We start from the raw sequence: 40903 nt of genomic DNA on the forward strand, positions 1-40903 counted from the left end.
CGGCTTGGGGGTCTACGACGGCGTGCGGGGGCCGGGGACCGGTTCGTTCCTCGTGAGCGGGCTCGTGGCACTGATCGGCTTCAGCTTCCTCCAGGCCTCGGCCTCGGGCAAGATCGTCAACTGGGCCACCAACCTGGGCGCGCTCCTGTTCTTCGTCCCCGCCGGGCACGTCATCTGGCCCCTCGGGCTGGCCGTGGCGGTCGGCAACATCACGGGGGGCTGGCTGGGCGCGCGCACCGCCATCCGGTTGGGCAGCGGATTCGTCCGCATCGTCTTCATCGTGGTCGCGGGTCTGCTCGTGCTCACGATGGGATGGGACATGCTCTCCGCGGTGTTCTGAACCGGCCCGGGGCCCGGGCAGGCCCTCAGCCCAGCGGCTTGAGCTGATGGGCGCCCACTCCCCGCACGCTTACCTGCGAGAGCGCACGCGCGACCCACAGCGAGCGCAGGGCGTCGCCGTAGGCCTTCTGGCTGCCGGAGCGCGCCGTGCGGAGGTACCAGAAGAGGTTCTCGACCTCGCGGGCGACGGCCGCCCCCACGCCGAGGGCCACGTCCACGCCCGCCTGCCGGCACACCTCGGCGGCGAAGGAGTGCAGCCAGGCCGCCTGCGCCTGCGGGTGCCCCTCCGGGATCTCCGAGAGCCGGTTCCACAGCAGCGGGGCGACCATGTACTCCGCGGGGCCGTTGAGGGGCTGCGGGTCGATCGCCTTCCACGTCGCGGGGCCGCCGGACTCCGGGAAGCCCGCGAGGATGTTGTAGTAGTGCAGATCCGCGTGCAGGAGCCACGAGTCCTCGTGCGAGGCCAGCCGCTCGATCCACATCCGGGCACCGTTGACCACGGCCCAGTCCGCGGGGGTGAAGTCCGGGAAGTCGCGCAGCAGCTCGGTGTCCGCCGGGAAGCGGTCCAGCCAGCTCGCGGCGATGTCCTGGACGCGGACGAGGCCGTCGATCCCGGGCACCCGCAGGGCCCGTGCGAGCTGGCCCCACACCGGGGGCACCTCCTCCAGCGGCAGTGAGGACAGATTCATGTCCGTGCGGAGGCGCTCCTGCAGGGTGGCCCGGAAGCTGGAGTCCTCGGCCATCACCTTGACCGCACCGTGGCCGTTCCACCGCCGCAGGGCCTCGAGGATCTGGGCATGGACGCCGGGATTGTCGGTGTTGGGCGCCGCGAAGCGGATGATCGCGGGCTGCCTGTCCGCGGTGCGCACGGGCAGGACGAGCGATTCGCACCCCGCCCAGGGGCTGCCGGGCTGGGGGTCCGGCGTCAGCGACCACCGCTCCTGGAGCTCGATGAGCATGAAGTCGAGGGCGCGGGTCCACGCGTGCGCATGATGGGTGCCGATGATCTCGCTGGCGGTCTCGTAGAGGACGCTGGGAACCTTCATCCGCGCGCCTCCCCGGCCGTGGCCGATGCGGCCGTGCCGTCCCAGCGCAGATCCTGCCCGCCGCCCGCGGCCGCCCGCGCGAGGGTGCTGTCCGTGAGCCAGTCGAGCAGCACGGGCGGCGGGGTCTGGGCGCGGGCGGCATGGAGTGCGGCGGCCAGGCCGTCCTCGGCCTCCAGCAGCACGGTGAGCGCCGAGGCGTGGTCCCGCGGCGGCGTGCGCAGCTCCCATGCGGGGCTGTTCGCCGGCGGTGCGGCAGGTGCCATGAGGGCGGACGCCTGGGCGGCGACGGCGGCGAGAGCGGTGATGCGCTCCCGCGCCCCCGCAGCCGCCGGGGAGTCCTCGCGCAGGTGCACGGCTGCGCGTTCGTAGGCGTACTCCGCCTGGTATGCCGCGGTGACGAGTGAGGCCAGCCCCGCGGCCGCGAGGTCCGTCTCTGCCTGCTCGGAGCCTGAGGCCTCGGCCCCCACGCCGTCCGCCGGGCGCGGGAGGGAGGCGAGCGCGGCCTCGGCGGAGTCGCGGATGCGGTCCGCGGCCGCACGGGCGGCGTCCGCGTCCGCGCGGTACAGGCGCAGCAGGGCGCCGGCGGACACGTCCGCGAGCACGGCGAAGGTGTCCGCGTGCTCTGCGGAGGGCTCCTCCTCCGGGTCCGCCCCCTCCGCGGCGAGGGAGACGAAGGGCAGCTCCGGTGCGTCGCTAGCGATGCGGGTGATGAGCGCCTCGAGCGCCGCGGCGGGCTTCAGCGGAGCGGGGTCGGGATTGGGGGCCGGCACCGGACTGCGCAGGCCCTCCGGGGGGTTCCAGGGAGGCCCCACCGCGGCGGCGAAGACGCGCAGGGCGGCCGCGGGCGACGACGCGTCCCCGGCCGGATCCGTGCCGTCCCCGGCACCTGCCGCGGCGAGGATCCGTGCGACGGCGTCGCGGAGGACGTCCGCGGGACCGAGTGCGGGCATCTCCGGATCCCGGTCCAGGCGCAGGCCGCACCCGGAGGTCGCGGCGACGAGCAGTCCGGTGCCTGCGAGAGCCGCGGCGAGGACCGTCCTCCGCGGAGGACCCGCGGGCGCGGCACCTCCGCGGGGCTCCGTCCGTGACAGCGGTGCGGAGCGAGGGGCAGGTGCGTGCATGCAGACAATCGTAGCCGGACCTCGATAGGATGCGGCGCGAACCGCCGACAGGCCCACCACCAGCGCGGGGACCCTCCCAGCGCGGGCCCGGCAGAGCAGCGAGGACACCCATGGCACACGAGGCAGACGTCATCCGCGAGAAGATCACCGGACCGCTGGAGGGCATCGGCCTCCTCGTCGAGGACGTCCGCGCGCACGCGGCGGGCCGGCACCGGAAGGTGACGGTGACGGTGGACCTGGACGCGGAATCCAGCGAACCGGTGGGCTTCGACCTCGTGGAGCAGGCCACCCGGCTGGTGAGCGAACTCCTCGACGAGGTGGTGATCTGGAAGGACAGCCCCTACGACCTGGAGGTCACCTCGCCCGGTGCGGAGCGGGAGCTGCGGGAGGTCCGCCACTACCGGCGCTCGCTCGGCCGGCGGGTGCAGGTGGCCCACGGTGCGGGCACGGCCGAGGGCACTTTGGAGTCCGTGGACGCGGAAGCGGGGGAGATCGCCGTCGCGGAGACGGCGGGTACGGTGAGGATCGCCCTCGCGGACGTGACGCACGCGAAGGTGGTGGTCGCCCTGCGCTGAGGCGCGTGCCCGGGAATCCGTCGCACATCACGTGCCCGCAGGCCCCGCGGCGGCAGAACCCGCCGGTCAGCTCGCATATAGTGGGGAATCCCTATGGGCGTGCGCGCCTGGAGACCATGACGACGCCGCGGCCCGATGCGGGCCACGCTACGAGGACGGGATGAGATGGACATCGACCTAAGCGCTCTCCGCATGATCGAGGCGGACAAGGAGATCCCCTTCGAGACTCTGGTCGAGCTCATCGAGCAGGCCCTGCTGCTGGCCTACCAGCGCACCCCCGGTGCGTGGCAGGACGCCCGTGCGGAGATCGACACCAAGTCCGGCACCGCCACGATCTGGGCCGTCGAGTTCGACAACGATGACAACCCCATCGGCGAGTTCGACGACACGCCGGAGGACTTCGGCAGGATCGCGGCGATGACGGCGCGCAACGTCATCCATCAGCGTCTGCGCGACGTGTCCGACGAGGGCGTCCTCGGCTCCTTCCGGGAGCGCGAGGGCGAGATCGTCTCGGGCATCATCCAGCAGGGGCGGGACCCGGAGATGGTCCACGTGCTCCTGGGCGACATCGAGGCGCTGCTGCCTCCGCACGAGCAGGTGCCCGGGGAGTCCTACGAGCACGGCACTCGCCTGCGCGTGCTCGTCACGGACGTCCGCAAGGGCCCCAAGGGCCCCTCGATCACCGTCTCCCGCACCCACCCCGCGCTCGTCCGCCGCCTCTTCGCGCACGAATCGCCGGAGATCGCCGACGGCACGGTGGAGATCGTGGCGCTTGCGCGCGAGGCCGGGCACCGCACCAAGATGGCCGTCCGCGCCATGCGCCCCGGCGTGAATGCCAAGGGCGCCTGCATCGGCGAGCTCGGCTCGCGCGTGCGCTCCGTCATGGCCGAGCTGGGGCCGGAGAAGATCGACATCGTCGACTACTCCGACGACCCGCGCGCCTTCATCACGCAGGCGCTGTCGCCGGCGAAGGTGCTCCGCGTCGAGGTCCTCGACGAGGGTGCCCGCTCCGCGCGGGCGACCGTCCCCGCGGACCAGCTCTCCCTCGCGATCGGCAAGGAGGGGCAGAACGCCCGCCTCGCCGCCCGCCTCACCAACTGGAAGATCGACATCACCGCGGACTGATCCGCGCAGACCCGCTCCGGGTCCGCTCCCTGGTCGCGTACGCCACACCGCCTGGATGTCCCTCCGACCGGGGAGCCCGGAAGTCTCCCGGGTCACGTACGCCACACTGCCCCTGGGCCCCGGCTCGGGGGCGGTGCTGTAGACTGGACCGGTGTCGTCGGCCGTGCAGAAACCCCCGGAGCCCATCCGGATGTGCATCGCCTGCCGTGAACGCGCACCCCAGTCGCAGCTGCTGCGGCTCGCCGTGCTCGTCGCGGACGAACCCCGAATCGTCGTCGACGCCCAGCGCAGGCTCCCCGGAAGGGGGGCCTGGATCCATGATTCGGCCGCGTGCTGGAAGAGGGCGCGTGCGAAGAAGGCCTTCTCCGTCGCTCTGCGCAGGCCCGGCCTGGCCGGACCGCAGACGACGGTGGGGGAACCGGACCAGAGGAAGCAGGTATCCCGAATGGACGCCGAATAGTGAGTGTCACACGATGACCCACTCGAGGAACGGTCGTGAGCAGTGAGATGAGAACTGCGCGACCCTGATGTGGTCCTTCCTGTCCGGAAGGACCCGGACAGGAGAAAAGTGGCTAAGCCCCGTGTCCATGAGCTCGCCAAGGAGCTCGGCACAACGAGCAAGGAAGTGCTCAGCAGACTTCAGGAGATGGGCGAATACGTCCGCTCCGCCTCCTCCACCGTCGAAGCGCCGATCGTGCGCCGACTGAAGGAGTCCTACGGATCCGGCGCCAAGGGCGCCGCCTCGAACGGAGCCGGCGCACCCAAGCCCGGCACCGCGAAGCCCGGTGCGCCCAAGCCCGGTGCCAAGCCGGCGCCCAAGCCCGGCACCGCGGGAGGCTCGGCGCCCAAGCCGGGTGCGAAGCCCGCGGCGAAGCCTGCGCCCAAGCAGTCTCCCGCGGCACCCAAGCCCGGTGCCAGGCCGGCGCCCAAGCCCGCCGCGGCTCAGGAGCCGGCACCGCGTGCGGAGGCGCCCGCGCCCAAGCCCGGTGGCGCGCGCCCCGGCAACAACCCCTTCGCGGCTGCGCAGGGGATGCCCAAGTCCGGCGCGAAGCCGGGTCCCAAGCCCGGTCCCCGTGCCCCGCGCGGCGGCGCCCGTCCCGGCAACAACCCCTTCGCGGCTGCGCAGGGGATGCCCAAACCAGGCGGCAAGCCCGGTCCCAAGCCCGGCGGCGCGGGACCGCGTCCCGGTGGCCCCAAGCCGGGTGCCGGTGCGGCGGGTCCCCGTCCGGGCGCTCCCAAGCCCGGTGCGGCAGGCCCTCGTCCGGGTGCGGCGGGTCCGCGTCCCGGAGCTCCGCGTCCCAATCCCGGCATGCTCAAGAACTCGGCGCTCGCGAAGCCGGGTCCCGGCGGTCGCGGCCGTCCGGGCGGCGGGCAGGGCGGTCCCGGTGCTCCCGGCGGCGCACCCGCCGGTCGCGGTCGTCCCGGCGGCGGCGGTCGCGGCTCCGGCAGGGGTCGTGGCAACACGCAGGGCGCATTCGGCCGCGGCGGCGGCCGTCCGGCCCGTGGGCGCAAGTCCAAGCGGGCGAAGCGCGCCGAGTACGAGCAGATGCAGACGCCCTCGGTGGGCGGCGTCTCCGTTCCCCGCGGCGACGGCTCCACCGTCCTGCGGCTGCGTCGCGGCTCGTCGCTGGCGGACTTCGCGGAGAAGATCAACACGGACCCGACCAACCTCGTGACGATCCTCTTCCACCTCGGTGAGATGGCGACGATCACGCAGTCCCTCGACGAGGACACCTTCCGGGTGCTCGGCGAGGAGCTCGGCTACCGGATCGAGATCGTCTCCCCGGAGGACGAGGACCGCGAGCTGCTCGAGACGTTCGACATCGATCTGGACGAGGAGGAGGACGAGGAGAACATGTCTCCGCGTCCGCCCGTCGTCACCGTCATGGGCCACGTGGACCACGGCAAGACGAAGCTGCTCGATGCGATCCGCTCGTCCAACGTGGCGGCCCGCGAGTCCGGCGGCATCACCCAGCACATCGGCGCCTACCAGACCAAGGTGGAGCACGAGGGCGAGGAGCGTGCGATCACCTTCCTCGACACCCCGGGCCACGAGGCGTTCACGGCCATGCGTGCCCGCGGTGCCAAGTCGACGGATGTCGCGATCCTCGTGGTCGCCGCCGACGACGGCGTCATGCCGCAGACCATCGAGGCGCTCAACCACGCCCAGGCTGCGGACGTGCCGATCGTCGTCGCCGTCAACAAGGTCGACAAGGAGGGTGCGAACCCGCAGAAGGTCATGCAGCAGCTGACCGAGTACAACCTCGTGGCGGAGGAGTACGGCGGCGAGACGATGTTCGTCCCGATCTCCGCACTCAAGCGCGAGGGCATCGACCAGCTGCTCGAGGCCGTCCTCCTCACCGCCGACGCCGCTCTGGTGCTGCAGGCCAACCCCGACAAGGACGCCCGCGGCATCGCGATCGAGGCGAAGCTGGACAAGGGCCGCGGCGCCGTCGCGACCGTCCTGGTCGAGTCCGGCACGCTGCGACAGGGCGACGCGATCGTCTGCGGGACTGCTCACGGCCGTGTCCGCGCGATGTTCGACGAGAACGGGGAGCAGCTCTCCGAGGCGGGCCCGTCCCGTCCGGTGCAGGTGCTCGGACTGTCCTCGGTGCCCCGTGCCGGCGACAGCTTCCTCGTGACCAGCGATGACCGGACCGCGCGGCAGATCGCCGAGAAGCGCGATGCGGTCGAACGCGCCGCACAGCAGGCCCGCGGCCGCAAGCGCATCAGCCTCGAGGACTTCACGAAGGCGCTCGAGGAGGGCAAGGTCGACATGCTCAACCTCATCCTCAAGGGCGACGTGTCCGGCGCCGTCGAGGCGCTGGAGGACTCGCTGCTCAAGATCGACGTGGGCGACGAGGTCGATCTCCGGATCATCCACCGTGGTGTGGGTGCCATCACGGAGAACGACATCAACCTCGCCACCGTGGACAACGCGATCGTCATCGGCTTCAACGTGCGTCCCGAGGCGAAGGCCCGCGACCTCGCCGCGGACGAAGGCGTGGACGTCCGGTACTACTCGGTCATCTACGACGCGATCGAGGACATCGAGAGCTCGCTCAAGGGCATGCTCAAGCCCGAGTTCGAAGAGGTCCACGTGGGCAGCGCGGAGATCCGCCAGGTCTTCCGCTCGTCCAAGTGGGGCAACATCGCCGGCTCGCTGGTCAAGGACGGCCTCATCAAGAGGAACGCCTCGGCACGGGTCACCCGCGACGGCGTGGTGATCGGCGACAAGCTCACGGTCGAGTCGCTGCGCCGCGAGAAGGACGACGTCACCGAGGTCCGCGAGGGCTTCGAGTGCGGCATCGGCCTGGGCAGCTACAACGACATCCGCGAAGGTGACCTCATCGAGACCTTCGAGATGCGTGAGAAGCCGCGCGACTGACATATCGGTCGCTCACGGGCGGGTCTGCGCTCCGCAGGCCCGCCCAGTTTCTCTCTCCGCCGGACGGGGAGAATGATCGCGGGTCTGCGCTCCGCAGGCCCGCCCGGTTTCTCTCTCCGCAGGACGGGGAGAGTCCACCACCACCATCGAGGAGAACGCCATGGCTGACGCCACCCGCGCCCGCAAGATCGCCGACCGCATCAAGGTCATCGTGGCGCAGACGCTGGAGAAGCGCGTGAAGGACCCCCGCCTCGGGTTCGTCACCGTGACCGAGGTCCGCGTGACCGGAGACCTGCAGAACGCCACGGTGTTCTACACGGTGTTCGGCGACGACGCGGACCTCGAGGGCACCCGCGCCGCGCTCGAGTCCTCGAAGGGCCTCATCCGCTCCGAGGTGGGCAAGGGGCTGCGCATCCGGCTGACCCCGAGCCTCGAGTTCGTGGCCGATTCCGTGCCGGCGGCCGCTGCGGAGCTCGATGCGCTGCTGCGACGTGCCAAAGAACACGATGCGCAGGTGGCGGAACTCGCACGCGATGCCGTTCCTGCAGGTGAGGCGGATCCCTACCGCAGCGCGGACACGGTCGACGAGGACCCTGAGGGGCAGGACGAGGTCCCACGGCCCTGAGCGCCGCCGTTGCGGGGTTGTGATCGTCCGGGACCTCTGTACACTGGGTCGAGGTAACGGAACGATCACAACTGTGTGAAGGAACGGTCGATTTGGGCAAGCACTCGGATTCCAAGCAGTCATGGGCGGGCACCGCGCGTGATTTCGCCGCCGCGGTCGTGACGTTCAACCGCAAGCCGCAGGGACGGTACTCCTCGGCGCGGTCGGACGAACAGCTCACCGCCACCGGAGTCCTCAGCACCGTGCGTCGCCGGCCCATGGTCGCGGCCATCGCGCTGCCCGCGGCCGCGACCGCCGGCATCGTGGCCTCGACCCTGGCGATGTCGCCGGAGTCCGGCGGCACCGTCTCCGCGGAATCCGCCCAGACCTCGACCCCCACCCCGGAGGCCTCCGCGAGTTCCGCCTCGGCCGAGGAGATCGAGGCCCAGCAGCAGAAGGACTACGAGAAGTACGTGTCCTCGCTCAAGGACGACGAGCGCTACGAGGACAGCGGCTCCTCCAGCATGGAGAAGGTCCCGGAGCCCACCCCGTCCCCGACCGCCGGGGCGGCTGCGGCCTCCAGCGGCTCCGCAGAGGGCGGCGATGGGGGAGACGGCGAGGAGAAGGCCGGGTCCGGAGGGGGCGGCGTCTCCGATGCACCCTGCTCCGTGTCGTCCTCGATCGAGTCCGGCCTCACGGCCAACGGCGTCGCGGCCTATCGTGCCGTGTGCGCGAACTTCCCGGAGGTCAAGACCTACGGCGGCAAGCGTGCCGATCCGGGTTCGGACCACAACAGCGGCCGGGCCGTGGACATCATGATCACCGGTGCCACCGGCGACCGCATCCGCGACTTCCTCATCGCCCACAAGGACGAACTGAACGTGGACTACGTGATCTTCGAGCAGAAGATCTACGCGTCCTACACCGGCTGGCAGGGCCGCGGCATGGAGGACCGCGGTTCCGTGACCGCCAACCACTTCGATCACGTACACGTCTCCGTCAAGTGACGCACGGCTCCCCGGGGGGCCCTTCGGGGTTCCTCGTCCTCGACAAGCCCGCCGGCTGGTCCAGCCATCGCGTCGTGTCCCGCGTGCGCAAGTGGCTCAGCACCCGCAAGGTCGGACATGCGGGCACCCTCGATCCCATGGCGACGGGGGTCCTCGTCGTCGGTGTCGGTCCGGCGACCCGCCTGCTGACCTTCGCGGTGGGGGAGACGAAGACCTACACCGCCACCGTCCGGCTGGGAGCCTCCACGCCCACCGACGACGCGGACTCCGCACCGGACCGGTTCGCCGCTCCGGGTGCGCTCGCGCAGATCGCGGAGGACTCGCTGGAGCGTGCGCTGGAACCGCTGCGGGGCGACATCTCCCAGATCCCCAGCGCCGTCTCCGCCATCAAGGTGGACGGCCGGCGGGCCTATGCCCGGGTCCGCGCCGGTGAGGAGGTGGAGCTCAGGCCGCGGCCGGTGACGGTGTCCCGCTTCGAGACGACGAGCCCGCTGCGCCCCGCCGAGGCGGGCGATGCGGCCGGCGGCCGCCACCCGGTCCTGGACGTTGACGTGGTCGTCGACTGCAGCTCCGGCACCTACATCCGTGCGCTTGCCCGCGATCTCGGCTCCGCGCTGGGCGTGGGCGGTCACCTCACCGCGCTGCGCCGCACCCGCGTGGGCTCCTTCTCCCTGGCCGAGGCACAGGAGGTCCCGGACTTCCCGGACCCGGATGCGGAGGTTCCGCCCGCGGAACCCGCAGCCGCGCTGCTGGATCCGGCCTCGGCGGCGGCCCGTCTGCTCCCGGTGCTCTCCGTGACCCCGGAGGACGCCGCACGGCTGCGGCAGGGGAAGTTCCTCGAGGCCGCACCCGCGGGTGCGGGCGGACTGCTCGCCGCCGTGAGCGGGGGCTCGCTCGTGGCGGTGCTCGAGCCGCGCGGCGAGGCGCTCAAGCCCAGACTGGTCTTCCCGGCCTGAGGCCCGCGCCCCGCCGGTCCCCCGTGTCCGGAGCACACAGCACCTGCGCTAACGTGTACCGGGTGCGTACGCACGGCAATCGATCGGCACACTGAGAGGGCGCAGGTGGACATCTTCGCCAATCCGGAGGACATTCCCGCGGACTACGGTCCGACCGTCGTGGGGATCGGGAACTTCGACGGGGTGCACAGGGGGCACAGGGTGGTGCTCTCCACCCTCGTGCGCGTCGGGGCGGATCGCGGCCTGAGGTCGCTGGTCGTCACCTTCGACCCGCACCCGCGCACGGTGCACCAGCCGGACGTCGCCGTCGAACAGATCTGCAGCCTGTCCCAGCGCCTCGAGCTCATCGCCGAGCTGGGCGTCGACGGTGCCGTCGTCCAGGCCTACTCGCTGGAATGGGCCGACCAGTCCGCGGAGGAGTTCGTGCTGGACTACCTGGTCCGCGGGCTCCGGGCCGCGGCGATCGTGGTGGGAACGGACGTCCGGTTCGGTCGCGACAACTCCGGCGACCTGTCCACGCTGCGGCGGCTCGGAGCGGAGCACGGCTTCGACGTCGTAGTCATCGACGAGGTGGGGGAGGGCTCCCGCTACTCCTCGACCTCCATCCGCGCGCTCATCGACGCGGGCGAGGTGCGTGCGGCCGCGGCGGAGCTGGGATACAACCACACGCTGGTGGGCACGGTGGTCCACGGGGAGAAGCGCGGGCGGGAGATGGGCTTCCCCACGGCCAATCTGGACGTGGCGGCGGACGGCCATGTGCCCGCCGACGGCGTCTACGCGGGCTGGATGCACTTCCCGGCGCGGGACCTGCGCCTGCCCACGGCGATCTCCGTGGGCACCAACCCCACCTTCCACGGCAGCGTCCGGACCGTGGAGGGCTACGCGATCGACGTCGAGTTCGCGGACCTGGACGTGTACGGGGAGACGATGGAGGTGGAGTTCGTCGAGCGGATCCGCGGCCAGGTCGCCTTCCGCGGGATGGGTCCTCTCATCGAGCAGATGCACGCGGACGTGGACCGCGCCCGGGCTGTGTTAGGCTTGCAGACGCCGTTTTCATGACCGGCCGCGGTTCCACAGTGCTCGCTCACCAGGTGCGGGCGCCGCGCAACGACACCGGAGGGCGAACCCCATGGCACTTGACGCATCGGTCAAGCAGGAGATCATCAAGGAATACGCGACGCACGAGGGCGACACCGGCTCTCCGGAGGTCCAGATCGCGGTCCTCACCCGTCGCATCTCCGATCTCACGGAGCACTTCAAGGAGCACAAGCACGACCACCACTCGCGTCGCGGCCTGCTCCTCCTCGTCGGCCAGCGCCGGCGTCTGCTCAAGTACCTCCAGAACGTGGACATCGAGCGCTACCGTGCGCTCATCGCCCGCCTGGGCCTGCGCCGCTGACACGGCTGCAGCACGAAGGCGCCTGCGCGGACTCACCGTCCGCACAGGCGCCTTCGCCGTTCCCGGCCGGTCCTGCGCCCGCCGGGTTCTCCGCTGCCGCCCCTCACGCATCCGCGCGCGTCTTCGCCCGCCGCGGCTCCGATTGGTAGAGTGGGTGCGTCCAATCCCTGCGACCGGAGTCATCGGTCCTCGGTAGTGGCCTCCGCAATCCGCGCCCCGCACTTCCGCCCCGAGCGGAGGCGGACGGCGCCGGACGTGTGTGGGCCTCGATCGAAGGCCGCCTCACGACTGTCTACCGGCCGCAGGACATCCCCTGCGCCCGCCCTGCGCACGCTTGTGCACCGTGCGGGCAGAACGGAGACAACGTGGGTATCAACCCTGAAACCGCCACGGCGACGATCGACAACGGTCGCTTCGGCACGCACACCATCCGCTTCGAGACGGGCCGGCTCGCCCAGCAGGCCGCCGGTTCCGCCGCCGTCTACTTCGACGACGAGACGATGCTGCTCTCGGCGACCGCCGTGAGCCGCAGCCCCAAGGAGCACTTCGACTTCTTCCCGCTCACGGTGGACGTCGAGGAGCGCATGTACGCGGACGGCCGCATCCCCGGCTCGTTCTTCCGCCGCGAGGGCCGGCCGTCCACGGACGCCATCCTCACCTGCCGCCTCATCGACCGTCCGCTGCGTCCGTCCTTCGTCAAGGGTCTGCGCAACGAGGTCCAGATCGTCATCACGGCCATGGCCGTGGAGCCGGGCGTCCTCTACGACACGATCGCGATCAACGCCGCGTCGATGTCCACGCAGCTCTCCGGCCTTCCCTTCTCCGGCCCCATCGGCGGTGTGCGCATCGCACTCATCGACGGGCAGTGGGTCGCGTTCCCGACGCATGCGCAGCTGGAGGACGCCGTGTTCAACATGGCCGTCGCCGGCCGCGTGGTCGACGGGGACGTCGCCATCATGATGGTCGAGGCCGAGGCCACCGAGCGCGTCGTGGACCTCGTCCGCGGCGGCGCGCAGGCGCCCACGGAGGAGGTCGTGGCCTCCGGTCTCGAGGCCGCCAAGCCCTTCATCACGGAGCTCGTCCGCGCCCAGCAGGAGCTGGCGGACAAGGCGGCCAAGCCGGTCGCGGAGTTCCCCGTGTTCAAGGACTACGAGGACGACGTCTACGCGGCCGTGGAGGAGCTCGCCTTCGACAAGCAGACCGCGAACTTCCAGATCGCGGACAAGCAGGAGCGCGAGCGCGCGGGCGACGCCCTGCTCGCAGAGCTCTACGCGCAGCTGGGCGAGCGCTTCGCCGGCCGCGAGTCGGAGATCGCGGGCGCTCTCAACGCGCTGACCAAGCAGGTCGTCCGCAAGCGGATCCTCACGGAGCAGGTGCGCATCGACGGCCGCGGCCTCAAGGACATCCGGCCCCTGGCGGCGGAGACGCAGGTGCTCCCGCGGGTGCACGGCTCGGCGCTGTTCGAGCGCGGCGAGACCCAGATCCTGGGCGTCACCACGCTGAACATGCTGAAGATGGAGCAGCAGCTCGACTCTCTCTCGCCGGTGAAGTCCAAGCGCTACATCCACCACTACAACTTCCCGCCGTACTCCACGGGTGAGACGGGCCGCGTGGGCAGCCCCAAGCGCCGCGAGATCGGCCACGGCGCTCTCGCGGAGCGGGCGATCGTCCCGGTCCTGCCCACGCGTGAGGAGTTCCCCTACGCGATCCGCCAGGTCTCGGAGGCGCTGGGCTCCAACGGCTCGACCTCGATGGGCTCCGTCTGCGCCTCTTCGATGGCCCTGCTGTCCGCCGGCGTGCCGCTGCGCGCGCCCGTCGCCGGCATCGCGATGGGTCTCGTCTCGGACGTCATCGACACCCCGGACGGTCCCCAGACCGCCTACGCGGCGCTCACGGACATCCTGGGTGCGGAGGACGCATTCGGCGACATGGACTTCAAGGTCGCCGGCACCAGCGAGTTCATCACCGCGATCCAGCTCGACACCAAGCTGGACGGCATTCCCGCGGCGGTGCTCGCCGCTGCGCTCAAGCAGGCGCGCGAGGCCCGCCTGGCCATCCTCGAGGTCCTCAATGAGGCGATCGACGCTCCCGCGGAGATGGCGCCGACCGCGCCGCGGATCATCTCGGTGCAGATCCCGGTGGACAAGATCGGCGAGGTCATCGGGCCCAAGGGCAAGATGATCAACCAGATCCAGGAGGACACCGGCGCGGACATCAGCATCGAGGACGACGGCACCGTCCTCATCGGCGCGTCCGAGGGCGCGGCGGCGGAGGCCGCGCGCAGCGCGATCAACGCGATCGCCAACCCGCAGGTGCCGGAGGTGGGCGAACGCTACCTCGGCACGGTGGTGAAGCTCATGAGCTTCGGCGCGTTCGTGTCGCTGAGCCCGGGCCGCGACGGTCTGCTGCACATCTCCGAGCTGCGCAAGCTCAATGGCGGCAAGCGCGTCGAGGACGTCGAGGACGTCATCGGCGTGGGCGAGAAGATCCAGGTCGAGATCACCAAGGTGGACGACCGCGGCAAGCTCTCGCTCGTGCCCGTCGTGGACGAGGACGAGACCGCCGAGGCAGAGAACGAGGACTGATCACCGCATCGTGAGCACTCTTCTCTACGCCGGGGAGGGCAGCCGCATCGAGCGGTCTGTCCTCCCCGGCGGCATTCGCGTCATCACCGAGACCGTCCCCGGCCTGCAGTCGGAGACCGTGGGCGTGTGGGTGGGCTCCGGCTCCCGCCACGAGGCCGCGGGCTCCGAGGGCTCCACCCACTTCCTCGAGCACATGCTGTTCAAGGGCACCCGCACGCGCAGCGCACGGGACATCGCCCGGGGGCTGGAGCGCACGGGCGGGGACTCCAACGCCCTCACGGCCAAGGAGCACACCTGCTACTACGCGCGCTGCCTCGTCGCGGACCTGGACGGCGTGAGCGAGCTCCTGTGGGACATGGTGCTGGACTCGCAGCTGGAGCCGGAGGAGTTCGAACGGGAGCGCGGGGTCATCGTCGAGGAGCTCGCGATGGCCGCCGACGACCCCACTGACCAGCTCTACGAGGACTACGAGGGACTCGTGTTCTCCGGGCAGCCCCTGGGCCGCCCGGTGGGCGCCACGCGTGAGCAGATCCTCAGTCTGGACCACTCCGTGCTCCTGGAGCACTACGGTGCCGCCTATGCCGGTCCCGGCCTCGTGTTCGCCGCCGCGGGCGGCGCGACGCACGAGGAGGTCGTCGAGCAGGTGAGGCGGCATTCGGCCGCGGGTCTGGACGGCCGGGGGAGCGGGGCCCGTCCCGCCGGGACGGAGGCCGCACCCGAGGCCGCGGACGGTGCGGGTGCCGGCCCGGCCCGCTTCACCCCGGGGCTGCGCACACGCGTGCGGACGACGGAGCAGCAGGGCCTCCTGCTGGGCGCCGAGGGGCTGCCCGACGGCCACGAGGACCGCTTCGTCAACATCGTGCTCGCCAACCTGCTGGGCGGCGGCATGTCCTCGCGCCTGTTCCAGACCGTGCGCGAGGAGCACGGTCTCGCGTACACGGTGCACACCGTGCTCAGCGAGTACTCGGACGCCGGCACCTTCGCCGTCTACGCCGGCTGCGCGCCGGAGGCGGCTGACCAGGTGCTGGAGCTGGTGGCCCGGGAGCTGCGCCGTGTGGCGGAGGAGACGCCGGCGGCGGACGAGGTCGAGGACGTGGTGGCCCAGCTGGCCGGTTCGACGGTGCTGGGCATGGAGTCCACGGCGGTGCGGATGAACCGGATCGCGCGGCACGAGATGCGCGGGACGCCGCTCCTGCAGCCGGACGAGCTCATCGCCCGCGTGCGCGCGGTCACCCCGGAGGCCGTGCGGGAGCACGCCGCCTCGGTGTTCGCCGGGCCGTGGGCGCTCGCGTCCGTGGGCCCGCGCGGCGACCTGCGGGTGCCGCGGGTGCTGTGAACGCGCCTCGCCGCGCAGATGGAATACGTCATATGACCTCTGCGTTTACCTGAGCGGGACCCTGGACTAGGGTCGATGGTGTGGCCCCGGGCATGAGACCCGGGGCCAGCACCCGCACAGATGGTCAACGACCGCAGGAGGAACACATGGTGGAGCAGTACACCCTTCCCGATCTTCCCTACGACTACGCAGCACTCGAGCCGCACATCTCCGGCCGCATCATGGAGCTGCACCACGACAAGCACCACGCCACCTACGTCAAGGGCGCGAACACCGCTCTCGAGCAGCTGGCGGAGGCGCGTGACAAGGGCGAGTTCGGCAACGTCGGCAAGCTGTCGAAGGACCTGTCCTTCAACCTCGGCGGTCACGTCAACCACTCGATCTTCTGGAACAACATGAGCCCGGACGGCGGCGACAAGCCCACCGGCGAGCTCGCGGCCGCGATCGACGACCAGTTCGGCGGCTTCGACAAGTTCCAGGCGCACTTCAGCGGCGTCGCGACCTCCATCCAGGGCTCCGGCTGGGCGATCCTGGGCTGGGACGCACTGGGGCAGCGGCTGACCATCGAGCAGCTGTTCGACCAGCAGGGCAACGTGCAGGTCGGCTACATCCCGCTGCTGCAGCTGGACATGTGGGAGCACGCCTTCTACCTCGACTACCAGAACGTGAAGCCGGACTACGTCAAGGCCTGGTGGAACGTCGTCAACTGGGAGGACGTGCAGGCACGCTTCGAGCGCGCGCGCACCCAGACCCCGGGGCTCATCGCCTGAGAGCGGAGGCCGGGACTGCTCACGTGAGTCTCGCGGCGCAGTGAGTGCGAAGGGGCGGAGGGCGGGAGTGCTCTCCGCCCCTTCGGCGTTCCCGGCCGCCCCTACTCCGGGGGGAGGAGCAGGCCGGAAAGATCATCCGTACGGATGACGACAGGGCGGCCGCGGCGGCGGACACTGGATGCATGACCGCCTCGCCTTCCGCCCCCGCCCGGATCGACCGCCCGCAGCGGCGTGCCGAGGGCGTCGCGCGGTCGCGGTCCGGCCCGTCGGTGCTGGCCGGGGGCGCCGTGCTGGTCTGGTTCGCCTTGGTCCCCTGGACCGCCACGGCTCTGGACCCGGTTCCGCTGGGCGTGGTCGGTGTGGTGCTCAGCGCATTCGGGATCCTGGTCCTCGCGTGGCAGCGGTGCGCGGGCCGCACGGGGACGCTGCCCGTCGTCTTCGCCGTGGGCGCGGGACTGCTCACGGGTCTCGCGGGGGTGCTGGCGATGCTGCCGGCCCACGCCGTGGGCACCGGGGACGCGCTGGCGCTGGCGGTGGGGTTCGCCGGTCAGATGCTCTGGGCGGTCGTGCTCATCCTCGGCGTCCTGCGCTGATCCGCGGAACGCGAGTCTCCTCAGGCGCACGGAGCGCGGGTGCTGATCCCCGCACGCCCCTCGCCTCGTAGACTGGTGCCGATCCCTGTGCGGCGGCCGCGGCCGGCCGCGCGGTCCGAACCCGTCCCCACCGCAGGAGAGTGAAGAACGTGAGCGATATCCGCGTCGCCGTCATCGGAGCGAAGGGGCGCATGGGCTCCCATGCAGTGGAGGCGATCGAGGAGGCCGAGGGCCTCTCCCTCGTCGCCGCGCTAGGGAGCTCGGACTCCCTCGAGACCCTCACCGGGAAGGAGGTCGACGTCGCCGTCGAGCTCACCGTCCCGGACTCCACGGAGGCCAATGTCCGCTTCCTCGTGGAGCACGGCATCGACACCGTCGTGGGCACCACCGGCTGGACCGAGGACCGGCTCGAGCGCCTGCGCGCCCTCCTCGCCGCACACCCCGACGTGGCGGTCCTCGTCGCACCCAACTTCTCCATCGGCGCCGTCCTCGCGATGCGCTTCGCGGAGCTCGCAGCCCCCCACTTCGACTCCGCGGAGATCCTGGAGATCCATCACACCCGCAAGCTCGACGCGCCCTCGGGCACGGCCCGGCACACCGCGCAGCGGATCGCAGCGGCGCGTGCACAGGCCGGTCTGGGAGCCGTACCCGACGCCACCGCGCAGGACCCCGAGGGTGCGCGCGGGGCCGTCGTCGACGGCATCCACGTCCACGCCGTCCGCCAGCAGGGGATGAACGCCCACGAGGAGCTCATGTTCGGCTCCGACGGCGCGGCCCCCACGCTGCGCACCCACACCTGCTCCACCCGGGCCTTCATGCCCGGCATCCTCACCGCCGTGCGGCAGATCGGGGACCGCCGCGGCCTGGACCACGGACTCGAGTCCTACCTGGACCTCGCATGAGCAGAGCCAAGCTGGGCGTCGCCGTCGTCACGCTGGGACTGGCCCTCTACCTGGTGTTCACGGTGCAGCGCGGCTGGATCATGCTCGCCGACGACTCACTCGTCGCCAAGGCGCTGGGAGTCGCGCTCTTCGCCCTCCCGGCGGTGGGCGCGTGGACGCTCATCCGCGAGCTCCTCTTCGGCGCCGGCACCGAGAGGCTCGCGGGCATCCTCGAGACCGAGGGCGGACTGCCCCCGGACACCCTGCCGCGGACCCCCGGCGGCCGGATCGTCCGTGAGGCCGCGGACGCGGAGTTCGAGAAGTACCGGACCGAGGCCGAGGCCGCCCCGGACGACTGGCGGTCCTGGTTCCGCCTCTCCTGCGCCTACGACGCCGCCGGCGACCGCAAGCGCGCCCGCGCGACCATGCGGCAGGCGATCCGCATGCACCGGGACGACCCCCGCCCGGCGCCCGCGAGCTGAGAGCCGGTCTCAGGGCCGGCGGAGCACCCGGTTCGAGACGCCGCGGCTGGCGAGGGAGACCAGCTGCTCGAGAGGGCCCCGGCGGCTGATGAGCGCGGCCCAGAGGCAGCTGACCAGCACGATTGCGGCGATGTTCACCGCGAAGCCGACTGCGGCCACGAGGTCGACGTCGCCCTCGCCCGCCGTGCCGGTCACGGCGGAGACGAGCAGGATGTGGAGCGTGTACATGCTGAGCGGCATGGAGCCGGGTCGGGAGATCCACGCGTGCAGCCAGGCGTGCCGTTCCAGCCGGGGGCCGGCGAGCATGCACAGGCCCAGCACGGTGAGTGCGATCCCCGAGGTGTGCACGAGGTCGAACGTGGTGCCGGAGTGCGGGCCGGAGGTCGCGAGCCACCACGGTGAGTCCGGCGGGGTGACGCCGTAGGCGCCGAGCATGATGAGCCGCTCCACGTAGGAGTGGCCGTCGGCCATGACGCCGGTGGGGTACAGGGACTCCAGCACCTCCATGCCGCGGAAGGTCATGAGGAGGGAGGAGAGCGACTTCGCCAGCACGGAGGCCGCGAGCCCCAGCACGACGAGGAGCACGCGCCTGTCCCGCGCCGTCCAGTCGATGCGCGCCACCCACATCCCCAGCAGGATGTATCCCGTCCACTGCAGCAGCGGGTAGTAGCCGGTCAGCACGAGGCCCACCCACATGTCCGGGTCCGCCAGATGCGTGAACGCGGGGACGAGCAGCAGGGGATCCGCGAGTGCGGGCTCGCCCCGGAGCACGTGGGACAGCTGCGGCGTCACGAGGAACCACAGCGCCGCTCCCGCCGCCAGGGCCCACGTGGGCAGCCGGAGGAACAGCGTCGCGACGAGGAACAGCGCGCCGTAGTTCACGAGGATCACCGCCACGCCGCTCGGCAGCTCGCCCAGCGCGAGCCCCAGGACGGCGATGAGCAGGCCGCGGACGCACAGGCCCGAGGCCGCCGCGGCCCAGCCGCGCATGCCCGGGACGGACAGCGCTCCGCGCGTCGAGAGGACGATGGAGACCCCTGCCAGCACTGCGAACAGCGCCGAGGCGCGCCCCTGGAGCAGGGCGGTGAGTGTGAGTTCGCCCTCAGCGTCCATGCGGGGGAGGACGTGCGTGGCGATCATGCCGAACAGGGCGATGCCGCGGGCGATGTCGATGCCGAGCACGCGGCGATCTGTCTTGTGCACCGGGAGCCTGTGCCTCTCTGCCGCCCGCGGCGGGTAGGATCTGGGCATGGCCATGATAGATGACTCCGCGGCGCGTGCTGCCCTCTCCGCGTTCGGACGCGTGGGAACTGCGATGATCACCCCGTTCACCGCTGAGGGTGCGCTGGACCGCAAGGCCGTCGAGGCCGTGGCGGAGCACCTCATCACGGCCGGCAACGACATGCTCGTGGTCTCCGGCACGACGGGGGAGTCGCCCACCACCTCGGATGCGGAGAAGGCCGAGCTCGTGCGGATCGTCCGCGGGGTCGCCGCCGGCCGGGCCAAGGTGATCGCAGGCGTGGGGACCAACGACACCTCCCACTCGATCGCGCTGGCGCGGAGTGCGGCGGAGGCGGGGGCGGACGGCCTCCTCCTCGTCACCCCGTACTACTCGAAGCCCTCCCAGGCCTCGATCGTCGCGCACATGGGCGCAGTCGCGGACTCCACGGACCTGCCCGTCATGCTCTACGACATCCCCGGCCGCAGCAGCGTCCCGCTGGAGACGCCCACTCTGCTGGAGCTCGCGGAGCACCCCCGGAGCCTCGCGGTCAAGGACGCCAAGGGCCGCCTCGACGCTGCCTGCGAGGTCCTCAGCCACGGCACCCTCGCCTACTACTCCGGCGAGGACGCCCTCAACCTGCCGCTCCTGGCCATCGGCGCCGTGGGCATCGTGTCCGTCGTGGGACACGTCGCCTCGGACCGGCTGAGCGCACTCGTCTCCCATGCCGCGAATGACGATTTCGCGGCCGCCCGCGCACTCGCGTGGGAGCTCGTCCCTCTCGTGGACGCGATCATGAACCACATGCCCGGTGTGGTCGCCGCGAAGGCGGCCCTCGAACTCCAAGGCGTCATCGGCACGCGGGCCACCCGGCTTCCGCTGCTGCCGGCCGACGCAGGACAGATGGAGTTCGTGCGCCGGGCTCTCCAAAGGAGCGAATACCTGACGTGAAGACCTTTCTTCCTGAGATCGGCGAACCCCGCAAGGCCGACCCGGAGGCGCTGCGCATCGTAGCCCTCGGAGGTCTGGGCGAGGTGGGCCGCAACATGACCGTGTTTGAGTACCACGGCAAGCTGCTGATCGTGGACGCCGGCGTGCTGTTCCCCGAGGAGGAGCAGCCGGGCGTCGACCTCATCCTCCCGGACCTCACCTACCTCGAGGGCCGCTACGACCAGATCGTGGGCCTCGTGCTCACGCACGGCCACGAGGATCACATCGGCGCCGTGCCGTATCTGCTGCGCGGCCGAGAGGACATCCCGATCCTCGGCTCGCGGCTCACCCTCGCCCTCGTCGAGGCGAAGCTCAAGGAGCACCGCATCAAGGGCGTCACCCGCGTGGTGGCGGAGGGCGACGAGGACCAGCTGGGGCCGTTCGACGTGGAGTTCGTCGCGGTCAACCACTCGATCCCGGACGCGCTCGCGGTGATGATCCGCACCGGCGCGGGCAGCGTGCTGCACACCGGCGACTTCAAGATGGACCAGCTCCCGCTCGACGGCCGGATCACGGATCTCCGTGCCTTCGCCCGCCTCGGCGAGGAAGGCGTGGACCTGTTCCTCACGGACTCCACCAACGCGGAGGTGCCCGGCTTCACCGCACACGAGAAGGACATCAAGTCCGTCCTCGTCAACCTCTTCGGGCAGGCGACCCGGCGCATCATCGTCGCCTCCTTCGCCTCGCACGTGCACCGCGTCCAGCAGGTGCTCGAGGCCGCCCACGCCCACGGCCGCAAGGTCGCCTTCGTGGGCCGCTCGATGGTGCGCAACATGAAGATCGCCCAGGAGCTGGGCTACCTCGACGTCCCGCCGGGCATCCTCATCGACCTCAAGAAGGTCGACGACTACCCGGACGACCAGATCGTCCTCATGAGCACCGGCAGCCAGGGCGAGCCCATGGCCGCCCTGTCCCGCATGGCCAACCGCTCCCACCGCGTGGAGGTGGGTGAGGACGACATGGTCGTGCTGGCCTCCTCGCTCATCCCGGGCAACGAGAACGCGGTCTTCCGCGTCATCAACGGCCTCATGAAGCTCGGCGCCAAGGTGGTGCACAAGGGTTCGGCGAAGATCCACGTCTCCGGGCACGCGTCCGCGGGCGAACTCCTCTACTGCTACAACATCGTCCGGCCCGCCGGCGTCATGCCCGTGCACGGGGAGTGGCGCCATCTGCTGGCGAACGCCGAGCTCGCCGAGCAGACGGGCGTGCCGGAGGAGAACATCGTGCTGGCGGAGAACGGCTACGCGGTGGACCTCATCGACGGCACCCCGCACATCGCCGGGGCCTACCCCACGCAGGATCTGTTCGTGGACGGCTCGACGGTGGGAGCGATCACCGAGGCGGACCTCAAGGACCGCCTCACGCTCGCGGGCGAGGGCTTCGTCTCCGTGTTCATGGCGGTCGATCTCTCGCGCAAGCAGATCGTCGCCGGTCCGGAGATCCACACCCGGGGCGTGGCCGAGGACCAGAACGTGTTCTCCGCGATCTCACCCAAGATCGAGGCCGCCGTCCTCGAGGCCGTCCGCAACGGCACCAAGGACCGTCACCAGCTGCAGCAGATCATCCGCCGCACGATCGGCCGGTGGATCTCCTCGAAGCTGCGCCGCCAGCCCATGATCGTCCCCATGGTGGTCATGATCTGAGCGACCTCCCGCGCTGAGGACGAGACGCCTGTCGCCTCCTCCCGCCGTGACGGCGGGAGGAGGCGACAGGCGTCTGCGCGTGCGTCCTAGTCGGCCGCCCACTGCGCGGTGAGCTCCCGCGCGGTCGCACGGAGCTGGTTCGCCACCCGTTCGTAGACCTCGGGCACCAGCCGTGAGCTGGGCGCGGAGACGGACAGCGCGGCCGGGGCCGGCCCGCCGAGCACCGGCACCGCCAGGCAGCGGACGCCGGCCTCCTGCTCCTCGTCGTCGATGGCGTATCCGCACCGCCGTGCCCGGAGCACCTCCGCCAGCACGGTCTCCCGCACGGCGGGAGGTGCTGCGGCGGCCAGCAGATGCCGCACCTCCTCCTGCGGGAGGGTGGACAGCACCGCCTTGCCGACGCCGGAGGAGTGCATCGCGACGCGGCGCCCCACCTCGGTGAACATGCGCATGGAGCGGTGCGAGGCCGACTGCGCCACGTAGGTCATGGCCTCCTGCGTGAAGAAGGCGAGGTTGACGGTCTCCTCCAGCCGGTCGACCAGCCTGTCGAGGACCGGCTGGAGATGGACGCCGGACTGCCGTGCGGCGACCGCGCCCAGACGGACCAGGCGCGAACCCAGGCAGTAGCTGCGGTCCGGGAGCTGGAGCACGTAGCCGCGGGACACGAGGGTGGCCAGCAGGCGGTGCACCGTGGGCATGGGCAGTCCTGCGGCCTCGGCGACCTCCTTCGACCTCGCCGCCCCGCCTGCCGCTGCGAGTGCCTCCAGCACGTCGAGGGTGCGGTCGACCGACTGGACGCGCTGCGGCCGGCGCCCGGTCCGCGGAGGCTCGGGCGTGCGCGGAGTCTGCGACACGGTCTCTCCTTTCGGAAGCGGGGCGGGCGCGGAGGGAGGGCCGTGGTCCGGCTCGCTCCCCGCAGGCGCCGGGCTCAGGCCCGGGCCGGTGCGAGATCCGTGTTCTCCCGTCCCTTCTCGCGGGTGAGCAGGAAGAACGTCGCGATGACGCCCAGCAGGACGACGCCCAGCAGGATCGTACCGAGGTTGAGTCCGGGGCCCCAGACGTAGATGTAGGCGAGGCAGCCGGCGGTGAGGCTGTAGACGAGCATGGGGATCACGGTGCGGCGGATGATATCGCCTTCGCGCCCCAGCAGGCCCACGGTGGCGGCGGCCGCGACGACGTTGTGGACCGCGACCATGTTGCCGGCCGCACCGCCCACCGCCTGCGCGGCCACGACGGTCTCCGGTGAGGACACCCCGATGTTCACCCCGGTGGAGAACTGGAACTGGGAGAACATCACGTTCGACACCGTGTTGGAACCGGCGATGAATGCGCCGAGCGCTCCGACGAAGGGCGCCAGCAGCGGCCAGTTCGCACCCATCGCCTCCGCGGCGGAGTTCGCCAGGGTGAGCGGCATCGAGTCCAGACCGGAGGCGTTGTACTCCTGCCCGGAGTTGATGAAGACGCGGACCATCGGCACGGAGCACAGCAGGGCGAACGCCGCTCCGGCGAGCTGCTTCCCTGCCAGGGACCAGGCATCGGCGATCTGCCTCCTGGTCATGCGGTGGATGCCGTAGGTGGCGATGCTGGCCAGGAGGAAGAGGAAGCCGGGGGAGTAGAGCAGGTCCATCTTCTGTGCGATGCCGGTGCCGAAGATGTCCTCGACGTTGACCACCGCGGTGACGGAGAAGAACTCCTTGAGCGCCGGCACGTTGCGGGTCAGCAGGAGCAGGGCGACGACGATGAGGTACGGGGCCCAGGCCTGGACGAGCGGCATGCGCTTCCCGAGGTGCTTGGCCTCGTCCTCGGGATCGACCTTGCCCATCCACCGCTCCGGCCACCGGTTCCGGGCGGGGAAGTCCCAGATCTGCTTGGGCATGAGGAAGCCCTTGCGCGCCGCTGTGATGACGATGAGCAGGCCGATGAGACCGCCCAGCAGGGAGGGGAACTCCGGGCCGAGGAGCCAGGCGACGAGCAGGTACGGGACGATGAAGGCCACGGCGGCGAAGACGGCGAACGGTGCCACTGCGAGGCCGTCCGCGAACCGCTTCCGCTCCCCGAAGAATCCGGTCATGAAGCAGACCAGTGTGAGCGGGATGAAGATGCCGCAGACGGCGTGCAGCGCGGCCACCTGGAAGGCGGTGTGCGCGACGAAGCCGGAGGCGTCGACGCCGAGCTCCGCGGCGCGGGCGGAGACGTCCGCGGAGAGGCCTCCGGTGCTGTCCTGGAGGCCGGTGCCGATGCCCGTGAGCATGGGAGTGCCGACGGCGCCGAAGCTCACGGGGGTCGACTGAATGAGCAGACCCGCGAGCACCGCGGCGACGGCCGGGAAGCCGAGCGCGAGCATGAGCGGGGCGACGACGGCCGCGGGCGTGCCGAACCCGGCGGCGCCCTCGATGAAGCTGCCGAAGAGCCAGGCGACGATGATGACCTGCACGCGCCGGTCCGCGGAGACGGAGACGAAGCCCGCCTTGATGGTCTCGATGGCACCGGACTTGGTCACCGTCGCGAGCATGAGGAGGGCGCCGAAGACGATCCAGAGCAGACCCACGGCGACGAGGATCCCCTGCATCACCGAGGCGCCGATCGTGATCCACTCGACCTTCCAGGCGAAGAACGAGACGAGCGCGGCGACGACGAGGCCGGCGGGCATGGCGACGGTGGCCGGCGCCCGGAACCCCAGCAGGAGGATTCCGGCGACGAGGATGGGGGAAGCGGCGAGCAGGGCGTCCATGTGAACCTCTCGGTGGCCCGTGCGGCTGCAGCGGCGCACGGGGGAAGCAGGGGCGGGCCGAGGTGCCTCGGGAGTTCCGTGGGGTGGTCGGCCGGATTCCATGATGCGGTATGGATCACATCTCTGTCCAGCGTTCTGTGAGGACCGTGGCATCCCAGTCACAGGATTCGCGTGGGATCACTGCGGCGGCTGGCAAGTGATTTCGCAATATGGAATTGTGATTTCATTCGGCGGGAAACGGGTGTTAGCCTCGTCCCAGTGCGTGAGCGAAGACACAGTGACGGGCGCAGTGGGAGGCGAACAGGTGACGACGAAGCACGGGTCCGGCGAGGCCGCGGAGACCCTCGAGGAGCTGCGGAGCAGGCTGCCGGACGGCGCGGTGGTCACCGACCCCGTGAAGACCGAGGCCTACCGCCGGGACAGGGCGGAGGACCCTGACGCGGGAGTGCCGCTCGCGGTCGTCAGGCCCACCTGCACGGAGGAGGTGCAGGAGGCCGTGCGCTTCGCCCGCGCCACCGGCACGCCGATCGTGCCGCGGGGCGCCGGGACCAGCCTCTCCGGCGGCTCCACCGCCCAGGACGGCTGCCTCGTGCTCTCCCTCGAGCGCATGCGCGAGATCACGGTCGACCCGGTCACCCGCACCGTCGTGGCCCAGCCCGGCGCGCTCAACGGGGAGGTCAAGGACGCCGCCGCCGCGCACGGACTCTGGTACCCGCCGGATCCCGCCTCCTACACCTTCTGCTCGATCGGCGGCAACATCGCCACCAACGCCGGCGGCCTCTGCTGCGTGAAGTACGGGGTCACCACCGACTACGTGCTGGGGATGACCGTGGTGCTCGCGGACGGGCGCAGCGTGGCCCTCGGCGGCCCGCGCCTCAAGGACGTGGCGGGGCTGCCGCTCACCAAGCTGTTCGTGGGCAGCGAGGGGACGCTCGGGATCATCACGGACGTGACGCTGCGACTGGTGCCCGCCCAGCGCGCCCCGCAGACCCTCGTGGCGACGTTCCCCACCCTCGCCTCCGCCACGGACGCCGTGCTCGCGATCACCCGCACCATGCGGCCCTCGATGCTCGAGTTCATGGACGGCCCCACGCTGAACGCGGTGGAGGACGAGACGCGCATGGGGCTCGACCGGGATGCCGCGGCGATGCTCATCGTGCAGTCGGACGAATCGCCGGACCAGGCCGCTGCGGAGGTCGCGGAGATCACGCGTCGCTGCGAGGCGGCGGGCGCCACGGAGGTCTTCTCCACCGACGACCCGGAGGAGGGGGAGGCCTTCGTCGCCGCACGCCGCCTGGCGATCCCCGCGGTCGAGAAGAAGGGCACGATCCTGCTCGAGGACGTGGGCGTCCCCATTCCCGCACTGGGCGCGCTGGTCGAGGGGATCGCGGCGATCTCCGGCCGGCGCGAGGTCGTCGTCGCCGTCATGGCCCACGCGGGCGACGGGAACACCCACCCGCTCGTCGTGTTCGATCCCGCGGACCCCGGGCAGCGGGAGCGGGCGCATCTGGCGTACGGCGAGATCATGGACCTCGCCGTCTCCCTCGGCGGCACCATCACGGGCGAACACGGCGTGGGCAGGCTGAAGGAGCCCTGGCTGGCCGGGTACCTGGGCGAGGACGTCATGGACCTCAACCGCATGGTCAAGGCGGCCTTCGATCCCACAGGCATCCTCAACCCCGGAGTGATGTTCGCCCAGCCGCCTCGTGCGCACGCCCGCTGAGAACTGCGCCGCGCACACGCCGACCGTCAGACCGCCTATCGCGCCCTCCTGCGCGGTGGGTCCACCGGGTGCGGATGCCCCGCACCCGGAGTAGAGAAGAGGAGAGAAGCATGACCGCTCCCAGCATCGAGCTCCCCGAGGGCCTCGAGATCACCGCCGAACTGCCGGAGGGCTCCGAGAAGGTCCTCACACCGGCGGCACTGGACCTCATCGTCTCCCTCCACCGTGCGTTCGCGGACACCCGCGAGGAGCGCCTGGCCGCCCGCCGTGAGCGTCAGGCGCGCCTGGAGGCCGGCGAGGAGCTCGACTTCCTGCCGGAGACCGCTGCCATCCGCGACGATCCCAGCTGGCGGGTCGCGCCCCCGGCCCCGGGGCTGGAGGACCGGCGGGTGGAGGTCACCGGGCCCACGTACAGGAAGATGACGATCAACGCGCTCAACTCCGGGGCCAAGGTGTGGCTCGCGGACCAGGAGGACGCGAACACTCCGGCTTGGGACTCCGTGATCGGCGGGCAGGTGAACCTGCTCGAGGCCGTGCGCCGCGAGATCGACTTCGTGAGTGAGCAGGGCAAGGAGTACCGTCTGCGCCCGGACGAGGAGCTGCCCACCATCGTGGTCCGTCCGCGCGGCTGGCACCTCGAGGAGAAGCACATGCGCATCGACGGCCGGGTGGCCTCGGGCTCGCTCGTGGACTTCGCGCTGTACGTCGCGAACACCGGCCCGCTGCAGATCGCCAAGGGCCGCGGACCCTACTTCTACCTCCCCAAGATGGAGTCGCACCTCGAGGCGCGCCTGTGGAACGACGTGTTCGTCCACGCGCAGGACGCTCTCGGGATCCCGCGGGGCACCATCCGCGCGACCTGCCTCATCGAGACCTACCCCGCGGCCTTCGAGATGGAGGAGATCCTCTACGAGCTGCGCGAGCACTCCGCGGGTCTCAACGCGGGGCGCTGGGACTACATCTTCTCCGTCATCAAGACCCACCGGACCAAGGGCGAGGACTGGATCCTGCCGGACCGCGGCCAGGTGACCATGACGGTGCCGTTCATGCGGGCATACACGGAGCTGCTGGTGCGCACGTGCCACAAGCGCGGGGCCCACGCGATCGGCGGCATGTCCGCGTTCATCCCGTCCAAGGACGAGGAGGCGAACCGCCGGGCCTTCGAACAGGTGGAGCGGGACAAGTCACGCGAGGCCGGCGACGGCTTCGACGGCTCCTGGGTGGCGCACCCGGGCATGGTGGAGGCCTGCCGGGAGCAGTTCACGAAGGTGCTGGGCGAGCGTCCCAACCAGCTCGAGCGCACCCGTGAGGACGTCGCCGTGACGGCGGCGGACCTCCTCAGCGTCAAGGACACGCCCGGGCGGATCACGGAGGCCGGCCTGCGGCAGAACGTGAACGTGGGCATCCAGTACGTCGCCGCCTGGCTGAGCGGCAACGGCGCCGCGGCGATCCACGGCCTCATGGAGGACGCCGCCACGGCGGAGATCTCCCGTTCGCAGGTGTGGCAGTGGCTGCACTACGGCGTGACGCTGCAGGACTCCGGAGAGCAGGTGACGAAGGAGCTCGTGGACAGGATCGTCGAGGAGGAGGTGGCGAAGCTGCCCGGCGAGCCCGAGGCCTGGGTCACCCCGCGCCGCCTGTTCCAGCAGATGGCGACGCAGGAGGAGTACGCGGACTTCCTCACCGTCCCGGCCTACGAGCTGCTGGGCTGAGCCTCACAGGCCGGTGGAACTCCGCCGGGAGTTCCACCGGCCGGCGACGTTTCGCACCTTCTGACGGTGTGCGTACGCGTACACATGCGCACACCGTCAGAAGGTGCGAAACGTGGGTGTGGGGCGGACCCGCGCGGCGCGAGGCAGGGTTAGCGCTTGTGGTAGAGCGACGTCCGGCGCTGGTACTTGGGCTCGCTCGTGACCATGATGCCCAGGCTGCGGAAGATCCCCTCGTCCACGGAGCCCAGGACGGTCGTCGTGTGCGCGTTCGTCCCCTCGAGCTCCCGGAGGTGGCGCAGCGCGGAGCGGCTCACCTCGTTCGTGCCGGCGGAGACGGAGAGCGCGATGAGGACCTCGTCCGTGTGCAGCCGGGGATTGCGGCTGCCCAGGTGCTCGGTCTTGAGCGTCTGGATGGGTTCGATGGACTCCGGCGAGAGCAGATGCGCCTCCTCGTCGATCCCCGCAAGGTGCTTGAGCGCATTGAGCAGCATCGCCGCGGAGCAGCCCAGGAGGGGAGAGGTCTTCCCGGTGATGAGGGTGCCGTCGTGCAGCTGCAGGGCAGAGGCCGGCGCGCCGGTCTCCTCCTCGAGCTCCAGCGCCGGGCCCACCACGGCGCGGTCGGAGGTCTCGACGCCGGCCCTGCTCATGATCAGGGCCACCCTCTCCGAGAGGACGGCGTCGGCATCGCTGCGGCGTTCGTCGACCAGCGCCTTGAAGTAGCGGCGGATGATCTCCTGCCGGGCGGCCTCCCGGCACACCGCGTCGTCGACGATGCAGCTGCCCACCATGTTCACGCCCATGTCCGTGGGGGAGGCGTACGGGCTCCTGCCTGCGATCCGCTCCAGCAGCGCGGCGAGCAGCGGGAAGACCTCCACGTCGCGGTTGTAGGACGTCGCCTGCGTGCCGTAGCGCTGCAGGTGGAAGGGGTCGATGACGTTGATGTCGTCGAGGTCCGCCGTCGCGGCCTCGTAGGCGAGGTTCACGGGATGCTCGAGGGGCAGCCCCCACACCGGGAAGGTCTCGAACTTGGCGTAGCCGGAGACGATCCCGCGCTGGTGGTCGTGGTAGATCTGCGAGAGGCAGGTGGCGAGCTTGCCGGAGCCCGGGCCGGGCGCCGTGAGGACCACCAGATCGCGGCTCGTCTCCACGTACTCGTTGAGGCCGAACCCCGCTTCGCTCACCACCCTCCGCGTGTCGGTGGGATAGCCGGGGATGATGCGGTGCCGGGCTGTCCGCAGCCCCAGCCGCTCCAGCCTGCGGCGGAAGGCCATGCCGGCCTGGTTGTCGTCCTCGAGCTGCGTGAAGACCACGTTCTCCACGAGGAAGCCGCGCTCGCGGAACACGTCGACCAGCCGGAGCACGTCCTCCTCGTAGGTGATGCCGAGGTCCGCGCGCACCTTCTGCCGCAGAAGATCCCGCGCATTCACGGCGATGACGATCTCCAGCTCGTCCCGCAGCTGCTCGAGCATCGCGATCTTGTTGTCCGGAGTGAATCCGGGCAGCACGCGTGCGGCGTGCATGTCGTCGAAGAGCTTGCCGCCCATCTCCAGGTAGAGCTTCCCGCCGATCTCCCGCCGCCGCGCGCGGATGTGCTCGGACTGGAGTGCGATGTAGCGCTCCCGGTCGAACCCCGTGGGCGGAGCCGCGGGTGTGTGGCTGGGGACATGCGTCACGGAGTGCCCTTCCGTCGGTGTGCAGCGGACTGCACCGATGATACTGGGCGGGGAAGGCGAGGCGGCGGCCGACGGCGCGGACCGTGAGGGGGTGCGCGCCGTCGCGCAGACCCTCCGGCCAAAACGCCCGAGGCCCTGCCTCCCACACCTGGAGCCGTCCGCCTCATAGCATGGGCGATCATGGCGACCAGTACGACTTCCCCCGCCAAGACAGGTCGCGCCCGGGGCTCCAAGGCCAAGGCGACGGGCTCCGCGCCCGCCCGCCGCACCTCGGGCCCGGCCGCGAAGACCGGGGGCGCCTCGGCCGGCGGACGGGCCACGGACACGGAGGACCGCTCGCGCGGCGGCCTCCTCACCGGTGCATGGATGGGAGTGTCACACATGGCAGGCAGCCGCGCCCGCAGGGCGCTCGATCCGGAGGACCCCTCACACACGGCCCCCATGCGCCGCGACGGCACGGGCTTCGCCCTGCTCGCGCTCGCGATCCTCGTGGCCGCCTTCGAGTGGTGGAACATCCCCGGCGCCTTCGGCAGCGGCGTGCGCGCGGTCGTTGAGGGCACGTTCGGCCGCGTCGCACTCGCCCTGCCGCTGGTCCTCGTGGGCTATGCCGTCCGGCTCTTCCTCCGCGGGGACGACACCCGCGGGAACAACCGCATCCTCATCGGGATCATCGCCGCTCTGTTCGCGGCGGCGGGTCTCGCGCACATCACCGCGGGCTCGCCCAGCTTCGTGAATTCGCGGGAGGCGATGGCCAACGGGGGCGGCGCGCTCGGGTACATCGTGTCCTCGCCGCTCGTCGCGGCCACCACGGTGTACGTGGCGGTGCCGCTGCTCTCCCTGCTGGGGCTCTTCTCCCTCCTCATCCTCACCGCGACCCCGGTGCGGCGGATCCCCGAGCGCGTCCGCGCCGCCTACGCCCGGCTCACGGGCTCGGCAGCGCCCGCGGGGGAGCGCGAGGACGCACCCGAGTCCGAGGACCTCGTCGCCGAGGGCAGGACGACCTCCACCCTCAGGCCGCTCGGACGCCGCCGCGGGGCGAAGCGGAAGGCGGCCGAGGAGGCGCGCGCCCACGAGGCGGAGGAGGAGACCGCCTACGACAAGGCCTACATCCACGAGAACGACGTCGAGGCCGAGGAGGCCGCCGGCTCGGCACCCTCCCGCGGCAGGGGACGGGGAAAGCGGGCCCAGCCGGAGGAGACGGCGGCGGAGGCGCCGGAGGTCTACGACGTCGATGCGGAGGCCGAGCCGCAGTACCGGCCCGGCCAGCGCCGTCCCACGAAGGCGGAGCGGGAGGCCGCCGCGCTGCGCCGGGAGGTGGGCATGGACGAGCCCACCGCCGTGCTCGGCGGCGCCGCGGCGCAGACCCGGCAGTCCGCCCCGGCCTCGGAGGCGGACACGGCGGAGGTGCCCGCAGTCAGCACCCCGGCGCCGCAGGCGACCGGCGAGCTGCCGCAGCGCGTGGCCCAGCTGGAGCTGGGCGGCGACGTCACCTACACCCTGCCCTCCTCGGAGCTGCTGGCGGCGGGTCCGCCGCCCAAGGAGCGCTCGGAGGCCAACGACCGGGTCGTCGCCGCGCTGCGCGACGTGTTCGAGCAGTTCAAGATCGACGCGGAGGTCGCAGGCTTCTCCCGCGGGCCCACCGTCACCCGCTACGAGGTGGAGCTGGCACCGGGGACCAAGGTGGAGAAGGTCACGGCGCTGAGCAAGAACATCGCCTACGCCGTGGCGAGCGCGGACGTGCGCATCCTCTCGCCCATCCCGGGCAAGAAGGCGATCGGCATCGAGATCCCCAACTCGGACAGGGAGACGGTCTCCCTGGGCGATGTGCTGCGCTCCAACGCTGCCCGGAAGACGGACCACCCCATGGTGATGGGCGTGGGCAAGGACGTGGAGGGCGGCTTCGTCGTCGCGGACCTGTCGAAGATGCCGCACCTGCTGGTGGCCGGTGCGACGGGCGCCGGCAAGTCGAGCTTCGTCAACTCCATGATCACCTCGATCATGATGCGGGCGACCCCGGACGAGGTGCGCATGATCCTCGTCGACCCCAAGCGGGTGGAGCTCACCACCTACGAGGGCATCCCGCACCTCATCACCCCCATCATCACCAATCCCAAGAAGGCCGCCGAGGCCCTCGAGTGGGTGGTGCGGGAGATGGACGCCCGCTACGACGACCTCGCGCACTTCGGGTTCAAGCACGTGAAGGAGTTCAACCGCGCGGTGCGGGAGGGGAAGCTCACCCCGCCGCCGGGCTCCGAGCGGGAGCTGCACCCGTACCCCTACCTCCTCGTCGTGGTCGACGAGCTCGCGGACCTCATGATGGTCGCCCCGCGTGACGTGGAGGCGTCCATCCAGCGCATCACGCAGCTGGCCCGCGCCGCAGGCATCCACCTGGTGCTCGCCACGCAGCGGCCGTCCGTGGACGTCGTCACCGGTCTCATCAAGGCCAATGTGCCCTCGCGGCTGGCCTTCGCGACCTCCTCGCTGGCCGACTCCCGCGTGGTCCTCGACCAGCCCGGCGCGGAGAAGCTGATCGGTCAGGGCGACGCGCTGTTCCTGCCGATGGGCGCAGCGAAACCCATGCGCGTCCAGGGCGCCTGGGTGAACGAGTCGGAGATCGAGGAGGTCGTCGCGCACGTCAAGGGCCAGCTCTCCCCGGTCTATCGGGAAGACGTGGCCGTCGAGGCCCCCAAGAAGCAGATCGACGAGGAGATCGGGGACGACCTCGACCTCCTGCTGCAGGCCGCGGAGCTCGTCGTCACGACCCAGTTCGGCTCCACCTCCATGCTCCAGCGCAAGCTGCGCGTGGGCTTCGCCAAGGCGGGACGGCTCATGGACCTCATGGAGTCGCGTGGTGTGGTGGGGCCCTCCGAGGGCTCGAAGGCCCGCGACGTGCTCGTCCGGCCGGAGGACCTGCCGGGCACGCTGGCCGTCATCCGCGGCGAGGACCCCGGGGACGGCGGAGCTCCCGCCGGCGCACAGCCGGAACCGGACGCAGGCGGACCCGCCGGTGCGCGGCTGCCCGCGGAGGACCTCTACGCGACGGGCGGCCCCCGCGGCATGGGGGACGAGGAGCACACCCACCTGGGAGCCGACGGCAGGATGTACGACGACGCGACCGGGCTGGAGATCGTGGAGGCCGGCGACGACGATGCGTGGGAGCTCACCGGCAGGTAGCCCGGCCGCCCGCGCTGCGGCTCCCGGCACCGGCCGGGCGTCCGGGAACCGCAGCGGTTAGGGTGGTGCCGTGAGCACTCAGACAGCGGACAGCGGGCCCAGCAGCCTCAATCTCCCCAACGCCCTCACCGTGGTGCGGATCCTCCTGGTCCCCGTGTTCCTCGTCCTCCTCCTGGGCGGCGGCGCGCTGGGCGCGCCGTGGACGGAGCTGGATCCCCAGCGCATGCTCTGGGCCTTCATCGTGTTCGTCGTCGCGATGGTCACGGACTGGATCGACGGCTTCCTCGCCCGGCGCTGGAACCTCATCACGGACTTCGGCAAGATCGCGGATCCGATCGCGGACAAGTCGCTCATGGCCTCGGCGCTCATCGGGCTGGCGCTCGTGGGGATCCTGCCGTGGTGGGTGCCGGTGGTCATCCTCGTCCGCGAGCTCGGCATCACGGTCCTGCGCTTCGTCATCATCCGCTGGGTGGTGCTGCCGGCCTCGAAGGGCGGCAAGCTCAAGACCGTGCTGCAGACGGGGGCGCTGAGCCTCTTCCTGCTCCAGGCCCCGGTCGCGGTGTGGCTGCCGGGGATCCTCGCCGGCTGGCTCGTGGTCTCCTGGCTGTTGCTCACCGCCGCGATCGTCGTCACGCTGGTGACGGGGGCGGACTACTGCGTGAAGTCCGCCGCGCTGGTGCGTGAGGCGAAGGCCCGGGGCGGCGCCGGTGAGCGCTGAGGGTCCGGAGGCCGGTTCACAGGCGGGTGCGGTCGGGCCTGCCGCGGTGATCGGCGCACTCCGGGAGCGCGGCCTCACCATCGCCACGTGCGAGTCGCTCACGGCGGGACTGCTCTCCGCCACCCTCGCGGAGGTTCCGGGCGCATCGGCGGTGCTGCGCGGGGGACTCGTGACGTACGCGACCGCGCTCAAGGCGGAGCTGGCCGGCGTCGACCCGGACCTGCTCGCCGCGCACGGAGCGGTGGACCCGCAGGTGGCCCGGGAGATGGCGCGTGGCGCGGTGCGCGCGTGCGGAGCGGACCTCGGGGTCTCCTGCACCGGGGTGGCCGGGCCGGACCCGCAGGACGGGAAGCCCGTGGGCCGGGTCTACCTCGCGCTCGCGCGGAGCTGCGGCGGAGTGCGGACGGCGGAGCTCGACCTCACCGGCTCCCGCAGGGAGATCCGGGAGGCCACGGTCCGGGCGTGCCTGGACCTCGTCCTCGCGGCGTGCGCCGAGGATGCCTGAGAGAACCGTCGACGCCTGTGTCCCACCCCACCTGTAGACTGGGGAACAACCGCAGAGCGGCTGCGGTTGCAGTCACAGTGAGGTCGGATATCCAGTCGTACCTGCATGATCGGTCGGTCCCGCACCCGGTGCCGGGGACGGCCTGCACACGTTGGCCAGTGAGGAAGGGAACCGCGTGACTCTCCTGCGAATCGAGATCGGCGACGCACTGCGCACCGCGCGGCGCCGCCAGGGCCGCACGCTGCGTGAGGTCTCCGCGGATGCGAGCGTCTCCCTGGGCTACCTCAGCGAGATCGAGCGCGGGCAGAAGGAAGCCTCCTCGGAGCTCCTGGCCTCCATCTGCGAGGCACTGGACATGCCGGTGTCCGGTCTGCTGCGCGATGTGAGCGACCGCTTCGCCCTGGACGAGGGCGTCGACATCCCGGACACCATCCCCGTCGAGCTCGCGCGCCGCGTGCTCTCCGGCGGCCGCGCTGACGACGAGCCCGCGCTGGCGGGCAGGCCCTGATCCCATGCGGCACGCGCTGTACTGGGAGCTCATGGACGACGAGTTCGGCCGCATGCGCGCGGCCTCCCTGCACGAGGACCTCGCGCTGAGCACGCTGGGCTCGCTCACCCCCGCCCAGGCGTTCGAGGCCGGCCACGGGCCCAAGGAGGTCTGGGCTGCGGTCTGCGAGGCCGCCGGGGTCCCCGCCGAGCGCAGACTGGGCAGGGACAAGCCCGCGGCCACCCCGATGTGAGCCTCCGGCCGCTCGGGACAGGAGCCCGTGCCCGGTCCCTTCCCGCCCCCGGACGCGGCAGGCAGATGCCGCATCCGCCCCACCCGCTCGTGCAGGTGGGGCGGATGCGTTCCCGGCGGCGTGCGGGCCGGGGGCGACACGCCGCACGAGACGATTAGAACACGTGTTCCCCTCGCGGTATGCTTGAACCCTGACCGCCCCGCGTCATCCCTGCTGTGGATGTGCGAGCGGGCTGTACACAGGTTCACCCGGATCGGGGAGCTGTGTCCGTGCCGGTGTCTACTCTGGTCCCAGACAGGCATCGACGTACTGATCTTGGAGGAGACATGGCAGCGAAGACCACCCGCGGCGCACAGACCGCCGGCGGAGACAAGAGCAAGGCCCTGGAAGCGGCGATGGGGCAGGTGGAGCGCCAGTACGGCAAGGGCGCTGTCATGCGCCTGGGGGAGGAGAAGCGCCAGCCCATCGAGGCGATCCCCACCGGCTCCGTCGCACTCGACATCGCACTCGGCGTGGGCGGTCTGCCGCGCGGTCGTGTCGTGGAGATCTACGGGCCGGAGTCCTCCGGCAAGACGACCGTGGCCCTGCACGCCGTCGCGAGCGCGCAGAAGGCCGGGGGCATCGCGGCCTTCATCGACGCGGAGCACGCCCTGGACCCGGAGTATGCCAAGGCGCTGGGCGTGGACACGGATCAGCTCCTGGTCTCGCAGCCGGACACCGGCGAGCAGGCGCTGGAGATCGCGGACATGCTGATCCGCTCCGGCGCCCTCGACGTCATCGTCATCGACTCCGTCGCGGCCCTCGTGCCCAAGGCGGAGATCGAGGGGGAGATGGGCGACTCCCACGTGGGTCTCCAGGCCCGTCTCATGTCGCAGGCGCTGCGCAAGATCACGGGCGCCCTCGCCGCGTCGAAGACGACGGCGATCTTCATCAACCAGCTGCGTGAGAAGGTGGGCGTGTTCTTCGGTTCGCCGGAGACCACCTCCGGCGGCAAGGCCCTGAAGTTCTACGCCTCGGTGCGTCTGGACGTGCGCCGGATCGAGACCCTCAAGGAGGGTGGTGACGCAGTGGGCAACCGCACGCGCGTCAAGGTCGTGAAGAACAAGGTCGCGCCGCCGTTCAAGCAGGCGGAGTTCGACATCATCTACGGTCACGGGATCTCCCGCGAGGGCAGCCTGATCGACATGGGCGTGGACAACGGGATCGTCCGCAAGTCCGGGTCCTGGTTCACCTATGACGGCGACCAGCTGGGCCAGGGCAAGGAGAACGTCCGCAACTTCCTCAAGGACAATCCGGGACTCGCCGAGGAGATCGAGACGAAGATCAAGGAGAAGCTGGGTCTCTTCGCCGCGCCGGAGGAGGCCGAGGCACCGGAGGTGGACGGAGGCCCGGCCGGGCCCGGAGCGGGCAAGGCCTCCGCGGCCAAGCCCGCGGAGCCCAAGGGTGCGCCCGTGCCGGCCGGTGCGGAGTTCTGAGGGTGAGCGGTCATGGCCCCGGACCCGCGTGAGGAACTGATCGCCTCCCTGCAGGCCGCCGTGGAAGCGGTGCCTGCGAGCGGGGACGGGCCCCTCGGCGCAGAGGGCACGGGAGACACCGCGGTCTCGGGGGGTGCGCCCGCTGCAGCCGGGGCCGCCGCAGATCCGTCCGCGCCCGGGAGCCCGGAGAATCCTGACTACCGGGCGGCGAGGAAGCGGGCATATTCGCTCCTGGCGATGCGCGATCACAGCAGGGCGGAGCTCAGGGAGAAGCTCCTGCGGAAGGAGCATGCAGGGGACTCCGTCGAGATCCTCCTCGACCGCCTCGAGGCCTCCGACCTGCTGAACGACAGGCGGTACGCCCAGCAGCTCGTCCGCGTGCAGCGTGAGCAGAAGGGCCTCTCCGCATCCGCACTCCAGCGGCGGCTGCGGGAGAAGGGCGTCTCCGACGAGGACGCCCGTGCCTCGTTGGAGGACCTCGACGACGACTTCCCGCACGCCCTGGCCCTCGCGAGGAGGAAGGCGGCGTCCACCCGCACGCTGGACCGGGACACCCGGCTGCGCAGGATCCTCGGCGTGCTCGGGCGGCGCGGATTCGCCGGGGGAACGGCCATGCGCGCCGCGCAGGAGGCCCTGGACGAGGAGTGCTGAGCAGGGCCGGAGGCACCCGTGGGGCATCCCGTCGGACGTTCCAGATAGCGTAGGATGTTGTGCGGAGGAGCACACCGCCGGCGCTGGGGCCGGGCCCGTCGGGCGTGTGCAGGGAGGAGCGCGATGACAGCAATGCACCCCGGGGGTGTGGGCGGGCAGTTCATCGATCTCGCGGAATCCGCAGAGGATCAGCGCGCCATCCTCGTACTCGCCGGAGCCCACTTCGATGTGGCTCCGGAGGCCGTCGGGGCCTCGGCCGTGAGCTGGTACACCGACGACAGCAGTGTGTTCGCCTCCTACTGGTGTCCGCGGTCGCGGGTGGCGCGGCTGCCGCACGGACGCGCCTCGCGGATAGACCTCACGCTCTCTCGCGCCACGCGCTGCGCGGGCGGCGATCTGGACGCCGTGCGGGCGGAGTACGACCACCCGGCCGTGCGGGTCGTGCCGGTCACGGCACCCGGCTGGTCCCTCGCCTACACGGTGCTCGCGGGAGTGGGAGCCGGTGCTGCCGGAGGGACGATGATGCGGTTCGTCCAGGCCGAACCCGGCGGTTCCATCACGGTGTCCCTGGATGCCGGCGGGGGGCCTCTCGACCACGAGGCAGCGGTGCGCCTGGCCGCCGGCGTGAAGGAGGCCGTGCGCTTCGAACAGCGCCTGGGACGCGCTGCCGCGGGTGAGGGGATCAGCGGCGTCGCAGGCGGCTGAACGCCGCATGGGTGGGCTCGTCCGAGCCGCGGGAGTGCGCCCTGCGCGTCGGCACTCGGTACACTGGGCGGGCCATGACACACTCTGCTCCCGCCCCTGCTCCAGACACCGCCGGCGCATCCCGCACCTACGAGGTGCGGACCTACGGCTGCCAGATGAACGTGCACGACTCGGAGAGGCTCTCGGGTCTCCTCGACGACGCCGGATACGTGCCGGCCGGGGACGGGTCGCAGGCCGACGTCGTCGTGTTCAACACGTGTGCGGTGAGGGAGAATGCGGACAACCGCCTCTACGGCAACCTCGGCCGCCTGGCCAAGGTGAAGGAGGAGCGGCCGGGCATGCAGATCGCCGTGGGCGGCTGCATGGCGCAGAAGGACCGGGACGCCATCGTCGCGCGGGCGCCGTGGGTCGACGTGGTCTTCGGCACTCACAACATGGGCTCGCTTCCCGTGCTCCTGGAGCGTGCGCGGCACAACAGCGAGGCCCAGGTGGAGATCCTCGAGTCCCTCGATGTCTTCCCCTCCACCCTGCCCACCCGCCGTGAGTCCGCGCACTCCGCGTGGGTCTCCATCAGCGTGGGCTGCAACAACACGTGCACTTTCTGCATCGTCCCGTCGCTGCGCGGCAAGGAGAAGGACCGGCGGCCGGGGGACATCCTCGCGGAGGTGGAGGCACTCGCCGCGGAGGGCGTCATTGAGGTGACGCTGCTCGGCCAGAACGTCAACTCCTACGGCGCGGAGTTCCGGGACAAGGGCGCTTTCGCCAAGCTCCTGCGTGCGGTGGGGCGCGTCGAGGGCATCGAGCGCGTCCGCTTCACGAGCCCGCACCCGGCGGCGTTCTCCACGGACGTCATCGAGGCGATGGCGGAGACGCCCACCGTCATGCCGCAGCTGCACATGCCGCTGCAGTCGGGCTCGGACCGGATCCTCAAGGCAATGCGGAGGTCCTACCGCTCCTCCCGCTTCCTGCGGATCCTCGAGGAGGTGCGCGAGCACATCCCGCACGCCGCCATCACCACGGACATCATCGTGGGCTTCCCCGGCGAGACCGAGGAGGACTTCGAGGCGACGCTGGAGGTGGTGCGCGCCGCTCGCTTCTCACAGGCCTTCACCTTCCAGTACTCGATCCGGCCGGGCACCCCGGCGGCGGAGATGGAGGACCAGGTGCCCAAGGAGATCGTGCAGCGCCGCTTCGAGAGGCTCACGGCGCTGCAGGATGAGATCGCCTGGGAGGAGAACCGAGCGCTCGTGGGCACCCGGCAGGAGATCCTCGTGACCGGGGAGCCGGACGAGGAGCACGGTCGCTTCAGCGGACGGTCCGAGGACAACCGCCTCGTCCATGTGCGCGTCCAGGACTCGGCCGGGATGCCCCGTCCGGGTGACGTCGTGAGCGCGCGGATCGACGCGGCGAAGCCCTACTTCCTGCTCGCCGATTCCGGGTACGCGCTCCGGCGCACGCGCGCGGGCGACGCCCACGACCGGGCGCAGGCGGAGTCGTGCGGGACAGGCGGGTCCGCACCTGCCGCGGCCGGCCCCACCACGCTCGGCATGCCCACGCTCCGCGCCGGGCTCTGACACCGGTATGCGAGACACCTCCGGCCGGCCGGCGTCGTCCTCGGAAGTGGACGCGGCCGATGCCCTCCGAGGCCTGCTCATTCCGGGGACGCCGCTGCTGCTGCGTGGGGTGGACCCCGGAGAGCCGGAGGCGATGACCGCCTTCCGCTCCGCAGTGCACACGGCGCTGCGACGGGCACCGGTGTGGACTGTGCTGCTGCCGCCTCACGAACCCCCCAGCAGCGCAGGCGGCTCCGCTTCCGCCGGTACGGGTTCTGCTGCGGCAGAGGAGCCTCTGCTGCCCGGCGTGCTCTCCCTCGGCGGTCTGGGGGTGCCGCGCGGAGTCGTGGTGCCGTGCGTCCCCGGCGCAGCCGCGGAGCTGAGCCCGGCAGATGTGCGCGGCGGTGAGGAGCTCGCGTCCGCAGTCGCCTCGCTCCGCAGGCAGGCCCCGGATTCCGCGCAGCGATCCGCGCGGGTCCACATCGGCTTCACGGTGGCTGCGCTGTGCGCGCTGGAGGCAGGCGTCTCCGTCCGGCTGCAGCGCGCATCCGCGCCGCCCTCGGCGCCTCTGCTCGTGCCCCTCGACTTCTCCGGTGCCGCCGACCCCGACGCACCCCTCGCGCCGCGCGAGGGCGCGGCGGCCTTCGACGCAGCCCTGGAGGAGGCGCTCACCGGAGCCGTGGACCGCGAGGCGCTCTCGTGCCTGGACGCGGGCCCTGCGGCGGCATGGACGGACGGCGTCGTCGCAGCCCTGGGGGCCTCTGGGGACCCGTCTCGGCTGCGCGGCACCGTGCGGGCGGCGACGGACTGCCACAGGGTGCGATACCGGCTCATCGGGCTCGAGGCGTCCCGGGCCAGGCCCGCGTCCCCGCTCCCGCCGGCGAGCGGGGAGGACCGTGTCGCAGCCACGGGTGCGGCCCGGTGACGGCGGTGGACGGCGCATCCTGCCGGCATTCCCGTCCCCGCCCGCTCGTCGTGGTGGTGGGGGCCACCGCGACCGGCAAATCGGATCTCGGGATCGGTCTCGCCCGGCGGCTCAGCGGGGAGGTGGTCAACGCGGACGCGCTCCAGCTCTACCGGGGGATGGACATCGGGACGGCCAAGCTCGCGCCGGAGGAGCGCGGCGGTGTGCCCCACCACCTCATCGACGTGCTCGACGTCGATGAGCCGGCCTCGGTCTCCGGGTTCCAGCGCGCCGCCCGCAAGGCCGTCGCGGACATCGAGTCCCGCGGACACCACGCCGTGATGGTGGGCGGCTCCGGCCTGTACGTGCGCGCCGTCACGGACGACATGCGCTTCCCCGGCACGGACCCGGCGCTCCGGGCGGCCCTGGAGGAGGAGGCGGCGGGAGCGGGGACGGAGGCGCTGCACCGGCGACTCGCGGTCCAGGACCCGCCTGCGGCGGCCAAGATCGCCCCCGGCGACACCCGCCGGGTGGTCCGCGCGCTCGAGGTCATGGCGCTTACCGGGGAGCCGTTCTCCGC

General features: G+C 71.3%; 37 protein-coding genes. 31 read left to right on the forward strand and 6 right to left on the reverse strand.

Annotation, left to right across the window (positions count from 1 at the left end; translation table 11 throughout):
- A partial coding sequence (locus tag Q0A33_RS02170; RefSeq protein WP_291792410.1) for a TSUP family transporter occupies nt 1-340 on the forward strand: 340 nt, incomplete at its 5' end.
- 25 nt (nt 341-365) lie between these two features.
- On the opposite strand, the gene Q0A33_RS02175 is transcribed toward Q0A33_RS02170, so the two are convergent.
- The gene (locus tag Q0A33_RS02175) at nt 366-1385 is read right to left on the reverse strand and encodes an aminoglycoside phosphotransferase family protein (protein WP_291792413.1); all 1020 of its coding nucleotides are present in this window, start codon (nt 1383-1385) and stop codon (nt 366-368) included.
- Entirely contained in the window at nt 1382-2506 is a 1125-nt protein-coding gene (locus tag Q0A33_RS02180; protein WP_291792416.1) for a hypothetical protein, read from the reverse strand. The genes Q0A33_RS02175 and Q0A33_RS02180 overlap by 4 nt, the downstream gene beginning before the upstream one ends.
- 110 nt (nt 2507-2616) lie before the next feature.
- On the opposite strand from Q0A33_RS02180, the gene Q0A33_RS02185 reads away from it, so the two are divergent.
- The 15 genes from Q0A33_RS02185 (at nt 2617) to Q0A33_RS02255 (ending at nt 18207) form a co-directional block, all read left to right on the forward strand.
- The gene (locus Q0A33_RS02185) at nt 2617-3081 is read left to right on the forward strand and encodes a ribosome assembly cofactor RimP (protein ID WP_291792419.1); all 465 of its coding nucleotides are present in this window, start codon (nt 2617-2619) and stop codon (nt 3079-3081) included.
- A gap of 165 nt (nt 3082-3246) precedes the next feature.
- Complete coding sequence (nusA, locus tag Q0A33_RS02190; protein ID WP_291792422.1) at nt 3247-4206, forward strand: transcription termination factor NusA; 960 nt, start codon at nt 3247-3249, stop codon at nt 4204-4206.
- Nucleotides 4207-4357: 151 nt separating this feature from the next.
- Nucleotides 4358-4666 (forward strand): YlxR family protein, encoded by a 309-nt coding sequence (locus tag Q0A33_RS02195; protein WP_291792425.1) that lies wholly within the window; start codon nt 4358-4360, stop codon nt 4664-4666.
- A 108-nt stretch (nt 4667-4774) separates the two neighbouring features.
- Nucleotides 4775-7594, forward strand: a complete 2820-nt coding sequence (gene infB / locus Q0A33_RS02200; RefSeq protein WP_291792428.1) for a translation initiation factor IF-2 — start codon at nt 4775-4777, stop codon at nt 7592-7594.
- A 160-nt stretch (nt 7595-7754) separates the two neighbouring features.
- Nucleotides 7755-8219, forward strand: coding sequence for a 30S ribosome-binding factor RbfA (gene rbfA / locus Q0A33_RS02205; RefSeq protein ID WP_291792432.1), 465 nt, complete (start codon nt 7755-7757; stop codon nt 8217-8219).
- A 92-nt stretch (nt 8220-8311) separates the two neighbouring features.
- On the forward strand, nt 8312-9205 hold the full coding sequence (locus Q0A33_RS02210; RefSeq protein ID WP_291792435.1) for a ligand-binding protein SH3: 894 nt from the start codon (nt 8312-8314) through the stop codon (nt 9203-9205).
- Nucleotides 9202-10161 (forward strand): tRNA pseudouridine(55) synthase TruB, encoded by a 960-nt coding sequence (truB, locus tag Q0A33_RS02215; protein WP_291792438.1) that lies wholly within the window; start codon nt 9202-9204, stop codon nt 10159-10161. Before Q0A33_RS02210 ends, truB begins: the two co-directional genes overlap by 4 nt.
- Nucleotides 10162-10266: 105 nt before the next feature.
- On the forward strand, nt 10267-11220 hold the full coding sequence (locus Q0A33_RS02220; RefSeq protein ID WP_291792441.1) for a bifunctional riboflavin kinase/FAD synthetase: 954 nt from the start codon (nt 10267-10269) through the stop codon (nt 11218-11220).
- Between the two features lie 70 nt (nt 11221-11290).
- Entirely contained in the window at nt 11291-11560 is a 270-nt protein-coding gene (gene rpsO / locus Q0A33_RS02225) for a 30S ribosomal protein S15 (protein WP_291792444.1), read from the forward strand.
- 365 nt (nt 11561-11925) lie between these two features.
- A complete protein-coding gene (locus Q0A33_RS02230; protein WP_291792447.1) occupies nt 11926-14145 on the forward strand; it encodes a polyribonucleotide nucleotidyltransferase in 2220 nt (739 codons plus the stop codon).
- Nucleotides 14146-14155: 10 nt separating this feature from the next.
- Nucleotides 14156-15481, forward strand: a complete 1326-nt coding sequence (locus Q0A33_RS02235; RefSeq protein ID WP_291792449.1) for a pitrilysin family protein — start codon at nt 14156-14158, stop codon at nt 15479-15481.
- Between the two features lie 146 nt (nt 15482-15627).
- Nucleotides 15628-16251, forward strand: a complete 624-nt coding sequence (locus tag Q0A33_RS02240; RefSeq protein ID WP_291792452.1) for a superoxide dismutase — start codon at nt 15628-15630, stop codon at nt 16249-16251.
- Nucleotides 16252-16433: 182 nt separating this feature from the next.
- On the forward strand, nt 16434-16844 hold the full coding sequence (locus Q0A33_RS02245) for a hypothetical protein (protein ID WP_291792454.1): 411 nt from the start codon (nt 16434-16436) through the stop codon (nt 16842-16844).
- A gap of 149 nt (nt 16845-16993) precedes the next feature.
- Nucleotides 16994-17746 carry a 4-hydroxy-tetrahydrodipicolinate reductase gene (dapB, locus tag Q0A33_RS02250; RefSeq protein WP_291792457.1) on the forward strand — a complete coding sequence of 251 codons (753 nt, stop codon included), beginning with the start codon at nt 16994-16996 and terminating at the stop codon, nt 17744-17746.
- Nucleotides 17743-18207 (forward strand): tetratricopeptide repeat protein, encoded by a 465-nt coding sequence (locus tag Q0A33_RS02255; protein WP_291792460.1) that lies wholly within the window; start codon nt 17743-17745, stop codon nt 18205-18207. Before dapB ends, Q0A33_RS02255 begins: the two co-directional genes overlap by 4 nt.
- Before the next feature lie 9 nt (nt 18208-18216).
- On the opposite strand, the gene Q0A33_RS02260 is transcribed toward Q0A33_RS02255, so the two are convergent.
- A complete protein-coding gene (locus Q0A33_RS02260) occupies nt 18217-19410 on the reverse strand; it encodes a heparan-alpha-glucosaminide N-acetyltransferase domain-containing protein (protein WP_291792463.1) in 1194 nt (397 codons plus the stop codon).
- 46 nt (nt 19411-19456) lie between these two features.
- Between Q0A33_RS02260 and dapA the strand changes: the two genes are divergently transcribed.
- Nucleotides 19457-20377, forward strand: coding sequence for a 4-hydroxy-tetrahydrodipicolinate synthase (dapA, locus tag Q0A33_RS02265; RefSeq protein WP_291792466.1), 921 nt, complete (start codon nt 19457-19459; stop codon nt 20375-20377).
- On the forward strand, nt 20374-22059 hold the full coding sequence (locus Q0A33_RS02270; protein WP_291792469.1) for a ribonuclease J: 1686 nt from the start codon (nt 20374-20376) through the stop codon (nt 22057-22059). Before dapA ends, Q0A33_RS02270 begins: the two co-directional genes overlap by 4 nt.
- Before the next feature lie 86 nt (nt 22060-22145).
- Here the strand turns inward: Q0A33_RS02270 and Q0A33_RS02275 are convergent, their stop codons facing one another.
- Nucleotides 22146-22913, reverse strand: a complete 768-nt coding sequence (locus Q0A33_RS02275) for an IclR family transcriptional regulator (RefSeq protein ID WP_291792471.1) — start codon at nt 22911-22913, stop codon at nt 22146-22148.
- Nucleotides 22914-22987: 74 nt separating this feature from the next.
- Nucleotides 22988-24790 (reverse strand): L-lactate permease, encoded by a 1803-nt coding sequence (locus Q0A33_RS02280; protein ID WP_291792474.1) that lies wholly within the window; start codon nt 24788-24790, stop codon nt 22988-22990.
- 262 nt (nt 24791-25052) lie between these two features.
- Between Q0A33_RS02280 and Q0A33_RS02285 the strand changes: the two genes are divergently transcribed.
- Both Q0A33_RS02285 and aceB read left to right on the forward strand, forming a co-directional pair.
- On the forward strand, nt 25053-26513 hold the full coding sequence (locus Q0A33_RS02285) for an FAD-linked oxidase C-terminal domain-containing protein (RefSeq protein WP_363316526.1): 1461 nt from the start codon (nt 25053-25055) through the stop codon (nt 26511-26513).
- A gap of 110 nt (nt 26514-26623) precedes the next feature.
- A complete protein-coding gene (gene aceB / locus Q0A33_RS02290; protein WP_291792477.1) occupies nt 26624-28225 on the forward strand; it encodes a malate synthase A in 1602 nt (533 codons plus the stop codon).
- A gap of 149 nt (nt 28226-28374) precedes the next feature.
- On the opposite strand, the gene Q0A33_RS02295 is transcribed toward aceB, so the two are convergent.
- Entirely contained in the window at nt 28375-29898 is a 1524-nt protein-coding gene (locus tag Q0A33_RS02295; RefSeq protein ID WP_291792480.1) for a DUF1846 domain-containing protein, read from the reverse strand.
- Between the two features lie 381 nt (nt 29899-30279).
- Here Q0A33_RS02295 and Q0A33_RS02300 point away from each other — a divergent pair, with 381 nt between their 5' ends.
- The 11 genes from Q0A33_RS02300 to miaA form a co-directional block, all read left to right on the forward strand.
- Nucleotides 30280-33072, forward strand: coding sequence for a DNA translocase FtsK 4TM domain-containing protein (locus tag Q0A33_RS02300; protein ID WP_291792509.1), 2793 nt, complete (start codon nt 30280-30282; stop codon nt 33070-33072).
- Between the two features lie 70 nt (nt 33073-33142).
- A complete protein-coding gene (gene pgsA / locus Q0A33_RS02305) occupies nt 33143-33790 on the forward strand; it encodes a CDP-diacylglycerol--glycerol-3-phosphate 3-phosphatidyltransferase (protein ID WP_291792483.1) in 648 nt (215 codons plus the stop codon).
- The gene (locus Q0A33_RS02310; RefSeq protein ID WP_291792484.1) at nt 33780-34295 is read left to right on the forward strand and encodes a nicotinamide-nucleotide amidohydrolase family protein; all 516 of its coding nucleotides are present in this window, start codon (nt 33780-33782) and stop codon (nt 34293-34295) included. Before pgsA ends, Q0A33_RS02310 begins: the two co-directional genes overlap by 11 nt.
- Nucleotides 34296-34470: 175 nt before the next feature.
- Complete coding sequence (locus tag Q0A33_RS02315) at nt 34471-34803, forward strand: helix-turn-helix transcriptional regulator (RefSeq protein ID WP_291792487.1); 333 nt, start codon at nt 34471-34473, stop codon at nt 34801-34803.
- 4 nt (nt 34804-34807) lie between these two features.
- Nucleotides 34808-35035: a DUF3046 domain-containing protein gene (locus Q0A33_RS02320; RefSeq protein WP_291792489.1), complete on the forward strand. Its 228-nt coding sequence runs from the start codon at nt 34808-34810 to the stop codon at nt 35033-35035.
- Between the two features lie 326 nt (nt 35036-35361).
- Entirely contained in the window at nt 35362-36510 is a 1149-nt protein-coding gene (gene recA / locus Q0A33_RS02325) for a recombinase RecA (protein WP_291792492.1), read from the forward strand.
- Between the two features lie 12 nt (nt 36511-36522).
- Nucleotides 36523-37161, forward strand: a complete 639-nt coding sequence (locus Q0A33_RS02330) for a regulatory protein RecX (protein WP_291792494.1) — start codon at nt 36523-36525, stop codon at nt 37159-37161.
- A 123-nt stretch (nt 37162-37284) separates the two neighbouring features.
- Entirely contained in the window at nt 37285-37866 is a 582-nt protein-coding gene (locus tag Q0A33_RS02335; protein WP_291792497.1) for a hypothetical protein, read from the forward strand.
- A 74-nt stretch (nt 37867-37940) separates the two neighbouring features.
- Nucleotides 37941-39440, forward strand: a complete 1500-nt coding sequence (gene miaB, locus Q0A33_RS02340; RefSeq protein WP_291792499.1) for a tRNA (N6-isopentenyl adenosine(37)-C2)-methylthiotransferase MiaB — start codon at nt 37941-37943, stop codon at nt 39438-39440.
- Between the two features lie 7 nt (nt 39441-39447).
- Nucleotides 39448-40344: a hypothetical protein gene (locus Q0A33_RS02345; protein ID WP_291792501.1), complete on the forward strand. Its 897-nt coding sequence runs from the start codon at nt 39448-39450 to the stop codon at nt 40342-40344.
- Nucleotides 40341-40903: tRNA (adenosine(37)-N6)-dimethylallyltransferase MiaA (gene miaA, locus Q0A33_RS02350; RefSeq protein WP_291792503.1), on the forward strand; the 563-nt coding region annotated here is incomplete at its 3' end. The genes Q0A33_RS02345 and miaA, both read left to right, overlap by 4 nt.

The sequence above is a fragment of the Brevibacterium sp. genome, assembly GCF_022712115.1.
GTDB classification, from domain to species: domain Bacteria; phylum Actinomycetota; class Actinomycetes; order Actinomycetales; family Brevibacteriaceae; genus Brevibacterium; species Brevibacterium salitolerans.

Coding starts and splice junctions, on each gene's coding strand:
- Q0A33_RS02280 (WP_291792474.1), bottom strand. CDS start 24,790: ATGGACGCCCTGCTCGCCGCTTCCCCCATCCTCGTCGCCGGAATCCTC.
- aceB (WP_291792477.1), top strand. CDS start 26,624: ATGACCGCTCCCAGCATCGAGCTCCCCGAGGGCCTCGAGATCACCGCC.
- nusA (WP_291792422.1), top strand. CDS start 3,247: ATGGACATCGACCTAAGCGCTCTCCGCATGATCGAGGCGGACAAGGAG.
- Q0A33_RS02335 (WP_291792497.1), top strand. CDS start 37,285: ATGACAGCAATGCACCCCGGGGGTGTGGGCGGGCAGTTCATCGATCTC.
- Q0A33_RS02255 (WP_291792460.1), top strand. CDS start 17,743: ATGAGCAGAGCCAAGCTGGGCGTCGCCGTCGTCACGCTGGGACTGGCC.
- Q0A33_RS02330 (WP_291792494.1), top strand. CDS start 36,523: ATGGCCCCGGACCCGCGTGAGGAACTGATCGCCTCCCTGCAGGCCGCC.
- Q0A33_RS02320 (WP_291792489.1), top strand. CDS start 34,808: ATGCGGCACGCGCTGTACTGGGAGCTCATGGACGACGAGTTCGGCCGC.
- Q0A33_RS02185 (WP_291792419.1), top strand. CDS start 2,617: ATGGCACACGAGGCAGACGTCATCCGCGAGAAGATCACCGGACCGCTG.
- rbfA (WP_291792432.1), top strand. CDS start 7,755: ATGGCTGACGCCACCCGCGCCCGCAAGATCGCCGACCGCATCAAGGTC.
- rpsO (WP_291792444.1), top strand. CDS start 11,291: ATGGCACTTGACGCATCGGTCAAGCAGGAGATCATCAAGGAATACGCG.
- Q0A33_RS02180 (WP_291792416.1), bottom strand. CDS start 2,506: ATGCACGCACCTGCCCCTCGCTCCGCACCGCTGTCACGGACGGAGCCC.
- Q0A33_RS02245 (WP_291792454.1), top strand. CDS start 16,434: ATGACCGCCTCGCCTTCCGCCCCCGCCCGGATCGACCGCCCGCAGCGG.
- recA (WP_291792492.1), top strand. CDS start 35,362: ATGGCAGCGAAGACCACCCGCGGCGCACAGACCGCCGGCGGAGACAAG.
- Q0A33_RS02240 (WP_291792452.1), top strand. CDS start 15,628: ATGGTGGAGCAGTACACCCTTCCCGATCTTCCCTACGACTACGCAGCA.
- miaB (WP_291792499.1), top strand. CDS start 37,941: ATGACACACTCTGCTCCCGCCCCTGCTCCAGACACCGCCGGCGCATCC.
- Q0A33_RS02175 (WP_291792413.1), bottom strand. CDS start 1,385: ATGAAGGTTCCCAGCGTCCTCTACGAGACCGCCAGCGAGATCATCGGC.
- Q0A33_RS02300 (WP_291792509.1), top strand. CDS start 30,280: ATGGCAGGCAGCCGCGCCCGCAGGGCGCTCGATCCGGAGGACCCCTCA.
- dapA (WP_291792466.1), top strand. CDS start 19,457: ATGGCCATGATAGATGACTCCGCGGCGCGTGCTGCCCTCTCCGCGTTC.
- Q0A33_RS02345 (WP_291792501.1), top strand. CDS start 39,448: ATGCGAGACACCTCCGGCCGGCCGGCGTCGTCCTCGGAAGTGGACGCG.